Source organism: Streptomyces camponoticapitis, assembly GCF_014646115.1.
Taxonomy (GTDB): Bacteria; Actinomycetota; Actinomycetes; order Streptomycetales; family Streptomycetaceae; genus Streptomyces; species Streptomyces camponoticapitis.
This window is the reverse complement of sequence record NZ_BMMV01000011.1, coordinates 114,633-171,986: the sequence shown is the minus strand read 5'-3', so window position 1 is coordinate 171,986 and position 57,354 is coordinate 114,633. Positions and strand designations below refer to the sequence as shown.

The window sequence follows — 57,354 nt, the reverse complement described above, 5'->3', positions numbered from 1 at the left end:
GGGTGGTGTCGGGCTCGACGGCGGAGCGGCTCGGCCGCTCGGCTTGACGTCGGGGAGTACAGCAAACCCCCGACCGCCCGGCAAGCGATTTACCGGGTGTGTCGGGGGTCTCGGCCGCTGGGGCCGGGGGTCTCGGGCGCCTGCCCGGGTTCCGCTGGTCTACGAGGCGGTCGCGGGCTCCGCGCGGCCGTCCACCCGGCGCGGCAGCCCCGCCGGGTTGTCGTCGCGCAGCTCCCGCGGGAGCAGCGCGGCGGGCGTGGACTGGTAGGTGACGGGCCGCAGCCAGCGCTCGATCGCCGTGGCGCCGACGGAGGTCGACGTGGAGGTGGACGCCGGGTAGGGACCGCCGTGCTGCTGCGCGGGGGCGACGGCGACGCCGGTGGGCCAGCCGTTGACGAGGACGCGCCCGGCGAGCGGCGTCAGGTCGGCGAGCAGCCGCGCGGCGCCGGAGTCCGCGTCCTCGGCCTCGCCGTCGGCGAGGTGCAGCGTGGCGGTGAGGTTGCCGGGGAGGCGGCCGAGGACGGCACCGATCTCGGCGTCGGAGCCGTAGCGGGCGACGACCGTCACCGGGCCGAAGCACTCCTCCAGGAGCAGATCGTGCGGCCCGTCGGCGGCCAGGCGCCGCGCCGGTACGGTCAGATAGCCCGCGCTGACGGTGTGGTCGCCGCCGGCGCCGGGGGTGATCGGGGATGCCACGTCGGGCAGTTCGGCCCGCTCGCGTACGCCCGCGACGAACGCGTCCCGCATCCGGTGGTCGAGCATCACGCCGGGCTCGGTCTCGCTGACTGCCGTCGTGAGCGACTTGAGCAGACTGTCGCCCGCGTCGCCCTCCGGGACCAGCACGAAGCCGGGCTTGGTGCAGAACTGGCCCTCGCCGAGCGTCATCGACCCGGCCAGTCCGGCGCCGAGCTGCTCGGGGCGCTCGGCCGCCGCCGCCTCGGTGATCACGACGGGGTTGAGCGAGCCGAGTTCGCCGTGGAAGGGGATCGGGGTGGGCCGGGCCGCCGCCGCGTCGAAGAGGGCCCGTCCGCCGCGTACCGAACCGGTGAAGCCGGCCCCGGCGACCAGCGGGTGCTTCACCAGCTCCACACCGGCCTCGAAGCCGTGGACCAGGACCACCACGTCCTCGGGCAGGCCGACCTGCGCCGCCGCCCTGCGCAGGGTGGCGGCGCAGATCTCGGAGGTGGCGGGGTGGTCGGGGTGCGCCTTGACGACCACCGGGCAGCCTGCCGCGAGCGCGCTCGCGGTGTCGCCGCCGGGGACGGAGAAGGCGAACGGGAAGTTGCTGGCCGAGTAGACGGCGACGACGCCGAGCGGCACCTTCCAGCGCCGCAGGTCGGGCCAGGGCGGCGTACGGTCGCCGTCGGCGTGGTCGATCCGTATGTCGAGGAACGCGCCCTCGTCGACGACATCCGCGAAGGCCCTCAACTGGGCGGTCGTACGCGCGAGTTCACCGGTGAGCCGGACCGGTCCCAGCGCGGTCTCGGCGTCCGCCGCCTCGATGGCGTACGCCCCCGACTCGTCGAGGAGATCCGCCGCCGTACGCAGAAGCGCCGCACGCGCGGTACGGTCGGCGAGCGCGGGCCGGGCGGCGTGCGCGCGGCCCACAGCGCGGTCGACCTCCTCGGCCGTGGCCTCGACCGCGACCTGCTCACGCGGCTTCCCGGTTCGGGGGTCGACACTCCAGACTGGTACTGCTGCCACCGCGGCTTCCTTCCAATTCCTGTGTCGTCCACTGTCATCACCGAGGCGCTGTTCGGTATTCTGAACAAAGTTCCTGATGATGAATCCAAGGGGACTCTATTTCTGTGCGTTCTGTGTGGTCAAGAGTGGTCAAGATAGGGGCGAGGGACAATGTCGGCTGCGGAAACGGGTGGAGCACAAGTCAAGTCCGCTGTACGGACGGTGGAATTGCTGGAGTACTTCGCCGGCCGCCCCGGGATGCACTCCCTCGCTTCGGTGCAGGAAGCGGTCGGCTACCCGAAGTCCAGTCTCTACATGCTGCTGCGGACCCTGGTGGAGCTGGGCTGGGTGGAGACCGACGCGACGGGCACGCGGTACGGCATCGGCGTCCGGGCCCTGCTCGTCGGCACGTCGTACATCGACGGTGACGAGGTGGTGGCCGCCGCCCGCCCCACCCTGGACCGGCTCTCCGACGACACGACGGAGACGATCCACCTGGCGCGGCTCGACGGCACGAGCGTCGTCTATCTCGCCACCCGCCAGTCGCAGCACTATCTGCGGCCCTTCACCCGCGTCGGCCGCCGGCTGCCCGCGCACTCCACCTCGCTCGGCAAGGCGCTGCTCGCGACACACAGCGACGAGCAGGTCCGAAAGATGCTGCCGGAGACGATGTCGGCACTGACCGAGCACACGATCACCGACCGCGAGAAGCTCATCGAGGAGCTGAACACGATCCGCGAGCAGGGGTACGCCGTGGACCGTGAGGAGAACACCCTCGGGCTGCGCTGCTTCGGCATCGCGATCCCGTACCGGACCCCCGCGCGGGACGCGATCAGCTGCTCGGTGCCGGTGGCGCGGCTCACGCCCGCGCACGAGCAGATGATCAAGGACGCGCTGTTCGACGCGCGCGACCGGCTGACGCTGGCCACCCGCAGGCTCTGACCGCGCACTTCGGTACGGCCGGTCTCCCCCGTGCGGCGGAGGGGGATCGTCGCCGAGCGGGAGGTGCTTCGGACCGGGGGCCGGAAGCGTGGGGGGCATGAAGGCCCGACTCCCCACGGATCCCGGCCGGCGGGCCGCCGGGCCGGCGGTGCTGACCTACGCTGTGCCGATGGTCGCCGGGTTCCCGCCGCTCAGCGGTTTCGTGTCCGTCCCGCGGCGCCGCGCGGCATGAAGGCGCTGATCCGGCGGTCGGCCGCGGCACTCCTGCGCCCCCTCGTCGGCGGACGGGCGCGGCTGCGCTGGACGCATCTGATCCTCGGCGGCGCGCTGCTGATGCCGTATTGGCTGCTCGGCACCGTGATCGTCGGCCCGCTCCTCGACGCCGACGCGATGTTCTCCAACTCCCTCGGGCTCCAGTTCGGCGCGTACGCGGCCGCTCTGCCGCTCGCCGCGGCGAGCGCGCTGTTCCCTGTCGTACGGCCGCTGTCGGTGGCGGCGGCGCGGGCGCTGTGCGGGATCGCGGAGGGCTCGCTGGCCGATGGACCCGCCCGCTCGCGCGCGGCCAGGGCGCGTACGGCCGGCTGGTTCACCCTGCATGTCGGGCTCGGCGGGATCATCAGCGGTATGTCGCTGGCGCTGCCGCCGTTCGCGGTGGCACTGATGGTGCTGCCGCTGTCGTCGGAGCTGCGGGAGTCCCGGCTGGGGATGCCCCGTGTCTTCGGCCACGGCTGGGTCGTCCCTCTCGCGCCGCTCGCCGGGATTCTGTCGCTCGTCGCGCTGGCCGCGTGCGCGGCGGCCTCGGCCGCGCTGCTGGCCCGCCTGGCGCCCGTGCTGCTCGGGCCCACGCCGTCCGACCGGCTGGCCGCCGCGGAACGCCGCGCGGCGGATCTCGCCGTACGCAACAGGCTCGCCCGCGAGTTGCACGACTCGGTCGGCCACGCGCTGAGCGCGGTGACCCTCCAGGCGGGCGCGGCGCGCCGGATCCTGGACAGCGACGCGCCGAAGGACATGGAGTTCGTACGGGAGGCGCTGACCGCGATCGAGGAGACCACCCGGCGCACGGTGGGTGAACTGGACTCCGTGCTGGGCCTGTTGCGCCAGGACGACGATCCGGACGCGGACGGGGGCGCCGCGTCGGGGCCGACGCTCGACGCGCTGGAGGGACTGCTGGCCCGCTGCGGCGTGCCCGTCACCCTGACCGTCGCGGGCGACCGCGGCACGGCGGCGGTGCCCGAGCCGGTGTCGCGCGAGGCGTACCGCATCGTCCAGGAAGGGCTGAGCAACGCCCTGCGGCACGGCGGGGCCGCGCCCGTCACGCTCCATGTCGCCCTGAGCACCGAGAAGTTGGAGATATCGATGGAGAATCCGCTGCCGGGCGCCGCACCGGCGCCGGTCGGACAGGCCGCCCCGGAGCCCGTCGTACAGCCCGTCGTACAGCCGGTCGTCGTACGGCCCGGGGGCGGGCGCGGACTGCGCGGCGTCGCCGAGCGCGCCACACTGCTCGGCGGGCACGCGGAGGCAGGGCCGGACGGCCCGCTGTGGCGGCTGGCCGTCACCCTCCCACTGCCCGCCGACGGCGGCTCCCTGAGGACCCGCCGGTGAACGGGATCCGGGTGGTGCTCGCCGACGACGAGCGGATGGTCCGTACGGCGCTGCGCGTCATCCTGGAGGCCGAGCCGGACATGTCGGTCGTCGGCGAGGCGGCGACCGGCACGGAGGCGGTCTCCGTCGTGCGCGCGGTCCGCCCGGACGTCGTGCTGATGGACGTCCGGATGCCGGAGATCGACGGCATCCGCGCGACCGAGCGGATCCTGGGCGACGGCGGACCGGGGCCGCGCGTGGTGGTGGTGACGACCTTCGAGAACGACAGCTACGTGTACGACGCGCTGCGCGTCGGCGCCTCCGGATTCCTGCTGAAGCGGGCGGCGGCCGAGGACCTCGTCCAGGCGGTCCGGCTGGTGGCGCGGAGCGATTCGCTGCTCTTCCCGGCCGCGGTGCGGGGGCTGGCGGCGCGGTACGCCCGCGGACAGCCCGCGGCGCCGCCCTGGGCGCGCCGGCTGACGGAGCGCGAGGCGGACGTGCTGCGGCTGATGGCGACGGGGCTGACGAACGCGGAGATCGCCGGACGGCTCGGCGTCGGTCCGGCGACGGTGAAGTCCCATGTGGCGGGGGTGCTCGCGAAGACGGGTGTCAGGGACCGTACGCAGGCGGTGATCGCGGCGTACGAGTCGGGGTTCATCAGCCCTCGGTGACGCCCCCGCCTCCGGTCGCCCCGCCCGGTATGAAGAGTTTCTGAGAAGAGGAGCGGGGCGGAACGCACCGTACGGTCCCGTTCGTCCTCCGTGTGGGATGAACAAGACAATCAGGCGCACCGCGGTCGTCTGTCTGCTCATGGTCCTCGCCCTGCTGGTGCGGGCGACCTGGGTGCAGGCGTACCAGGGCAAGGCCCTCGCGGACAACGAACGCAACCGACGCACGCTCATCGACCAGTACGCCCGGCCGCTGGGCGACATCGTCGTGGCCGGTTCCGCCGTCACGGGCTCCGCCAGGACGTCGGGCAGCGACAACCTGAAGTACAAGCGGACGTACACGGACGGCGAGCTGTACGCGGCGGTCACCGGCTACAGCTCGCAGGCCTACCGCTCCACGCAGCTCGAAGGCATCTACTCGCACGTCCTGGACGGCACGGACCCCCGGCTGAAGAATCCGCTGGACGCGCTCACCGGCAAGCAGACCGCGCCGGGCAGTGTCGTGACGACGATCGACCCGGAGGTCCAGAAGGCCGGTTTCGACGCGCTGGGCGACAAGAAGGGCGCGGCCGTCGCGATCGACCCGGCGACCGGCAAGATCCTCGGGATGGTCAGCACCCCGTCGTACGACCCGTCGACGATCAGCGGCACGACCGACGGCGACGCGTGGAGCCGGCTGAACGCCGACGCTGACAAGCCGATGGTGAACCGAGCGCTGCGGCAGCCGCTGCCGCCCGGTTCGACCTTCAAGCTGGTGGTGGCCGCGGCGGCGCTGGAGGACGGTCTCTACGGATCGGTGGACACCCGGACCCAGAGCCCGGACCCGTTCACCCTGCCCGGCACGAGCACGGTCCTGCGGAACGAGAACACCTCGGCGCCCTGCGAGGACGCGACGATCCGCACGGCGCTCCAGTACTCGTGCAACAACGTCTTCGCGAAGATGGCCGCCGACCTCGGCGAGGACAAGGTGCGCGCGACGGCGTCGAAGCTGGGCTTCGGCGATCCCGAGCAGGACGTGCCGGTGCGGGCCGCCGAGAGCGTCTATCCGTCCGGCATGGACGACGCGCAGACGGCGCTGACGGGCATCGGCCAGTTCGAGGTCACCGCCACGCCGCTCCAGATGGCGATGGTCTCGTCCGCGCTGGCCAACGACGGGATCCTCGAATCGCCGCACATGGTGTCGAAGGTCGTGGACGCGGGCGGCGACACACTCACCTCTTACGAGGACGAGTCGTCGCGCCGGATCGTCTCGTCCTCGACGGCCGAGCAGCTGCGCAGCGCGATGGTGACGGTGGTCGACAGGGGCACCGGCACCAATGCCCGTATCGACGGCGTCGAGGTGGGTGGCAAGACGGGCACGGCCCAGCACGGCGTGGACAACAGCCAGACGCCTTACGCCTGGTTCACCTCGTACGCGAAGGACGCGTCGACGGGCGAGGAGGTGGCGGTGGCCGTCCTGGTCGAGGACTCGGGCGCGGCGCGCTCGGAGGTCAGCGGCAACGGTCTGGCGGCCCCGATCGCCAAGAAGATGATGGAGGCGGCGCTGCGCTGACCCGGTGGCCCCGCCACCGTCCGGGACCCGTGCCAGGATGTGCCGATGGGGTGGGAGAAGAACTGGGCCGTGGGCACCGTCCTTCGGGACCGCAACGCCGGGCTGTATCTGACCGGTGTGGTGGTGTCCGGCTTCGGTACGTCGGCGATGTGGCTGGTCGGCGGGATCTGGGTGAAGTCCCTCACCGGGTCGGACAGTCTGGCGGCCCTGACCGTCTTCGCGATGTGGGCGCCGACGCTGGTGGGGCCCCTGCTGGGAGCCGTCGCCGACCGGTGGCGGCGCCGACCGCTGCTGGTGTTCTGCAACCTGGCCATGGCCGCGCTGCTGCCCCTGCTCCTCGTGGTCGACTCGGCCGGCCGGATCTGGATCCTGTTCGCGGTACTGCTGGTGTACGGCGTCAGCGGTGTGGTGCAGGACGCGGCCGAGGCCGCCCTGGTGGCGACGGCGTTGGACAAGCGGCTGCTCGGTGACTTCAACGGGCTGCGGATGACGGCGAACGAGGGCATGAAGCTCCTCGCGCCGCTCGCGGGCGCCGGGCTGTTCGCGGCGTACGGCGGCGGGAAGGTCGCCCTGCTCGACGCCGCGACGTTCGCCCTGGCCGCGGGGCTCTTCGCGCTGATGCGGGTCCGGGAGGAGAAGCCGGTGCCCCGGCGCACCGGGAGCCGGCTGTCCCGTACGGCGGAGGGCGCCCGGGTGCTTTGGAACTCACCGGTCCTGCGCCCCCTCGTCCTGGCGGGATCGGTGACGATGCTGCTCGCCGGGCTCAACGGCGCCGCGATCTACGCGGTGGTCGACAAGGGCCTCGGACACGCGCCTACGTACGTAGGTCTGCTCTACGCGCTCCAGGGCGTCGGCTCGGTCGCCGTCGGGCTGGTGGCCGGTCCGCTGATGCGCGCGATGCCGGAGCGGCTGTTCGCCGCCGGTGGCATCGCGCTCTTCGCCGTCGCGGTGGGGCTGCGGGCCCTGCCGTACGACGCCGTGGTGCTGGCGAGCGCGGTGGCGGTGGGGATCGGGCTGCCGTGCGTGCTGATCGTCGCGCTGACGGCGGTGCAGCGCGAGACTCCGGAGGCCGTGCTCGGGCGGACGGCCGCCACCGCCAACACCCTGATCTACGTGCCGAACGCGGTGTCCCTCGCGCTCGGCGCGGGACTGATCGCTTTCGTCGACATCACGGTGCTGCTGCCGGTCACCGGGGTGATCGGGCTGCTGGCGGCGGTCGGCCTCGCCTTCTACGGAGGGCTGCCCCGGGGTGGTTCAGCCGAGACGTGAGAGCCCGGCGGTGACGGCGGCGAGATCCGCGTCCGACGCCAGGCCCGCGTGGTAGAGCCGCAGTTCGGTCGCGCCGAGCGCGCGCGCCCGCGCCGCGTCGTCGGCGAGGGTGCCGGGGGACCCGCCCATGCCCGTGACAACGGTGAAGTTGGCGGCCAGCACGGTGGATTCGCGGCGGTGGGCCGCGAACGGTGTCAGCATCGCCTCCGCCGCACCGCCGGTGCACGGCAGGACGACCCCGTCGGCGGCGTCCAGGATGTGAGCCGGGTCGACACCCGCGTTTGCCCCGGTGCGGTGGCTGTGGGGGTCCGCGTGGAGCAGCACCTGGAAGCCGGGGCCGCCGCGCGCTCGTACGGCGGCGACGGTGGTCTCCTGGAGCGTACGGGCCGCGTTGACCCGCCAGTCGAGGGTGGCGGCGGTGAGCTCGGCCCCGAGGAGCTTCTCGATTCCGGGCGGACCCGGCGGGCCGCCGGGCGCCTGTGCCCCGTTCCAGACGGGCTCCAGGGCACGCCTGACGGCGGCGTTCAGCTCGTCGGGGTCCAGGCCCAGGGAGAGATACCCGGCGCGGCAGACCGTACAGAAGCAGAGCGACATCAGATACTGCGCCGCCTCGCCGAGCGGGACGCCGCCGATCTTGTCGTGGGCGTGCAGGTGCGCCAGCCCGTACCAGCCGAGGGATTCCAGTTCGGTGCCTGCCGCGCCGGGCCGTACGGCGGCTTCCGCGGCGAGCGAGAGCACATACGTACGGACGGCGGGTCGCGCGATGCACGGGGCCCAGGGGTAGCGGTCGCCGTAGACGTTGACGACGGAGGTGTCGGGATGCTCGGCGCCGAGGCGGGAGTTGTGCGCGAGGACGACCCAGGTGTGCACGTCGAGTCCGGCGCCGGCGAGCGCCGCCGCGGCCTCGCCGAAGGCGTCGCCGGGGGCCCACTCACCGGCGGCGTACGGGCGCAGCTCGGCGTCCGCCCAGCGGTCCTCGTCGATCGGGTACAGCACGGCGGAGTGCTCGGCGGTGACGACGCGGTGCCGCGGGTGACGCGGTGTCAGGGCGCGCGTGGAGTGGTAGGCGGAGGCGAGCGTGACCTGCCGGACGCCGAGGTCCATGACGCGGGCGGGCGCGTCCGGGTCGCCCAGGACGTCCCAGGGGTAGAGGAAGGCCGAGGTCTTCACGCGCCCTCCCCCGGCTCCTCGTCACGGAGCAGCCCGTAGCCGCGTTCGATGATCTCGGTGAGTTCCTTGATGTGCGCGGGCTGCGGCTCGCTCAGCGGGGTGCGTACCTCACCGACGTCGTAACCGCGCAGTCTGACGCCCGCCTTGACGAGTGAGACGGCGTATCCGCGTCCTTTGGAGCGCAGTTCGACCAGCGGCCGGTAGAAGCCGTCGATGAGGCTGTTCACGGTTGTGTCGTCGGCGGACGTGAGGGCGCGGTGGAACGCGAGGGCGATCTCGGGCGCGAAGGCGAAGACGGCGGAGGAGTAGAGGGTGATGCCGATGCCGCGGTAGGCGAGCCCGGTGAGTTCGGCGGTGGGCAGCCCGTTGAAGTAGAGGAAGTCACGGTCGGGCTCGGCGGTGCGTACGGCGCTGAGGATGCGCTGCATCAGGTCGAGGTCGCCGTGGCCGTCCTTGAGGCCGATGATGCCGTCGACCCTGGCGAGTTCGACGACGGTCTCGGGAGTGAAGACGGCGTTGTCGCGCTGGTAGACGATGATCTCCAGCCCGGTGCCGGCGGCCAGCGCCGAGTAGTGGCGCAGCAGGCCCTCCTGGTCGGCGACGACCAGGTAGGGCGGCATGGCGAGCAGTCCGTCGGCGCCGGCCGCCTCGGCGATCTCGGCGTATCTGACGGCGATCGCCGTACCGTAACCAGCTGCCGCCACGACGGGGACCGCTCCCGCGGTCTCCTCCACGGCCGCCCGCACGCACTCCCCGAACTCCTCGGGGGTGAGCGCGTGGAACTCGCCCGTGCCGCAGCAGGCGAAGACCGCGGCGGCTCCCGCGTCGACGCCGCTTCTGATGTGCGCGCGGAACGCGTCGAGGTCGAGGGCGCCGTCCGGACCGTACGCGGTGACGGGGAAGAACAGCGGCCCGGCGACTCTGTTGAGGCGGGCGGCGAGCGGGGCTGAGGTCACTGGCGCTCCCTGGGCCGTGCGGCGAGCACTCACGCTCGTGCACAATTCTGATCGGCGTCCATATTTCTGAACAGCGCCACGCTAGGGCAGCCGCGTGGCGCCGGTCAAGACGGAAAACCGCAACTCACGAGCGGATCGACCGCCTCCGCGCGACACTTGACGGTGGCTTCGAACGCTCCTTAGCTTGTCCACGCATATGAATCACATCCATGGATCTGACCGATTCTGATCGTTTCACGTCCACCCCCCGTACGTCCGAGGAGATTCACGCCCATGCCTCAACCGCGAACCGTCCTGCTCACCGGCGCCGCGGGCGGCCTCGGCACCCTGATGCGCGGCCTGCTGCCCGCCTACGGTTACGAGCTCCGGCTCTTCGACGCCACTCCCATAGAAGGCGAGCCGGACGCGATCACGGCGGACCTCGGCGACAGGCACGCGCTCCGCGAGGCCGTCCGGGGCGTCGACGCGATCATCCACCTCGCCGGGATCTCGCTGGAGGCGTCGTTCGACAAGATCCTGCGGGCCAACATCGAGGGGACGTACAACCTCTACGAGGCGGCGCGCGAGGAGGGCATCGCACGGGTGGTCTTCGCCTCCAGCAACCACGCCGTCGGGTTCACGCCACGGCCGCAGGGCTCCTACCCGCTCGACTCGGACGCGCTGATCCCGATCGGGACCCCGCGCCGCCCGGACACGTTCTACGGCGTGTCCAAGTGCTTCGGCGAGGATCTGGCGCAGTTCTACTGGGACAAGCACGGGCTGGAGAGCGTCTCCGTACGGATCGGGTCCTGCTTCATGGAGCCGACCTCCGTACGGATGCTGTCGGTCTGGATGAGCCCCGGCGACGGCGCGCGGCTCTTCCACGCCGCGCTCACGGCCGAGGACGTCCAGCACAGCGTCGTCTACGGCTCTTCCGCCAACACACGCCTGTGGTGGGACCTTTCAACCGCGCGGGCGCTGGGGTACGAGCCTCAGGACGACTCCGAGCAGTACGCGGACAAGCTCGTCGCCGAACAGGGTGAGCTGGACCCGGAGAACCCCGACCACGCCCATCTGGGCGGCCACTTCTGCACGCACCCGCCCCAGTGGCCGTACTGACCCGTACGGGTCAGGGGCGCGAGGGTAAGGGAACGGCAAAGAGGAGTCGTTCGTTACGTCTGGCATGACAGCTATGACCCCCGGCTCGAACATCCCCCTCTCCGCCGCCCGCGTGGCGGTGGACGTCGCCGCACCGGTGCGGCTCGACGTATCGGGCCTGCTGCTCACCGCCGACGGCAAGGTGCGCTCCGACGACGACTTCATCTTCTACAACCAGCCGACGGGCCCGGGTGTGACCTACCGGTCCGGCGGCGGTTCGGCTCCGGACGCGATCGTGGTGGACACCTCCGCCGTCCCCGCCGGAATCGAGAAGATCGTCGTCACGGCCAGCCCGGACGCGGCGGGACAGAGCTTCCAGGGCATCGAGCCCACAGCGACCATCCGCAACGCCGACGACGGCAGCGCGCTCGCCACCTTCACCCCGCCGAACCTGGGTTCGGAGACCGCCCTCGTGGTCGTGGAGGTCTACTTGCGCAACGGCGCCTGGAAGGTCCGCGCGGTCGGCCAGGGGTACGCGAACGGGCTGTCGGGCATCGCCACCGACTTCGGCGTCTCGGTGGAGGAGCCCACGGCGCCCGCCGCGGCCGCCCCGCAGGCCCCGCAGGCGCCGGTGACCCCCATGGCCCCGGTGCCGCCCTCCGCGCCCGTACCGCCCCCGGCTCCGTCCCCCACGGCGGCCGACCCCCGGATCGCGGCCCCCGTCGCCCCCTCGGCCCCCGTCCCGCCGTCGGCTCCCCCGGGTCCCGCGCAGGGCACCGGGAAGATCAACCTGGACAAGGGCCGCGTCAGCCTCCAGAAGAACCAGACGGTGTCGCTCGTCAAGGGCGGTGCGCCGCTGCTGACCCAGGTCAAGATGGGGCTCGGCTGGGAGCCCGCCTTCCGCGGCAAGGACATCGACCTCGACGCCTCCGTGATCGCCTACGGCCCCAACCGCAACCACCTGGACAGCTGCTACTTCGGCAAGCTGGCCATCCTGGGCGGCTCGATCAAGCACTCCGGCGACAACCTCACCGGTGAGGGCGCCGGGGACGACGAGACGATCGTGGTCGACCTCGGCCGGCTGCCGGCCGAGGCCACGGGCCTGGTCTTCACGGTCAACTCGTTCACCGGCCAGAAGTTCAACGAGGTCGCGAAGGCCTACTGCCGGCTGCTCGACGCGGCGACCGGCGAGGAGCTCGTCCGCTTCGACCTGACGGGCGCCGAGCCGCAGACCGGGGTGATCATGGCCAAGCTGATCAAGCAGTACTCCGGTGAGTGGGAGATGACAGCCGTCGGCGAGTTCGTGAAGTCCCGTACGGTCCGCGGCATGGTCAAGCCCGCCGCCAGGTCTCTCTGACCACCGCTTGGGACATGCCTGTCCGGGCCGCCGCGGTCACGGGGATCGCGGCGGCCCGGGGGCCTGGGTCTTCAGAGCTTGGTCAGTTTGGAGAAGGGGCTCAGGATTCGACCCTGGCGGCCCGAGAAGTCGATGAGCACGGCGTTCTCACCCTCGACTCCGATGACTCTGCCCAACCCGAACTGGTCGTGGGAGACCCGGTCTCCCACATCGAAATGCTCGGGCGGAGGTGAGGCCGGGCCTTGGCGGTTGAAGGGACTGGACGGCAGGTGGCGCCGGGAACCGGCTGACTTTGTCATTAGTTGGAGTATGCGCCCAACGGCACCCGCCGCGCCATGCCCGACAACCGACGGGCCGCTGGATCACTCGTTCCCCAGTGACCCCACGGCCCTCCCCGGTCCCCCGTTCCCGCACTCAGTCGGCCCACGGCCAGTCGGCGTCCCGGCCCGCCTCCAGCAGCGGAACCATACGGAACGCGGCGTCGGAGAGACCGCCGAACGTGTGCCGGTTCCGCGTACCCGAGGGACCGTGTCCGGCCCGGTGTCCCGCCAGATTCCAGGTGTAGACGGGAACGCGCTCCGGGACCTGCCCGGCCGGGTCGCCGTAGTGGCTGTACGCCGCCTGCTCGTCCGTGACGATCAGCACCCGGTCATGGCCCCGGTAGTGCGACCGGACCGCCTGGGAGGTGTCCGTACCACCCAGGCTGCCGAAGCGCCCGAGGACCTTCAGCACGGACTCGCCGTCGCGGTACCTCACCTTGCCGCTGGTCGAACCGAACTCGACCAGATCGGCGCCGGCCGCTCGCATCGCCACCGCCGTACCGAAGATCGCCGCGGCGTCCGCCCGGTTGAGCTGCGAGCGGTCCGACATCGGCGACCACATCGAGCCGGAGCGGTCGACCAGGATGAGCGTCCGCCCCGGCAGCGCGGGCACATTGGCCAGCGAGTGGCCGAGCGCCCGCTCCAGCGGGTAGGACCAGCGCAGCGACGGCGCGTGCTGGTACGCGGCGAGATAGCGGAACGGGAACTGCCGCGAACGGGCGACCACCGCCGGGTCCGACAGCTCGGCGGCGACCTTCGCCGCGACCTCGTCGCCCACCCCGGCCTCGTCGAAGTTCCGCAGGTTGCGCAGCAGCGCCATCGGTCCCATCGACGGGATGACGGCCTCCCACGCCGCCGCGTCCATCGGACCCTGGAGCCAGCCCGCCAGCATCTCCCAGGTCATGCCCGCCCCGGCCAGCCGCTCGGCGGCGCCGGGAGACGTGATCACCGTGCGCCGCTCGGCGACGGGCAGCGCCATCAGCTCCCGGTGCGCGGTGAGGGTGCGGTTCGACGCGGGCGGAACGGCGGTGTCGGGGTGATGCCGGCGGTCCAGGGCGTAACGGAACAACTCGCCCTGCCATGCCTTCGCCGGGTCGGGAGAGGCGTGCACGAGATTGAGGATGTCCCCGAACCGATAACCCCTGGACGCGGTGTCGTACTTCAACAGCGACTTTCCGCTGTAGAGCCGCCGCACCGCGTCGGCCGTTCCACGCTTGACGGGCTTGGGAATCCGGCGGCCGTAACGGGACGTCCAGTAACCGAGCATTTCACCGGGCTCATCGGCGCGCAGCAGTACGGAATCGATGACCTGACGATTCGACGGGCCGGTGGTGACGTCCAGTTCGAGGCGTGCCCTGACGTATTCGGCGGCGCCGACAATGGCGGCCGTCCGCATGTTGGCGTCACGGCGCAGCCAGCCCAGCAGACCGGCCGTCCACCGCGGGTCGTCGACGGCGAGCTCACGTACGAGGGCCGCGAAGCGGTTGTCACGGTCGTCCCCGGACTCGTAGAACGTCCGCTGGGAGACGAAGTTGGCGACGGCCAGCAGGAACAGCTCGGACCTGGCGTCGCGCGAATGTCCGGTGCCGCCCTGGTGGGTACGGGTGTCAGGGCCGGTCGAACGCACGGGCGACTTGCCGCGGAGCACGGAAAGACGGGTGTTGAAACGTGCCATGGGAATTCCCCCGAATTCGATGAAAGTCCAGAGATCAAGGCCGGCGGAACCGACAAGGTGCTCTGCCGACTGAGCTACACCGGCTCGTGAGCCGATGGCAGGACTCGAACCCGCGACCGCCCCATTAACAGTGGAAGTAGGTCCCGCCTTCGCACCTGGACAGATATGACTTTAGGAGAGCACCCGGTGAGCGGCCACGGGTTTTAGCGCGGCGGCGGGGCCCGGTCCTGGCGCGTGGCGAGGCCGTTCCCGGACAGGAAAAGGGCCCGTACCGCGGGGGATGCCGCAACCTTGGGACGCTCGTCGCGCGTCGCACTGATCGGTCCCGTACGCGGTGGCGGGTCCGGAGGGGGAGCCACAGTGGAAGAACTCGGGGGGTACCGGCTGGTCGCCCTGCTCGGCGAGGGCGGCATGGGCCGGGTCCATCTCGGCAGGGCCCCGTCCGGGCGGCTGGTGGCCGTCAAGACGGTGCACGAACACCTGGCGGCGGACCCGCGGTTCCGGGAACGGTTCCGGCGGGAGGCGGCTGCCGCGCGCTCGGTGGCGGGGCCGTTCACGGCCGCCGTGCTCGCCGCCGATCCGGAGGCCGTACGCCCTTGGCTGGCCACCGAGTTCTGCACGGGTCCCACCCTCACCGGGGCGGTCTCGGCCCTCGGGCCGCCGGCATCCGGCGAACTCGCCGCGCTCGGGGCCGCGCTGGCCGAGGCGATCGCCGCCGTGCACGCTGCGGGCCTCGTCCACCGCGATCTCAAACCGTCGAACATCGTCGTCACGCGCGACGGCCCGATGGTCATCGACTTCGGGATCGCCCGGACCGCCGCGGACGAGAGCCTGACCGGCAGTGGAGAGGTGGTCGGCTCACCCGGCTTCATCGCGCCCGAACTGCTCACGGGGACGGGTGAACCCGGCCCGGCCGTCGACGTGTTCGCGCTCGGGGCACTCCTCGCCTACGCGGCGACCGGTCGTCCGCCGTTCGGCACCGGCCCGGTGCACCAGGTGCTGTACCGGACGATGCACGGCTCCGCGGATCTCGACGGGACGCCGGACAGGACGGGCGGGGGCGGCGCGGCGGGGTGGCGGGAACTGCTCGGGCGCTGTCTGAGCCAGGAGCCCGGCGACCGGCCCACCGTGGCCGAGCTGCTGAGCGTGTGCGCGGCGTGGACCGAGGGCGATCCGTGGTGGGAGCGGGAGGCGGTGTCCGGGCTGATCCGGCGCCGCGAGGAGGAAGTGGCCGCGCTGATCGCGAAGGCGCCGGAGGCGGAAGCGGAGGCCGAAGCCGTAGCGGACCCGGAAGAGTCGCGGGACGAACCGGCGGACGAGCCCGGTGACGGTCCGGCCGACGAACCGCGAGCACCGGCCGCGACCGTCCGGGGCCCGGCTCCCGGGACGACGCTCGCGCCCCGCGCGGGCGCCGACGCGGTCCCGAGCGGGGGCCGGGGCGCGTCACGAAGGCGGTTCCTGCGCTGGGGCGGCGCGGCCCTCGCGGGCGGCTCGGCGATCGGCGCGGTCGCCTGGCTCACCGAACTCACCGGCGACGGCGGCGACAAGGAGGAGGCGGAGTCCGGCCCGTCCGGCTCACCGGGCCCGTACACGCTCGGCCGCGCCCTGTGGACCCGCGACATCGGCGAGGCCACCCCGATGCGGCACGGCGATGCCCTCTACCTGATGTCCAAGGACGCGCTGACCCGCGTCGACCCGCGAACCGGGGCCGTCGCCTGGAGCTACTCGGCCGAGGGCATCTCCCGGGTCGTGCCCGGTGACGAAGTCGTCCATGTGGCGCGCTCCCTCGGCATCCTCATGATCGACATCGCCGCCCTGGACGCGGCGACCGGCGCCGAGAAGTGGTCCGCCACTCCCATGGTGCGCAACCCTCACCGCCCTCCGGAAACGGGTGATTCGGCCACGTCCGACCCGGTCCTCTCGGTCGCCGGCGAACACTGCGCGCTCTCGCTCACCCCGGACGTCCTCTGTGTCGTCACCTACAGCTCGTACGCGACGCTGTGGGCCCGGCGCGTCGCGCGCAAGCGCCCCTGGCGCGCCTACGGTTACGACCCGCTCTCCGGAGCCCCGCTCTGGTTCCACGAGGGCGCGCCGGCGGAGGTGGCGGGACTCTACGAGAAGGACGGCCGGATCGGTGTGGCGGCCGCGAACCCCTTCTCCGCCGAGGTGAGGGAGACGGACGAACCGCTGACCGTGCTGCGCGCCTCCGACGGCACGGTCGACCGCGAGATACCGGGCGGCGCGCGCTATCCGGAGTCACACCTCGGCGCGCGCGGCACCCGCTACTACGCGCGGGCCGGACGGCTGAAGGCCGTCGACCTGGCGACCCGGCGCACCGACTGGTCCCTCGCCCTGGAGGAGGACACCGACGCCACCATCACCCCCACGGCCACCGACGGGCTCGTACACACCGCGGATCACCGCACCTTGAAGGCACTCGACGCGGACACCGGCCGCACCCGCTGGAGCCTCACGGACGTCGGCCGGCTGAAGGGCGGTTCGCCGGCGGTGGCCGACGGGCTGGTCTACGGAATGGGCACGGCGCCGGAAAGCGACGAGGAGATCGGCGACAGCCCGGGGTGGGGGGTGCACGCACGGAACGCGGCGACCGGCGCGCTCGTGTGGGCGGCCGAGACGGGCGAGACGCACACCGTGATCGTCCGGCCGGGCGCCGGGAGCGCCGACGGCGCGGACAGTGAGGGCGCGACCGGCGCCGAGGCCGGGCTCGTGCATGTCGTGTCGGACTCGGGCACCCTGTCCACCTTCGCCGCACCGGAGCCGACATGACCGATCCCCTGCTGCCCGGCGACCCCACCACGCTCGGCTCCGTACGGCTGCTCGGCCGGCTCGGCGCCGGTGGCATGGGCCGGGTCTATCTGGGCCGTACGACCGGAGGCCGGCTGGTCGCGGTCAAGACCGTCCACGCGCACCTCGCGGCCGAGCCGCACTTCCGCGAGCGGTTCCGGCGCGAGGCCGCCGCCGCCCGCGCCGTGACGGGTGCGCACACGGCGGCGGTGCTCGACGCCGATCCCGCGTCCGAAGTGCCGTGGCTGGCCACCGCCTACCTGCCGGGCGTCACACTGCGCCGTGCGGTCGCCGCGGCCGGGCCGCTGGGCGTGACGGTCGTACGGTCGCTGGGCGCGGCGCTCGCCGAGGCGCTGACGAGCATCCACGGCGCGGGACTTGTCCACCGTGATCTGAAGCCGTCCAACGTCCTGGTCACGGCCGAGGGGCCGCGCGTCATCGACTTCGGGATCGCGCGTGCGCTCGGGGACCACGGGATGACGGAGGCCGGGGACATCATCGGGACGCCCGGGTTCATCGCCCCGGAGCAGATCACGGGCAGCTCGCCGGTGACCGTGGCGGCCGACGTCTTCGCGCTGGGCGCGGTCCTCGCCTTCGCCGCCACCGGCCGTAATCCCTTCGGGGACGGAACGGTGGCGATCCTGCTCTACCGGGCCGTGCACGAGGAGCCCGACCTCGACAACGTGCCTCCGGAGCTGCGCGGGCTGGTCGCCGGCTGTCTGGACAAGGAGCCGGGGCAACGGCCCTCGGTCGGCGAGGTGCTGGAGCGGACAGCCGACCCGGAGGCGCCGCTGTGGTGGCGGGAGGAGCCGCTGCGGAGCCTGGTCCGGGGTGAAGACCGCGCCGGCGGCGATCACGGCGACGGCGAGGACCCGCCGCCTGAGGACACAGCCGTGGTTCCCACGAAGCGGGTGACGGCCGCGACGGCCACCCGTCCCGCGGCGCCCCGCCCCGAACGCGCCCCCGGCTCCGGTCCCGGTCCGGACCCCGGTCCCGGTCCGGACCCCGGTCCCGGTCCGGACCCCGACCTCGCCTTCGAGCGGGCGAAGCGCATGCGGCGGCGCGGTCAACTGGCGCGCCGGGGAGTGCTGGTGGCCGGGGCCACCACCCTGACGGGGCTGCTGGGCGTCGCCGTCGTACGCGGCTGGGGAAAGCCCACCTCCGGCAGTCCCACCACCGGCCACGGGGCACAACTCACCCTCAAGAAGGGCTCGGCGACGCCGGGTGCGCTCCGCTGGAGCCTCACCGCCGATCCGGACGGCATCGACGCCCTGCTGCTCTCCGGCAACACCCTGCTGCTGCAAGGGCGCCTCACCGTCACCACGGGTTACGTCCGCGCCTGCGCGGTCTCCGACGGTGCCGGCCGCTGGGAGCTGGAGTCCACGGAGGGCACGCCGACCGCGTGGGGCGTGGCGGACGGGACTCTGGTGGCGCCCGACGTCGGGCTGCCCGTCGTCGCCGTCGGCTCCGGGAGGAAACGCGCCGAGGCCGACCCGATTCGGAGTTCCCGACCGGTCTGGGTCACCGTCGCCGACGGCGCGTCGATCTCGGCGTACGAGGAAGAGACGGACGCCAAGGAGCTGATGGCCGTCGATCTGGCCACCGGCGCGAAACGTTGGGAGCGGGAACTCGGCGGCACGCAGCCACCGGCGGTACTGGGCCGCACGATGCTGCTGGCCGCCACCCTGGGATGGCGGATGGAGGGTGTCGACGCCGCGTCGGGCAGGACGATCTGGACGTACGAGGGGTTGAAGGACGGGAGCGGCCAGACGCTCGCCGCCACCGCGCTGCCCGACGCGGGGAACTTCGCCGTGCTCACCACCGAGGGCAAGCTGCACGTCATCCGCGCGCGCGGCGGAGAACACGTCGCCGTCGCGGCCGGCGCCTACGCCGTGACCGCGGGCGCCACGGCCATCGGCGCGGCGGGCGGCACCGGTCTGCTGGCCACGGCGGGCGAGCTGCACGGCTTCGACCCGGTCAGCGCGAAACGGCGCTGGTCGCGGTCGCGCCCCACGCTCGGCGTCGAGACGAGCTGGCCGCGGCGGACGGGCGGACTGCGCGGCCCGGTCTCGGCGGGCGGTGTGGTGCTGCACTGGTCGAAGGCGGACACCCTTGAGGCCGTCGATCTCGCGTCCGGCGAGGCCCGTTGGACGCGGCGGCTGACGGGGATCGCGAAGGTACCACCGGTCGTCGCGGGCGACACGGTCTACGCGGCGTCGGGCGACACCTGCACCGCGCTGCGCCTCGCCGACGGCGCGCCACGGCGCGCGTGGTCGCTGCCTGACATCATCGACGGGCTCGCGGCCGACGCGTCGGGCTGGTACGGCCGGATCGGCACGTCGGAGGTACGGGCGTACAACGGCGTCACCGACTGACGCCGGGCCACCCCATCCGCCTTCCCGGTCCGCGTCCGTCTCCCAGTCCGTCTCCCCCTCCGAAGGGCCGCTTCATGAACTTCCCCCAGACCGGCCGCCGGGTCCTGGTCACCGGTGCCTCACGAGGGCTCGGCCGCGCCGTCTCCCGCGCCTTCGCCGCCAACGGCGACCGTGTCGCCGTCCACTACGGCACCCGTGAGGACGACGCGCGCCGCACCCTCGACTCCCTCGACGGCACGGGTCACACGCTGCTGGGCGGCGACCTGTCGGACCCCGGGGGCGCCGCGCGGATCGCCGACGCGGCGCACGAGGCGCTGGGCGGCATCGACGTGCTCGTGAACAACGCGGCGGTGAACGAGCGTCATCCGCTCCCCACGACCTCGTACGAGGACTGGGCGGCGAGTTGGCAGCGCCATCTGTCGGTGAACCTGCTCGGTACGGCGCTGCTCAGCCATCGCGCGGCACGGTCCATGATCGACCGGGGCACGGGCGGCCGGATCGTCAACATCGGTTCCCGCGGTGCCTTCCGGGGTGAGCCGGACCATCCCGCCTACGGCGCCACGAAGGCGGGGGTGCACGCGCTGGGCCAGTCACTCGCGGTGTCGCTCGCGCCGTACGGCATCGGCGTCGCCTCCGTCGCACCGGGCTTCTTCGAAACGGAACGGGTCGCCGACCGGCTGACGGGGGCGGAGGGCGAGGCGATCCGGGCACAGAGCCCGTTCGGCCGGGTGGCGAGCCCGGAGGAGATCGCCGCGGCCGTCCTGTGGCTGGCCTCGCCCGAGGCGGAATGGTCGTCGGGAACCGTACTGGACCTCAACGGCGCGTCGTATCTGCGGACTTGAGGAGGTGGTTACGGCTCCGGCGGGCGCGGCGAAGGTGGTCCCGGCACGGCAGCCGGGTCTGGGGACGAGCGTCGCCGCACAAGGTGGCGCGGGCGGTGGCGAGCGACTCGGCGACCTGCCGGACCCCCCGGCGGGGTCCCGGTGACTCCGATGGGCGGTACCCCGCGCGCACCCGGCACCCCGCCCGCCGTCAGCCCCCGCTGCGCGACCGTGCCTTGAACGCCGCCTTGCGGGCGTCCTTCGCCGCCTTGCGGTCCTGGTGCAGTCGGCCCATCGCCTCCAGCACGTCCGCCGTCGCCGGGTGGTCCACCCGCCACGCCGCGTCGAAGAAGCCGCTGTGCTGGCCGACCAGGCCCTCCACCAGCTCCTGGAGCTCCACCGGCTCGCCCTCCGCGTCGAGTTGGGCGGCGATCGTGTCGATCGCCAGCCAGAAGATCATCGACTCGGGCGGCGGCGGCACGTCGGCGGCCCCCAGTTCGGCGAGCCAGACGCGCGCGAGCCCGCCCAGCTCCCTGTCGTCCAGGACCTCGCGCACCGCGGGCTCCGCCTCGGCGCCCACGAGCGCGAGCGCCTGCTGGCAGTGCAGCCGGCGCAGCGGGGCGCCGGGGTCGGTTCCCTTGGCGGCGAGGAGGAGTTCGCGCGCCGCCCCGGCGGGTTCGCGGCGGGCCAGCCACTGTTCGGTCTCGGCTCGGGCCGCCGGTTCGGGGAAGTGCGCGACGCCGTCGAGCAGCGCGTCGGCGCCCTTCTCGGCCAGGTCGCCGACGGCGGGCGCGTCGACGCCCGCGTCCCGCATCCGGGACCTGATGCCGTGCAGCCCGAGCGGGGTCAGCGTGACCACGCCGTACCGGGACACGTCCTCGTCGTCGCCCGACGGCACGGCGTCGGAGCCGCCTTCGGCGTCCTCGACCATCAGGGCCTCGTCCACCGGTACGTAGGTGACGAGCCCGATCGGCTCCAGCAGCGCGAACTGGTCGTCCAGCCGCATCATCGCCTCCGACACCTGCTCAAGGACGTCGTCGGTGGGCTCGCCCATGTCGTCGGGCACGATCATCGACGCGGCGAGAACCGGCAGCGGTACGGGGACGGGATCGGTCCCGCCCTCGCCGACGGTGAGCAGATAGAGGTTGCCGAGCACGCCCTCCAGGAACTCGGCCTCCACCTCCGGGTCCCAGTCCAGCGCGTCGAGGTCGATCTCGCCGTCATCGCCGATGGCGCCCGCCAGATCCTCCAGGACGGGCGCCGTCGCGTCGGCGAAGACGACGTCCAGGGCGTCCAGCCAGAGCGAGAGGATGTCCTGCGGGCCGCCGGACGCGATCAGTTCGAGCGCGGCCCCGGCGCTCACGGTCCCGCCGGCCCCGGAGTCCCCGCCCCCGCCGCCGTCCGTCTCCTCGTCCTGGCCGGGGTCCTCGACCTCGACCAGCCCGGTGTCGACGGCCACCCGCCACGCCTCGCTCGCGTCGGCCTCCGCCTCCGCGCGGGCCTGCGCCGCCAGTGCCTCGTCGCTCTCCGTCGGTTCGGGGCTCTGGGTCCCGACGAGCCCCAGCACCTCGGCCGCCGCGGGCAGTTGCTCCTCGACGAGCTCACCGCCCGCCCCGACGCGCGTCTCCGGCCCGGCCCAGCGGGCGAGGCGGACCGCCCTGGTGAGCAGCGGTACGGCGAGCGCGTCCCGCGCCAGCTCCGCGTCCGAGGGCAGCCGCACCGGCGGCAGGGTGGGGCGGTCTCCGGACATCTGGTGATTCTCCTTGCGCCTTACGGGGTCCAGGGCGCCCAAGCGTAGACGTATTTCACCCCATCCCACCCGGTTCACTTGGCCGACAACGCGTGTACACCCGCGCACCCTTGACAACATATGGGCCCACACAAGAGTGTGACGCGCGTAGAACCACGTCTCCAACTCCGCCTCCCACACTCCTCCTTCCTCACTTCCGGAGTCCCGCAATGCCTTCCTCCGTACCGAGAACCGCCGCCGTTTCGGCCCTTGTCGCCGCCGCACTGGCCGCCGGTCTGCTCGCCGGATCCTCCTCGGCGTCGGCCGCCGACATCAGGATCCACGGCATCCAGGGCCCTGGCCGGATATCGCCGCTCGTGGGTACCCCGGTGGCGGACGTCCCCGGCATCGTCACCGGCGTACGGACCTACGGCTCCCGGGGCTTCTGGTTCCAGGACCCGTACCCCGACAAGGACCGCGCGACCAGTGAGGGCATCTTCGTCTTCACCAACGCGGTCCCGACGGTCGCCGTGGGCGACTCGGTCAAGGTGTCCGGCACGGTCACCGAGTACATCCCCGGGGGCGCCGCCTCCGGGAACCAGTCCCTCACCCAGATCTCGTCGCCGAAGATCACGGCCGTCTCCTCCGGCAACAAGGTGCCCGCGCCGGAGACCATTTCGGCCAAGACCGTCCCCGCCGCGTACACGCCGAAGGGCACCGCGGCGACGGGCAACAGCATCAACGGCCTTGAGCTCAAGCCCCGCAGCTACGCGCTGGACTACTACGAGTCGCTGGAGGGCATGAACGTCCGCGTCGGCACCTCGCGCGTGGTCGGCGCCACCGACCCGTACTCGGAGCTGTGGGTTACGGTCAAGCCGAGCGAGAACGAGACCCGCCGCGGCGGCACGCTCTACAGCTCGTACGAGGACCAGAACACCGGCCGTCTCCAGATCCAGCAGCTGGCCCCGATCGCCGAGCAGCCCTTCCCGAAGGCCGATGTCGGCGACGTGCTGGCGGGCGACACCGAAGGCCCCCTGGACTTCAACCAGTTCGGCGGCTACACGCTGACCGCCCGCACACTCGGCAAGGTGACCGGCAACGGTGCGAAAGCCGAGACGACGCGTGCGCAGCGCCGCGACGAGCTGGCGGTGGCGACGTACAACGTCGAGAACCTCGACCCGTCCGACCCTCAGGAGAAGTTCGACGCGCTGGCCGCCGCCGTCGTCGGCAACCTCTCGTCGCCGGACATCCTGGCGCTGGAGGAGATCCAGGACGACAACGGCGCCACGGACGACGGCACCGTCTCCGCGGACCGGACGATCGCCAAGTTCACGGCGGCGATCGTGGCGGCCGGCGGCCCCGCGTACGAGGCGCGGACCGTCGACCCCGAGGACAAGACCGACGGCGGCGAGCCCGGCGGCAACATCCGCCAGGTCTTCCTCTTCAACCCCGAGCGGGTCTCCTTCACCGACCGCGCGGGCGGCGACGCGACGACGGCGACCGAGGCCGTACGCAAGGGTGGCAAGGCCGCCCTGAGCCTCTCCCCCGGCCGGATCGACCCGGCCGACGCGGCCTGGGAGAACAGCCGCAAGCCGCTGGCCGGTGAGTTCACCTTCCGCGGCAAGCCCGTCATCGTGATCGCCAACCACTTCGGCTCCAAGGGCGGCGACGAGAGCCTGGTCTCGCACCACCAGCCGCCGAACCGGATCTCCGAGCCGCAGCGGCACCTCCAGGCGAAGTCCGTCAACGCGTTCGTGAAGGACCTCCAGAAGATCCAGCGTGGCGTCGACGTGCTGGTGGTCGGCGACATCAACGACTTCGAGTTCTCCGCCACGACGAAGGCGCTCGCCGCCGGCGGCGCGCTGTACCCGGCGGTCAAGTCCCTGCCGGCGCCGGAGCGTTACTCGTACGTCTACCAGGGCAACAGCCAGGTTCTCGACCAGATCCTGACGAGCCCGTCGATCGACGACTTCGACTACGACAGCGTCCACATCAACGCCGAGTTCGCCGACCAGAACAGCGACCACGACCCGCAGGTGCTGCGCTTCCGCCCCTGACCGGCCCGTCGCTCCCTGAACGGCGGTGGTCCGGCCGTACCCCACATACGGCCGGACCACCGCTTCCCCGGCCCGCGCCGGACGGCCGGTGCGGGAGCCCGGGTCCGATCCGGACGACGGGAGCCGGCCTCAGAGCCGGTCGACCGGGCCGGGGCTGAGGCTGATCGCGGGTGTGTACCTGTTGACCGTGCTGCTCACGCGGCCCGGGAAGTTCCGCACCCTCTCCCACAGCTCAGTGCTCGAACCGATGCCCTCGCCGGGCGAGTTGAGCGCGGCGATATGGCCCTCCGCGTTCTCCCACTCGGCGTAGTTGAGCACCCGCGTGCCGTCCGTGCTCACATGGAAGTGGGCGGCGATCGCGGCCGGCCCCATGTGCACGTCGTTGGCGAGGGCCGCGACGACGGTGTCCGTCCACTCCCGCTGGCGCCCGCGGTCGGGTCCCTCGAACTCGATGTCCACGATCACCACGCAGCCGGGCTCGCGCGTGTCGCCCTCGGCCGCCGTCTCGCTCCGGTACAGCTCGTACGAACCGGGCCCGGCCCTCTCGATCTCCGGCACGGCCGCGTCGATCTCCGCCTCGTAGGCGTCCCGCCCGGTACGGAAGAAGTCCTGATACCCCGCCTCGTCGCGCCACTGCGAGTAGTGCAGCAGGCTCCGGCCGTCCTCGCCGACCATGAGGCTCCACGACAGAAGACGGGGGTCGGGCCACTCCTGGCTCGGCCCCACCTCGCTGATCGCACTCACCGTCGCCCGCTGCCGTTCGGGCTTGTCCACCAGCCAGGTACCGACCTTGACCACCCCCACACCGGGGCGGGTGATCTCGGGAAGAGTGGTGATCCGCACGGACATGATGCTCCTTGTTCGTCGCCGCATGCCCGTGGTGCGGCGACGGTCATGCTGCTCACCTGTGAAACGGTCTTGGGGTCAGAAGGACTCCGCCCAGTGCGCCACCCACTCGGCGAAGCCGGGCTCCTTACCGAAAGGCGCGGCGCCCACGTCGCTGACGGCCCATATTCGGCCGCGCTGCGCGCCGGTGACGACGAGGTGCCAGTACAGGCCGCAGCCGTCCGTGCCCAGCACGATGCTGCCGTCGTTGCTGACTTCGTCGATCAGCGGCTCTATCTCCTCGTACGGCCGGGGGTCGTCCTCCCACACCCATGCCTCGGTGAGGGGGAAAGCCTTGGCGGGCGCGCGCTGCGCGCCGCCCGAACCCCAGTCCGCGGGGAGGCACTTCAGCGGTATCAGCCCGTCGACATCGGCGGGACCCTCACCGCTGCCGTCGCATATCTCGGCGACGAGCGTGCGGTACGGCTCCGGGAGCACGATGCCCTGCTCCCGCTCGAAGGCGTGGACGGCGTCCCAGCCCAGCGGGGGTCTGCGGAGCTCGGGCGGGAAGGCGGCGCGCAGGGCGTCGAGGTCGGAGGGATCGGCACGTTCGGTGTCCATACGTCCCATTGGATCACCGACCACTGACAGGATCGACCGCCGCCCACGAGGTCACGTCCAGGGTGCCGTCCGTGCCGAGATCGATGGAGAGCGGCAGGGAGACGGGCTCCTCGCCGGGGGCGGGCGTGACGAGGATGTGGGCGCCGGGGGTGGGGGCGCCGTCCAGAGAGGTGACGCGGTTGTTCCAGTGCAGCACCGCGCTCGCGAGGCCGCCCGGCGCCAGGGTCAGCTGCCGGGGGCGGTCGTCACGTCTGCCGGTGTAGGTGTAATCACTCTCATGAGTGACCTTGACCTCGACCGGCTCGCGGGACTCGTCGAGGAGTTCGATACCCGGGTGGCCCTTGACGCGGTAGGGCTCGTCGCCGCAGTTCCAGAGCTGGACGGTGACCACGCGATGGCCCATCGCGGCGTCCTCGCCACCGATCACGACGTCGAGGCCCGACGGCGGGCATCCGGGCGCGTTCACTTTCGCGGACGGGGACGCCGGCGCGGGCTCGGCCAGTGACGGGAAGGGCTCGACGGAGGGTGGTGGGGCGACGGACGGCGGCGGGGGCCCGCTCGGTGCGGAGGGGGCGGGGCCACCGCCCTTCTCCGCCTCGATCTCGCTCATCACGTCCGAACAGCCCGCCGTCAGCAGCAGGACGAACGCCCCGGCCAGCAGCGCGGCCGGGCGGTGTCGCCTCGTCATCGGTTCCCCGTCCCCCGTGGTGTGCGCACCCGGGCGCGTACGCGACTGTCGCACGCGCCCGGGCGCTCCGTCAGTTGTGGCTGTGCAGAACGTCGTTCAGGCCGCCCCAGACCGCGTTGTTCGGGCGGGCCTCGACCTTGCCGGTGACCGAGTTGCGACGGAAGAGGATGTTGGAGGCGCCGGACAGCGCACGCGCCTTGACGATCTCTCCGTCCGGCAGCGTCACACGCGTACCTGCCGTGAGGTAGAGGCCCGCCTCGACGACGCACTCGTCGCCGAGCGGGATACCGACGCCCGCCTCGGCGCCGATCAGGCAGCGCTCGCCGATCACGATGCGCTCCGTGCCACCGCCGGAGAGGGTGCCCATGGTGGAGGCCCCGCCGCCGATGTCCGAGCCGTCGCCGACGACGACGCCGGCGGAGATCCGGCCCTCGACCATGGAGACGCCGAGGGTGCCCGCGTTGAAGTTGACGAAGCCCTCGTGCATCACGGTGGTGCCCTCGGCGAGGTGCGCGCCGAGACGGACGCGGTCGGCGTCGCCGATGCGCACGCCCTTGGGGGCGACGTAGTCCGTCATACGAGGGAACTTGTCGACCGAGCCGACCTGGAGGTGCAGGCCCTCCGCGCGGGCGTTCAGACGCACCGTCTCCAGCGCGTCGACGGCCACCGGACCGAGCGAGGTCCAGGCGACGTTGGCGAGCAGACCGAAGATGCCGTCGAGGCTCTGGCCGTGCGGCTTGACCAGGCGGTGGCTGAGCAGGTGCAGACGCAGATAGACGTCGTGCGCGTCCAGGGGCTTGTCGTCGACCGAGGCGATGACCGTACGGACGGCGACGACCTCGACCCCGCGGCGCGCGTCGGGCCCGACGGCCTTGCGGGCGGCGTCGCCGAGCAGTTCGGCCGCGACGTCGGCGGTCAGCCGCTCGGTCCCGGCGGGGCCCGGCTCGTCGCTGAGCACGGGTGCGGGGTACCAGGTGTCGAGAACGGTCCCGTCCTCGGTAAGAGTGGCGAGCCCGGCGGCGACGGCGCCGGTGGTGCGAGTAGCAGTCGTGTCGGTCATGAGCGAAACCTAACGGGCGCCCGTACGCGGAGGCCAACCGGTCTCGGCGTACGGGCGCCGGGGCCCGTCCGGAGGAAGCTCGGACGAGGGCCGGGCTGGTGGGCCCGCCCGGCGCCCGAGCGGGGACCTGGCGGACGGAGTGGTCATCCGGTCCAATCCACCGGGAGCGCGCCGTGCTCGGGCGCGGCTCTGCCACCGGCCGCCGACGCCCCGGCGAGGATCCGGCCGAGCATCTCGCGCGTGTATCCGGCGTCGTACCGCCGTCCGGTGAGCAGTACTTGCAGGCAGATGCCGTCGAGGAGCGCGACCAGCGCGCGGGCGGTGACGGGGTCGACCCGGTCGGCCAGGATCTCCGTGATGCCGTCGCACCACTCGGCGGCCACCGGCCGCAGCGCCGGGCGGCGCAGGGCGGCGAGGTACAGCTCGTACTCCAGCTCCACTCCGGCGGGGTCCGCCGCCAGCCACCGCCCGGTGATCCGGGCCAGCTCGTCCGCGATGTCGCACTCCGGGTCGGCGAGGGCGCCGCTCTCCCTGACGACGGCGGCGAAGCCCTCGTTGGCCTGTCGCAGCGCGGCGACCAACAGCTCGTCCAGGGAGGCGAAGTGGTACGTCGTGGAGCCGAGCGGCACATCGGCCTCGGCGGCGACGGTGCGGTGGCTCAGCCCGGCGATCCCGGTGCGCCCGGCCACCCGGATCGCGGCGTCGATGATGCGCTGGCGCCGCTCGGGGTCGTAACGCCGGGCCATCAGTGGGCTCCGCCCACGTTGAGGAGGACGACACCGGCGATGACGAGCACGATGCCGGCGAGCTTGGCCGGGGTGGCCGCCTCGCTCAGGAAGACCATGCCGATGGCGGCGACGGCGGCGGTCCCCACACCGGCCCAGATCGCGTACGCGGTGCCGATGGAGAGGGTCTTCAGCGTCTGCGCGAGCAGGGCGAACGCCAGCACGTAACCGACCACGGCCCCCAGCGAGGGCCAGAGCCGGGTGAAGCCGTCGCTGTACTTCATCGCCGTGGTGCCGGCCACCTCCGCCACGATCGCGACGGCGAGCAATCCGTATCCCAATCCCATGTGTACGAGTGTACGCATGGGATGCGTACCCCCGTACACAAGACGGACGGATCCCCGGCCGCGCCGCCGACACCGCCCGGCGCCCCTTGACCCCACACGGCCGAGCGGGCCCCACGGTCACTGAGACCGCGGAGCCCGCTCACCCGGGCCCGTGCCCGAGTCGTACCCGTCCTGGTGATGTCAGACGTTGAAGCCCAGCGCGCGCAGCTGCTCGCGCCCGTCGTCCGTGATCTTGTCGGGACCCCACGGCGGCATCCAGACCCAGTTGATCTTCAGCTCGCTGACGATGCCCTCGGTCGCCGACTTCGCCTGGTCCTCGATCACGTCCGTCAGCGGACAGGCCGCCGACGTCAGCGTCATGTCGAGGGTGGCGACATTCGACTCGTCGATGTGGACGCCGTAGATGAGGCCCAGATTGACGACGTCGATCCCCAGCTCGGGGTCGACGACGTCGTAGAGCGCCTCGCGGACCTCCTCCTCGGAGGCCGGCTTCATCATCACGGTCTCGTTCTCGCTCATGCCGTCTCCTTATGCGCGGGGTCACCCAGTGCCTGGGCCGTCGCGTCCTTCCACGCCATCCAGCTCAACAGCGCGCACTTCACACGGGCGGGGTACTTGGAGACACCGGCGAACGCCACGGCGTCCTCCAGCACCTCCTCCATGGCGTCGTCGGGTTCGAGCTGACCCTTGGACTGCATCAGCTCCAGGAACGCGCTCTGGATCTTCCGCGCGTCGTCCAGTTCCCTGCCGACCAGCAGCTCGTTCAGGACGGACGCGCTGGCCTGGCTGATGGAGCAGCCCTGGCCCTCGTACGACACGTCCTCGATGCGCGAGCCGTCGTACTTCACGCGGAGCGTGATCTCGTCACCGCACGTCGGATTGACGTGGTGCACCTCCGCGTCGCCGTCCCGAAGACCGCGCCCGTGGGGGTGCTTGTAGTGGTCCAGGATGACTTCCTGGTACATGGAATCCAGCTTCACCGGTCAATCCCTCATCCGAAGAAATTACGGACGTGCTCCAGTCCGTCGACCAGGACATCGACCTCGGACTGCGTGGAGTACAGATAGAAAGACGCCCGTGTGGTCGCCGGAATTCCGTACCGCAGACAGACCGGCCGTGCGCAGTGGTGACCGACCCGGACCGCGATTCCCTGCTCGTCGAGCACCTGGCCCACGTCGTGGGGGTGGATGTCTCCGAGTGTGAAGGAGATCGTGGCGCCGCGCTCCTCGGCCGTGGACGGGCCGATGATCCGCAAGGAGGGGACTTCGAGCAGCCGCTTCACCGCGTACTCGGTGATGGCGTGCTCGTGGGCGGCGATCTTGTCCATGCCGATCGCGCTCAGATAGTCCACGGCCGCGCCGAGGCCGACGGCCTGGGCGATCGGGGGCGTGCCCGCCTCGAACTTGTGCGGGGCCGGGGCGTACGTCGACGAGTGCATCGACACGGTCTCGATCATCTCGCCGCCGCCGAGGAACGGCGGAAGGTCCTCCAGCAGCTCCTGGCGGCCCCACAGCACACCGATGCCGGTCGGGCCGCACATCTTGTGGCCGGTGAATGCCACGAAGTCGGCCTGCAGCGCCTGCACGTCGACCGCGACGTGCGGGGCCGCCTGCGAGGCGTCGATCAGCACCAGCGCGCCGACCTCCTGGGCGCGGCGGACGATCGCCTCGACGGGGTTCACCGTGCCCAGGATGTTCGAGATCAGCACGAAGGAGACGATCTTCGTCTTCTCGGTGATGATCTCGTTGATGTTCGACAGGTCGAGCCGGCCGTCGTCGGTGAGACCGAACCACTTCAGCTTCGCTCCGGTGCGCTGCGAGAGCAGCTGCCACGGCACGATGTTGGAGTGGTGCTCCATCTCCGTGATGACGATCTCGGTCTCGTGGTCCACGCGGTAGGGCTCGTCGGCCCAGCCCAGCATGTTCGCCACGAGGTTGAGCGACTCGGAGGCGTTCTTGGTGAAGATCACCTCGTCGCGGCTCGGCGCGTTGATGAAGGCGGCGACCTTGTCGCGGGCGCCCTCGTACAGGGCCGTGGCCTCCTCGGCGAGCACATGGACGCCGCGGTGCACGTTGGCGTTGTGCCGCTCGTAGTACTCGTTGAGGGCATCGAGCACCTGGCGCGGTTTCTGGGACGTCGCCGCGTTGTCCAGATACACGATCTTCTTCCCGTCGTGGACCAGCCGGTCCAGCAGGGGGAAGTCCTTACGGACCGCTTCGTCGAGCAGTCGGTCCGACCCGGTGAGGAGGCCTGACGGCTGTGTCACGCGGATACGCCACCCTTCACGTACGCCTCATAGCCCTCGTTCTCCAGCTTGTCGGCCAGTTCCGCGCCGCCGGACTCGGCGATACGGCCCTGTGCGAAGACATGCACGAAGTCGGGCTTGATGTAGCGGAGGATCCGCGTGTAGTGCGTGATCAGCAGCGTGCCGACCTCTCCGCTCTCCCGGACGCGGTTGACGCCCTCGGAGACCACCCGCAGCGCGTCGACGTCCAGACCGGAGTCCGTCTCGTCGAGGATCGCGACCTTGGGCTTGAGCAGTTCGAGCTGAAGGATCTCGTGGCGCTTCTTCTCACCGCCGGAGAAGCCTTCGTTGACGTTGCGCTCGGCGAACGCCGGGTCCATCTGGAGCTGTTCCATCGCGGTCTTGACCTCCTTCACCCAGGTACGCAGCTTGGGTGCCTCACCGCGCATGGCGGTGGCGGAGGTGCGCAGGAAGTTGGAGACGGAGACGCCGGGGACCTCGACCGGGTACTGCATCGCGAGGAAGAGCCCGGCGCGGGCGCGCTCGTCGACCGTCATCTCCAGGACGTCCTCGCCGTCCAGCGTCACGGTGCCACCGGTGATCGTGTACTTGGGGTGGCCGGCGATGGAGTACGCGAGGGTCGACTTGCCCGAGCCGTTGGGGCCCATGATGGCGTGCGTCTCGCCCTGCTTGACGGTCAGGTCGACGCCCTTGAGGATCTCGCGGGCACCGCCCTCCGCGTCGACAGTGACGTGCAGGTCGTTGATTTCAAGGGTTGCCATGGGTGACTCAGGACTCCTGGGTGACGGAGACGAGCACATCGTCCCCTTGGATCTGTACGGGGTATACGGGAACGGGGCGCGTCGCGGGAAGGCCGTTCGGCTTGCCCGTACGCAGGTCGAAGCTGGAGCCGTGCAGCCAGCACTCGATCGAGCAGTCCTCGACCTCGCCCTCCGAGAGGGAGACGTTCGCGTGCGAGCAGATGTCGTTGATCGCGAACACCTCGCCCTCGGTACGGACGACGGAGACCGGTATGCCGTCGAGTTCGACCCGCTTGGGGGTGCCGTCCTCCAGCTCGGTCAGTCCACAGACACGGACGAAGGCCATCAGATCGATGCCTCCAGCTCCGCCTCGATCTTGGTGAGCAGGCGCTCTTCGACGTCCGGCAGTTCGATCTGCTGGACCAGCTCGGCGAAGAAACCGCGGATGACGAGGCGGCGGGCGTCGACCTGCGGGATGCCGCGCGACATCAGGTAGAAGAGCTGCTCGTCGTCGAACCGTCCGGTGGCCGAGGCGTGACCGGCGCCGGCGATCTCGCCGGTCTCGATCTCCAGGTTCGGAACGGAGTCGACCCGGGCGCCGTCCGTGAGGACCAGGTTCCGGTTCATCTCGTAGGTGTCCGTACCCTCGGCGACCGCGCGGATGAGCACGTCGCCGATCCAGACGGCGTGCGCGTCGTCGCCCTGGAGCGCGCCCTTGTAGACGGCGTTGGACTTGCAGTGCGGGGCGTTGTGGTCGACCAGGAGCCGGTGCTCCTGATGCTGGCCCTTGTCGGTGAAGTAGAGACCGAAGAGCTCGGCCTCGCCGCCGGGGCCCGCGTACTGCACACGCGGGTGGAGCCGTACGACGTCGCCGCCGAAGGTCACCACGATCGACTTGAACGAGGCGTCCCTGCCCACCAGCGCGTTGTGCTGGGCGACATGGACGGCCTTGGCGTCCCAGTCCTGCACGGACACGACGGTCAGCTTGGCTCCGTCGCCGACGAGGAAGTCGACGTTGGCGGCGACCACCGCGTCGCCGGTGTGGTCGATGACCACGACCGCCTCGGCGAAGGCGCCCAGCTCGATCACCTGGTGCACGAAGGCGGTGCCGCCCTGGCCGTGCAGGTTGATCCGGATCGGCTCGGTGAGCACGGTCTCCTTGGGAACGGAGACGACCGACGCCTTCTCGAACGCGCTGTACGCCTGGGCGGCCACGCGGTCGGCCGGGACGCCGGCCCTGCCCACGCGCGGGTCGTCGCGGCCGACGGTCTCCTGGGTGACACCCGCGGGGGTGTACACCTCCGTACGGATGAGGCCGTCGGCGACGGCCGTACCATCGTGGAGACCGCGCAGCCGCTCCAGCGGGGTGAACCGCCACTCCTCCTCGCGGCCGTGCGGAACTGCGAAGTCCGCGACGTCGTAGGACGGCGGCGCGCTCATGCGCGTGGCGACGGTCGACTCGGCGGCCACCGCGATCGAACCGGCGGTGGTCGAACCCACCGGAATGTTCAAAGCCTCAGCCATGGCTGTCGTCGTGCTCTCTCTCTGCCTCTTGGGGAATCGGTCGCTGCTGCTGGCTTCCGCGCGGCGGCGTCAGCCGACGGAGCCTTCCATCTGGAGCTCGATCAGCCGGTTGAGCTCCAGCGCGTACTCCATGGGCAGTTCCTTGGCGATCGGCTCCACGAAGCCGCGCACGATCATCGCCATGGCCTCGAACTCGGTCATACCGCGGCTCATCAGATAGAAGAGCTGGTCCTCGGAGACCTTGGAGACGGTCGCCTCGTGGCCCATCGACACGTCGTCCTCGCGGACGTCCACGTACGGATAGGTGTCGGACCGCGAGATGGTGTCGACCAGCAGCGCGTCACAGAGCACGTTGGACTTCGAACCGGGGGCACCCTCACCGATCTCGATGAGACCTCGGTAGGAGGTACGGCCGCCGCCTCGCGCCACCGACTTGGAGACGATGTTCGACGAGGTGTTCGGTGCCATGTGGACCATCTTGGCGCCGGCGTCCTGGTGCTGGCCCTCGCCCGCGAAGGCGATGGACAGGGTCTCGCCCTTGGCGTGCTCGCCCATCAGGTAGACGGCCGGGTACTTCATGGTGACCTTGGAGCCGATGTTGCCGTCGACCCATTCCATGGTCGCGCCCTCGTAGGCCACGGCACGCTTGGTGACGAGGTTGTAGACGTTGTTCGACCAGTTCTGGATGGTCGTGTAACGGCAGCGGCCACCCTTCTTGACGATGATCTCGACCACGGCGCTGTGCAGCGAGTCCGAGGAGTAGATCGGCGCGGTGCAGCCCTCGACGTAGTGGACGTAGGCGTCCTCGTCGACGATGATCAGCGTCCGCTCGAACTGGCCCATGTTCTCCGTGTTGATACGGAAGTAGGCCTGGAGCGGGATCTCGACGTGCACACCCTTCGGCACGTAGATGAACGAGCCGCCGGACCACACGGCCGAGTTCAGCGAGGCGAACTTGTTGTCGCCGACCGGGATCACCGTGCCGAAGTACTCCTGGAAGAGCTCCGGGTTCTCCCTGAGGGCGGTGTCGGTGTCCTTGAAGATGACGCCCTGCTCCTCCAGGTCCTCACGGATCTGGTGGTAGACGACCTCGGACTCGTACTGGGCCGCGACACCGGCGACGAGGCGCTGCTTCTCCGCCTCGGGGATGCCGAGCTTGTCGTACGTGTTCTTGATGTCCTCGGGCAGGTCCTCCCAGGACTCCGCCTGCTTCTCCGTCGACCGGACGAAGTACTTGATGTTGTCGAAGTCGATGCCCGACAGGTCGGAGCCCCAACTCGGCATGGGCTTCTTGCCGAACAGCTTCAGTCCCTTGAGACGGAGCTTCAGCATCCACTCCGGCTCGTTCTTCTTCGAGGAGATGTCGCGGACGACATCTTCGGAGAGACCGCGCTTGGCGGCGGCACCGGCCTTGTCGGAGTCGGCCCAGCCGTATTCGTACTTGCCCAGTCCTTCGAGCTCAGGATGGGCGGTCTCCGTGGGGAGCGTCATGCGGGGTTCCTCCCGGCCGTGCTTTCGGATGCGTGGTGATCGGTCTGCTGGCTGATCTTCGGTGGATCGGTCTGTGGGGTGCCGCCGGTCCCGGGGGGACCGGGTGGCGCGCCGTGCCCGGCGGCGTGGGGGATGAACGTCGTGCACACCCCGTCGCCGTGGGCGATGGTCGCCAGCCGCTGCACATGGGTCCCGAGCAGTTCGGAGAAGAATTCCGTCTCCGCCTCGCACAACTGTGGATACTTCTCGGCCACGTGGGCCACCGGGCAGTGGTGCTGGCAGAGCTGCTCGCCCTGCTGGTTCGGTGCGCTACGAGCCGTAGCAGCGTACCCGTCGGTGCTCAGCGCCTTGGCGAGCGCCTCGGTCCGCTTCTCTGGCGGAGCCGCCTCGACGGCTTCCCGGTAGCTCCCAGCCTGGGTGGCGATCCGGTCGCGCGCGAACGCGGCGACGGCCGCGTCACCCTTGGCGCCGCCGCCCGCGCCACGGGCGATCCACTCGATGGCGTCGGCGGCGAGCTTGTCGTACGACTGGTCGAAGGCGTCCCTGCCGCAGTCGGTGAGGGCGAACACCTTGGCGGGCCTGCCACGCCCGCGTGAGCCGTAGACCCGCTGGTCGCGCGGCTCCACGACGTCGTCGGCGACGAGCGCGTCGAGATGGCGGCGGACGGCGGCCTGGGTGAGCTTCAGGCGCCCCGCGAGGTCGGAGACGGTGGAGGGGCCGTGGTCCAGGATGGAGCGCGCGACCCGGTTGCGTGTGGAACGCTCACCGGTCGCGAGTTCCTCCTGAGGAGCCTCGCCAACGTATTTCACAACGCCATTGTTGCGTAATTCCCTCGACAGTGACAACAGCCGCCCGGTACGACGAGTGGTGCCCTGCGTCACTTAGGGTCACCTAATAATTCCGGGGCCGATGCGCCGGTCGGAGTTCGCCCGCCCCCGGACCCGGGGCCCGGCGGGCCGCTGCCTAGACTCACGGCATGCGCAGCGTCGTCGGAGAGCCGGTGGTCCAGGTCCGGGGCCTGGTCAAGCGGTACGGGGCCAGAACCGCGGTGAACGGCCTGGATCTGACGGTCCGGGCGGGCACGGTGTCGGCGGTCCTCGGGCCCAACGGAGCCGGCAAGACCACCACGATCGAGACCTGCGAGGGCTATCGCCGGCCGGACGCGGGAACCGTACGTGTCCTCGGCCTCGATCCGGTGAAGGACGCGGCGCGGCTGCGCCCCCGTACAGGCGTGATGCTCCAGTCCGGCGGCGTGTACTCCGGCGCCCGCGCGGAGGAGATGCTGCGCCACATGGCCGCACTGCACGCGAACCCGCTGGACGTCACTGAGCTGATCGAGCGTCTCGGGCTCGGCGGCTGCGGCCGTACGGCCTACCGGCGGCTCTCCGGAGGCCAGCAGCAGCGGCTCTCGCTCGCCATGGCGGTCGTCGGCCGGCCCGAGCTGGTGTTCCTGGACGAGCCGACCGCGGGGCTCGACCCGCAGGCCCGGCGCTCCACCTGGGACCTGGTGCGCGAGCTGCGCGCCGACGGTGTGACGACGGTGCTGACCACGCACTTCATGGACGAGGCCGAGGAGCTGGCCGACGACGTCGCCATCGTCGACGCCGGGCAGGTCGTGGCGCACGGCACCGTCGAGGAACTGTGCCGGGGCGGCGCCGAGAACACGCTTCGCTTCACCGGCCGCCCCGGGCTCGACCTCGGCTCGCTGCTCAAGGCGCTGCCCGACGGCTCGGTCGCGGCCGAGCTGGTGCCGGGCGCCTACCGGATCGGCGGCACGATCGATCCGCAGCTGCTCGCGACGGTGACGACCTGGTGCGCGCAGCACGGCGTGATGCCGGAGAGGATCTCCGTCGAGCGGCACACGCTGGAGGACGTCTTCCTCGAACTGACCGGCAAGGAGCTGCGTCCATGACCACGGGTACGGACACGGGCGCCGGCCGGTACTCCCCCGCGCCGGGCGCGGCGCCGCTGCCGCGGATGATCGCCGCGCAGACGGCCTTCGAGACGCGGATGCTGCTGCGCAACGGCGAGCAGCTGCTGCTGACCGTGATCATCCCGAGTCTGCTGCTGGTGCTGTTCTCGACGGTCGACATCATCGACACGGGCTCGGGCGCGTCGGTCGACTTCCTGGCACCCGGTGTCCTCGCGCTGGCGGTGATGTCGACGGCCTTCACCGGACAGGCCATCGCGACGGGCTTCGAACGGCGTTACGGGGTACTGAAGCGGCTCGGCGCCTCGCCCCTGCCGCGCTGGGCCCTGATGACCGCCAAGACGCTCTCCGTCCTGGTCACCGAAGCGCTCCAGATCGTGCTGCTGACCGTCATCGCCCTCGCGCTCGGCTGGTCGCCGGAGGGCAACCCCCTCGCCGTGCTGCTGCTGCTCGTCCTCGGGACGGCCGCCTTCTCCGGGCTCGGGCTGCTGATGGCGGGCACGCTCAAGGCCGAGGCGACGCTGGCCGCGGCGAATCTGGTGTTCGTACTGCTGCTGGTGGGCGGCGGCGTGATCGTTCCGCTGGAGAAATTCCCGGACGTGGCACAGACGCTGCTCGGTCTGCTGCCGATCTCGGCCCTCTCCGAGGGGCTGCGTGAGGTGCTCCGGCACGGTGCGGGGATGCCCTGGGACGACCTCGGGGTACTGGCCGTCTGGGCGGTGCTCGGGCTCGGCGCCGCGGCCCGTCTCTTCCGCTGGGAGTAGCCGCCCGGGGCCCGCGCCGACGCGCGGGGACCCCTCGTGACTGCGTTCACAAGGGCCCGCCTACGATGGTTGCCGTGTGGAATCCCCTCGACTACATCGCCCAGCGCTGGACGCCGTCCCCCCGTACGCTGCGGCGTGCCGCCCTCTCCGCCGTCGTGATGACCGTCGTCATCATCGTCACCGGCGGCGCCGTGCGGCTCACGGGCTCCGGGCTCGGCTGCGACACCTGGCCGAAGTGCACGGACGACAGCCTGTTCGCGACGTCCGAGCAGGGTCTGCACGGTGCGATCGAGTTCGGCAACCGCATGCTGACGTACGTCCTGTCGGCGGCCGTCGGCTGGGCGATCGTCGCGGCCCGGTCGGTCAAGCCCCGGCGGCGCGGCCTCTCCCGGCTCGCCTGGAGCATGTTCTGGGTCGTGGTGCTGAACGCCGTGATGGGCGGCATCACGGTCCACATGGAGCTCAACCCCTGGACCGTGGCGGTGCACTTCCTGCTCGCCAACGCCCTGCTCACCGTCACCGTGATCGTCTGGCAGCGCACCCGCGAGGGCGACGCGACGTCCCGGCCGCGGGTCCCGCGTCCCGTACGGAAGCTGGGCTGGGCACTGGTCGTCGCGACGGGCCTGCTGATCGCCGCGGGGACAACGGTGACCGGCTCCGGCATGCACGCGGGCGACAGCAGCGAGGTGCCCCGGATGCCGTTCGACTGGGTCGACGCGGCGCATGTGCACGCGGCGACGGCCTGGGTGGTCTGCGCGCTGGCGATCGCGATGTGGCTGGTGCTGCGTGTCGTGGACGCCCCGGCCGACACCCGCGCGCGGGCGCGTGACCTGCTGATCGTGCTGCTCGCGCAGGGCGGTGTGGGTTACGTCCAGTACTTCACCGATGTGCCCGAGATCCTGGTCGGCATCCATATGCTCGGCTCCGCGCTGACCTGGATCGCGGTCCTGCGGCTCGCGTTGAGCCTGCGTGAGCGGCCCGTGACGGACCCGGAGATCCCGGCGCGGACGGATCCGGCCGACCCGGCGCTGAGCAGGGCCTGAACGGGCGGAACCTCCCGGGAGCCCCGGGCGGTCAGGTCTCGTCGAGACCGTAGATCCGGCGGGCGTTGCCCGAGGCGATCATCTCCGCGACGCGCTGCGCGTCGGCGAGCGCCCATGAACCGTCCGCAGCCCAGCCCCCGAGCACCCGCGCCACCGCCTGCCGGAACACCCTCGCGCCCACCACGTGCAGTTCGGGGAGTCCGCGCGCGCCGCTGGAGTAGAGCAGCTTCCCGAAGGGCGCCAGCTCCAGCACCTCCGCCAGTACGTCCGCCGCGCGGGCCCCGGTGCGCGCGAGGGCCGGGCCGAGATCCACGTACACATGCGGGAAGGCGGCGGCCAGCCGGGCGGCCTGCCGGTGGTACGGCAGGCCGTGCAGCAGCACCAGGTCGGTGCCGAGCCCGGCCGTGGCCGCCGCGAACCCCGCGATCCGCGCCGGACCGCCGTCCGGGCAGTTCGCCCGGCACCCCTCGCCGCCGCCCGCGTGCAGTTGGAGCGGCAGCCCGGTGGCGACGGCGGTCCACAGCAGATGCCGCAGCAGTAGGGGGTCGGTGAGCCGGCCGCCGACCCGCCGCCCGGCCAGCCAGCGCCCGGCCGCCGCGCGTACCTCTCCCGGGTCGGGCGGCTCGGCCGCCGGGGCGGGGCCGTGGCGCAGGGCGGCCACGGACACGAAGGCGACGGCCGTGCCGGCCGCGGTGTGCACGGCGTGGGCGAGGTTGGCGAGCAGCGAGTCGACGGTGCCCGAGGTGTCGGCGATCTGCTGGGCGAGCAGTTCGAGCCGGACGATCTCGCGGGCCTCGGCGGCGCCGGCCGCCGCGATCTCCTCGGGGGCGGTCAGATCGCCGGGCAGCCCGGTGTCGACCAGATAGGTGGTGACACCGGTACCCCGCAGCAGCCGCCGCCCGGCCTCCAGCACGCCGAGCTCCCGGCGCCGGGCCAGATAGCCGGCGGGCGAGGTGTGCGGCTCCAGCCCGAGGAGCGGCGGACACCAGCGCCGTACGGCGAAACCGGTCTGGGTGTCGAAGAAGGTGGTACCCGCGGCGGGCGGTCCCGCGGTCCTGCCGAGCTGAGCCTCGAAGGTGCCGAGGCCCAGCTCCGTACGGAGCACGCCATGGCAGTTCTGGTCCACCAGAGTCGTTGTCTCGATCATGGCGCTTCCCGTCGTGGACCGAATCCCTACAGTCCTAACGGGCCAGGCGCGCTCGGGTGTTGGCCACCGCGGCGATCGGGACCGAACGCGCCCTAGGGATTGGCGGGGCCGCCGACCTGGATGCCGGCCATGCGGGTCCACTCGTACGGGCCGGTGCGGACCTTCGCTGCGAACTCGCCGTCGAAGGACTCGTGCACCGTGATCCCCGATTTCTCGACGGCCTTCAGCGCCACGTGGTGCGAAGGGGCAAGGAGATCGCCCCAGTCGCCGTCCCGCCCAACGAGCACGATGCGGGTGCCCGCCCGGCCCAGATACGCGAGCTGCCCCTCGGCGGCGCCGCCGTGCCGTCGCGCGAACGCGCCGATCCGCTTGGCCAGTCGGGCCGCGCGCCGCTCGTTCCGCGCCTCCTGCCGGCTCGCACGCGCCGCCCCGTCGCCGGTCCGCTCGTCAACCTCGGTGTCTGCCATGGACAACATGCTACCGACGAGTAGCCGTACTAGCGCAGGAAGGGGTCGACCGCGACGGCCACGAAGAGCAGCGACACGTAGGTGATGGACCAGTGGAACAGCCGCATCTCCTTCAGCTTGGCGCCCGTCGCACCGGACTTGGCGCGTGACTGGAGCCCGTGCGCCTCCCAGAGCCACCAGCCGCCGGCCACCAGGGCCACCGACGTGTAGAACCAGCCGGTGTAGCCCAGCGGCGTCAGCAGCAGCGACACCGCCACCATCACCCAGCTGTAGAGCACGATCTGGCGGGCGACCACACGGTTCGACGCGACGACGGGGAGCATGGGCACGCCCACCCGCGCGTAGTCCTCGCGCACCTTCATCGACAGCGGCCAGTAGTGCGGCGGCGTCCAGAAGAACATGACGAGGAAGAGGATGACGGCGGCCCAGGACAGCGAGTTGGTGACGGCCGACCAGCCGATGAAGACCGGCATACAGCCGGCGATGCCGCCCCAGACGATGTTCTGCGACGTCCGCCGCTTGAGGATCATCGTGTAGACGACGACGTAGAAGAGGAGCGCACCGAGCGCCAGCGCCGCCGACAGCCAGTTGACGAGCAGACCGAACCAGAGCGTCGAGATCACTGCCAGGGCGAGCCCGAAGACCAGGCCCTCGCGGGGGGACACCATGCCGGTCACCAGCGGACGCTGCGACGTGCGGTCCATCATCGCGTCGATGTCGCGGTCGATGTACATGTTCAGCGCGTTGGCGCCGCCGGCGGAGAGATAGCCGCCGACGCAGGTGACGAACACCAGCCACATGTCCGGCACGCTCTGCGCGGCCAGGAACATCACCGGCACCGTGGTGATCAGCAGCAGCTCGATGATCCGTGGTTTGGTCAGCGCCACGAACGCTTTGACGCGGGCCCCGAACGGCCGATGGCCCCCCGGGCTCGGAGTCAGGACGACCCCTGCGGGTCGGGACTCGACGGCCGTCACGCACACCCCAGACAGAGAAATCCCAGCAAGCTTCGGGCGTGAAGGCCCGGTAAAGACTTGCGCGTACCACGCCACTCTAGACGTTGCCCAGATGCCGTTCTTATCGGGGGTGGGCTCGTGTTGACGCCTGGTCGGAGCGTCGCGCGCGAGGTCGGACTCCGCCCCGCCGTCGCCCCGGGGAGGCGCGCCCGACACCCTCCCGGCACCCCGGCGATGTCTCCTCTTAACGGAAGCGGACGGGCACGGTCGCGAGGCGCCACAAGGGTAGGCTCGGCAACGAACCGGTGCGCCCTCAGACACCGGGATTCGACATGTGGAGAGGAGCCCTGACTCAGGGTGAGCACCAAGCCGACCACCACAGACCTCGAAGAGTGGACCGACCTGGACCGCAAGGCGGTCGATACCGTCCGTGTCCTGGCCATGGATGCCGTACAGAAGGTCGGCAACGGCCATCCCGGTACGGCGATGAGCCTGGCCCCCGCCGCCTACGTGCTCTTCCAGAAGCTGATGCGGCACGACCCGGCCGACGCGCAGTGGACCGGACGCGACCGGTTCGTACTCTCCGCGGGCCACTCGTCGCTGACTCTCTACATCCAGCTGTATCTCGCGGGCTACGGCCTGGAGCTGGACGACCTGAAGGCGTTCCGCACCTGGGGGTCGAAGACCCCGGGGCACCCGGAGCGCGGCCACACGGTCGGCGTCGAGACCACGACCGGTCCGCTCGGCCAGGGTGTCGCCAACGGCGTGGGCATGGCCATGGCCGCCCGCTACGAGCGCGGCCTCTACGACCCGGACGCGGCCCCGGGCGCCTCTCCCTTCGACCACACCATCTGGGTGATCGCGGGTGACGGCTGCCTCCAGGAGGGTGTCTCCGGCGAGGCGTCGTCGCTGGCCGGCCACCAGAAGCTCGGCAACCTCGTCCTGCTCTGGGACGACAACCACATCTCCATCGAGGGTGACACCGGGACGGCCGTCTCCGAGGACACCCTGAAGCGGTACGAGGCGTACGGCTGGCACGTCCAGCGCGTCGAGCAGCTGCCGAGCGGTGACCTGGACCCGGCGGGTCTGGCGCGCGCTCTGAAGGCGGCGCAGGCCGAGACCGAACGCCCCTCGTTCATCGCCGCGCGCTCGATCATCGCCTGGCCCGCCCCGAACGCGCAGAACACCGAGGCCGCGCACGGCTCGGCGCTGGGCGACGACGAGGTGGCCGCCACCAAGCGGGTGCTCGGCTTCGACCCCGAGCAGACCTTCGAGGTCGCCGACGAGGTCCTGGCGCACACGCGCCAGGCGCTCGACCGGGGCCGCGAGACGCGCGCCGAGTGGGAGAAGACGTTCGCCGCGTGGCGTACGGCCAACCCGGAGCGCGCCGCCACCTTCGACCGGATCCGCGCGGGCGAGCTGCCCGACGGCTGGGAGAAGAAGCTGCCGGTCTTCGAGACCGGCAAGGGCGTCGCCACCCGCGCCGCGTCCGGCAAGGTGCTCCAGGCGCTCGGCGCCGTCATCCCCGAGCTGTGGGGCGGCTCGGCCGACCTCGCGGGCTCCAACAACACCACGATCGACAAGACGTCGTCGTTCCTCCCGGCGGACAACCCGCTGCCGGAGGCCGACCCGTACGGCCGCACGGTGCACTACGGCATCCGTGAGCACGCCATGGGTTCGACGATGAACGGCATCGCGCTGCACGGCAACACCCGTATCTACGGCGGCACTTTCCTGGTGTTCTCCGACTACATGCGCCCGGCCGTCCGGCTCGCGGCGCTGATGCAGGTGCCCGTCACGTACGTCTGGACGCACGACTCGATCGGTCTCGGCGAGGACGGCCCGACACACCAGCCGGTCGAGCACCTCTCGGTCCTGCGTGCCATTCCCGGTCTCAACATCGTGCGTCCCGCGGACGCCAACGAGACGGCGATCGCCTGGCGCGAGATCCTCAAGCGGCACGCCAAGGGCGCTCCGCACGGGCTGGCGCTGACGCGTCAGGGCGTGCCGACGTACGAGGCCAACGAGGGCGCGGCCAAGGGTGGTTACGTGCTGTTCGAGGCCGAGGGCGGCGAGCCCCGGGTCGTACTCATCGGTACCGGCTCCGAGGTCCAGCTCGCCGTCGAGGCGCGCGAGCGGCTGCAGGCCGAGGGCATCGCGACCCGCGTGGTGTCGATGCCGTCGGTCGAGTGGTTCGAGGAGCAGGATCAGGCGTACCGGGACAGTGTCCTGCCGCCGTCCGTGAAGGCGCGGGTGGCGGTCGAGGCCGGAATCGGGCTCACCTGGCACCGTTTCGTGGGCGACGCCGGCCGCATCGTCTCGCTGGAGCACTTCGGTGCCTCGGCGGACGGCAAGGTCCTCTTCCGGGAGTTCGGATTCACCGCGGACGCGGTCGCGTCCGCCGCCCGGGAATCTCTGGCAGCCGTGACGCGCTGACGTTGGTATACGACAAGTAGGAGATGCAACTCTCATGACAGACGCACTCAAGCGCCTCTCCGACGAAGGCGTCGCGATCTGGCTCGACGACCTGTCGCGCAAGCGCATCACATCAGGCAATCTCGCCGAACTGATGGACCAGCAGCATGTCGTGGGCGTCACGACCAACCCCTCGATCTTCCAGAAGGCGATCTCGGCGGGTGACGGTTACGAGACCCAGCTCACGGATCTCGCGACCCGCCGGGTGAGCGTCGAGGAAGCGGTCCGCATGATCACGACGGCGGACGTCCGTGACGCCGCCGACGTGCTGCGTCCGGTCTTCGACGAGACACAGGGCCAGGACGGCCGCGTCTCCATCGAGGTGGACCCCCGACTGGCGCACAACACGCGGGCGACCGTCGCCGAGGCCAAGCAGCTGGCCTGGCTGGTGGACCGCCCGAACACCTTCATCAAGATCCCGGCCACGGAGGCGGGGCTCCCGGCGATCACCGAGACGATCGCCCGGGGCATCAGTGTCAACGTGACGCTGATCTTCTCGCTGGAGCGGTACCGCAAGGTGATGGACGCGTACCTGTCAGGTCTGGAGAAGGCGAAGGACGCGGGCCTCGACCTCTCGAAGATCTACTCGGTGGCGTCCTTCTTCGTCTCCCGCGTGGACACCGAGATCGACAAGCGGCTCGACGCGCTGGGCACGGACGAGGCGAAGGCAGCGCGCGGCAAGTCCGCCGTCGCCAACGCCCGGCTGGCCTACAAGGCGTACGAAGACGTCTTCGGCGGCGACCGCTGGGCGGCCCTGGACCGTGTCCAGGCCAACAAGCAGCGCCCGCTGTGGGCCTCGACGGGCGTCAAGGACCCCGCGTACCGGGACACGATGTACGTCGACGACCTGGTCGCCCCGCACACGGTGAACACCATGCCGGAGGCCACGCTGGACGCGGTCGCCGAGCACGGAGCGGTCACCGGTGACACCGTGAGGGGTACGTACGACCAGGCGCGCGCCGATCTCGAAGCCATCGAGAAGCTGGGCATCTCCTACGACGACGTCGTCCAGGTGCTGGAGGACGAGGGCGTCGAGAAGTTCAAGACGGCCTGGACCGACCTGCTCAAGTCGACCGAGGCGGAACTCAAGCGCCTCGCCCCTTCGGAGGACTGAACCCTTGACCGCAACCCACGGAGCGAATCCGCTTCGTGACGCCGCGGACCGACGGCTCCCGCGTATCGCGGGGCCGTCGGGCCTGGTCATCTTTGGCGTCACGGGCGATTTGTCCCGTAAAAAGTTGATGCCAGCCGTCTATGACCTTGCCAACCGGGGCCTTCTGCCACCGGGCTTCTCGCTGGTCGGGTACGCCCGCCGCGAGTGGCAGGACGAGGATTTCGCGCAGGAGGTCCACGACGCCGTCAAGGCGCACGCCCGCACACCCTTCCGTGAGGAGGTCTGGCAGCAGCTCATCCAGGGGATGCGCTTCGTCCCCGGCGACTTCGACGACGACCAGGCCTTCGAGAACCTGAAGTCCACCATCGAGGACCTGGACAAGGTGCAGGGCACGGGCGGCAACTTCGCCTTCTACCTCTCCGTGCCGCCGAAGTTCTTCCCCAAGGTCGTCAAGCAGCTCAAGAAGCACGGGCTGGCCGACCAGAAGCAGGGCTCCTGGCGGCGCGCGGTCATCGAGAAGCCGTTCGGCCACGACCTGACCTCCGCCCAGGAGCTCAACAAGGTCGTGCACGAGGTCTTCCCGTCCAACGAGGTCTTCCGGATCGACCACTACCTGGGCAAGGAGACCGTTCAGAACATCCTGGCGCTGCGCTTCGCGAACACCCTCTTCGAGCCGGTCTGGAACCGGTCGTACGTCGACCATGTCCAGATCACCATGGCCGAGGACATCGGCATCGGCGGCCGGGCCGGCTACTACGACGGCATCGGCGCCGCGCGCGACGTCATCCAGAACCACCTCCTGCAGCTCCTCGCGCTCACCGCGATGGAGGAGCCCGCCTCCTTCGACGCGGACGCGCTGGCCGCCGAGAAGACCAAGGTGCTCGGCGCCGTACGGCTGCCGCACGACCTCGGCAAGGACACGGTGTTCGGGCAGTACGCCGCGGGCTGGCAGGGCGGCGAGAAGGCCGTCGGCTACATCCAGGAAGACGGCATCGACCCGAAGTCGACCACCGACACCTACGCCGCGGTGAAGGTGGAGATCGACAACCGCCGCTGGGCGGGCGTCCCGTTCTACCTCCGTACGGGCAAGCGCCTCGGCCGCCGCGTCACCGAGATCGCGGTCGTCTTCCAGCGCGCCCCGCACTCCCCCTTCGACCACACGGCGACCGAGGAGCTGGGGCACAACGCCCTGGTCATCCGGGTTCAGCCGGACGAGGGCGTGACCATGCGGTTCGGTTCGAAGGTGCCGGGCACGGCGATGGAGGTGCGGGACGTCTCGATGGACTTCGCCTACGGCGAGTCCTTCACGGAGTCCAGCCCCGAGGCGTACGAGCGGCTGCTGCTCGACGTCCTGCTCGGCGACTCCAACCTCTTCCCCCGTACGGAGGAGGTCGAGCTGTCCTGGAAGATCCTCGACCCGATCGAGCGGCACTGGGACAAGCACGGCAAGCCCGCGCAGTACGAGTCCGGGACCTGGGGTCCGGTCGAGGCGGACGAAATGCTCGCACGACACGGACGGAGCTGGCGTCGGCCATGAAGATCGACCTTACGGACACCACGTCCAGCAAGATCAACAAAGCGCTGGTCGAGGGACGCCGGGCGATCGGCACCCCGGCCGTCGGCATGGTCCTCACCCTGGTCCTCGTCACCGACGAGGAGAACGCCTACGACGCGCTCAAGGCCGCGAACGACGCGTCCCGCGAGCACCCGTCGCGCAAGCTGGTCGTCGTCAAGCGGGTCTCCCGCTCGGCGCGCGACCGCTCCAAGGCGCGCCTCGACGCGGAGGTGCGGGTGGGTGTGGAGGCCGGTACCGGCGAGACGGTCGTACTGAGGCTGTACGGCGAGATCATCGACCACGCCCAGTCGGTCGTGCTGCCGCTGCTCCTGCCCGACGCGCCGGTCGTGGTCTGGTGGGCGGCGAACGCGCCCGAGAACCCAAGCAAGGACCCGCTGGGCACACTCGCCCAGCGGCGGGTGACGGACACGTACACGGCCGAGAACCCGATCGAGGAGCTCAAGGCCCGCGCCGCCGTCTACACACCGGGCGACACGGATCTGGCGTGGAGCCGGATCACCCCGTGGCGCTCGATGCTGGCCGCCGCGCTGGACCAGGTCGACTGCAAGGTCACCGCGGTCAGTGTGGAGGGCGAGGAGCTGAACGCGAGCTGCGAGCTGCTCGGCATGTGGCTCGCCGACCGGCTGCACGTCCCGGTCACCCGCGCGGTCTCGGCCGGCCCCGGTCTCACGGCCGTCCGGATGGAGACCGACTGCGGGCCGATCGAGCTGCGCCGGACGGACGGCTCGCTGGCGACGCTGGCCATCGAGGGCCAGCCCGACCGGGCGGTGGCGCTCAACCGGCGGGAGACCTCGGAGCTGATCGCCGAGGAGCTGCGCAGGCTGGACCCGGACGACACGTACGCGGCGACGCTGCGGTTCGGGGTGGAGCGGGTGGAGGCGGCCAAGAACGGGGCGCACGGCTCGGGTACGGGCTCGGGCTCCGGTCCGGCGGCGAAGAAGGCGCCGGCCGCCAAGAAGGCGACGTCCAAGTGAGCGTTCCGCAACTCGTCGTCCACCGCGACAAGCAGCTGATGGCGTGTGCCGCGGCGGCCCGGCTGATCACGAAGATCGTGGACGCCCAGTCCTCGCGGGGTTCCGCGTCGATCGTCCTGACCGGCGGGCGCAACGGCAACGGCCTGCTGGCCGCACTGTCCGAGGCGCCCGCCCGGGACGCGGTCGACTGGACCCGGCTCGACCTCTGGTGGGGCGACGAACGCTTCCTCCCGGAGGGCGACCCGGAACGCAACATCACCCAGGCGCGGGCGGCGCTGCTGGACTCGGTACCGCTGGACCCCTCGCGAGTCCACGCGATGCCGGCGTCCGACGGCCCGTACGGCTCCGACATCGAGGCGGCGGCAGCCGCGTACGAGACGGAGCTGGCCGCCGCCGCGCGGCCGGAGGACCACGCCCGGGTCCCGTCCTTCGACGTGCTGATGCTCGGCGTGGGCCCGGACACCCATGTGGCCTCGCTCTTCCCGGAGCTGCCCGGCGTCCGGGAGACCGAACGCACGGTGGTCGCGGTACACGGCGCCCCGAAGCCACCGCCGCTGCGCATCTCGCTGACCCTGCCCGCGATCCGGGCGGCGCACGAGGTGTGGCTGCTGGCGGCGGGCGAGGACAAGGCGCGGGCGGCGGAGATCGCCCTCTCCGGGGCGGGCGAGATCCAGGCCCCCGCGGCGGGGGCGTACGGCCGCGCGCGGACGCTGTGGCTTCTGGACGAGCCGGCGGCGTCGAAGCTGCCGCAGGCGCTGTATCCGGCGGCGTCCGCCTGATCCGCCGCGAGTGCGCCTGATTCCGCGGGCGTTCGCCTGACGGAACACCACCTCGCCGGCCCGACGGCCCGGTCCGCCTCCCCGGCGGCCCGGGCCGTCGCTGTCAGTGGGTCCCGATAGCGTTCCAGCGCCCGAACTCCAGCCCGCCCGGTCGTTCAAGACCACAGCCGCAGACCGTCCCGCGTCCGGGGCTGAGGCCCGACAAATAGCCCGCCCGGCGTTTGAGGGCACGGCCGAAGGCCGTACGGGTCAGGCGCGGAGCCCCCGCAATCAGCCCGCCCGGCGTTTGAGGGCACGGCCGAAGGCCGTACGGGGTCCGGGGCGGAGCCCCGGTTGTGGGAAGGGGCGGGTAGGGGAACAGGCCCGCCGCAGGCGCCCCGCCCCGCCCCACCACCCCCCGCTACTCCTCCAGGAACGGCTCCAACAACCCCGGCACCGCCTCCGCCGCGAACGCCACGCCCTCCCCCGCCCCCACGTCGTAGACGTGATACCCGCCCTCCCCCGCGGCCGTCGTCGCCGTCAGCGTCACCAACCCGGCCCGCCGCTGAAAGTACGACTGCTTCACCGTCCACCCGACAACCCCACCGCGCTGCAGCACGACCGTCGACCGCCGCACCGTCCCCGACCGCGCCACCAAGTACCCCCCGCTGAGCCCATGCCCCAGATTGCGGTACGCGTCCAGTGCCAGCGCCACCGCGATGGGGACCAGCACCACCGCGCACCCGGCCGCGATCGGCAGCAGCACATCGGTCACGAGCAGACCGAGTACCACCAGCACCAGCACCGGCACCAGCGCGGACCCCACCGCCCACCGCAGCCGCCGCCCACGCGCGGCGAGCGGGTGCGGTGTCAGCCGGGCCGTGCTCGTCGGGGAGGTCGTCTCGCGCAGGACCCGCGCGGCCACCTCGTCGGCGAGCGCCCTCGGCGCGGCCGGCAGCAGCGTCTTGAGGTCGGTGTGCTTGTCGTCGTCGTCCTGGGCGATCCCCGTCGCGACGGCGTCGACGCGCGCGGCGCCGACGAGCCGCACACCGAGCGGTTCGACCAGCTCCACGCCCCGCAGCCTGCGTTCCTCTATCGAGACGGACCGGGAGGTGAAGAGACCTCGCCGCACGCGCAGCGTGCCACCGGGCTCCCGCTCCAGCCGGTAGTTCCACCACATCTCGACCCAGAGGCCGAGCGAGCCGACCACGCCGGCCAGGAGCGCGGCGGCCAGGAGCACGACGATCATGACAACGATCGAGGTGCCCCGGAACCGGTCACCGATCCAGACGAGCACCTCGTGCTGGACCCCGAACCACTCGCCGACCTGCATCACGCCACCCGCCGCCGCGCCGCCCAGCAGGGGCGCGACGAAGGAGAGAGGGGCGTACCGGATCCAGCGGGGGTCCAGAGAAGCCAGCATGCCGTCCCGGTGCGCTCCGTCGGCGGCATCGGAAGGGGTGCGGTCCAGCAGTTCCGTACGGAGGCGCTCACCCTCCGCGCGGGTGACCGGGTCGAGTTCGAGGGTGGATTCGCCGCCGGTCTGCTCCCCCGTACCGATGCGGACCTTCACCAGGCCGAGGATCCGCAGCAGAAGGTTGGCCGTGAGGTCGACGGTCCTGATCCGTTCGCGTCCCAGTGACCGGCGTTTGACCAGGAACAGCCCTGTGTGGAGCTCGGCCCGGTCGGGACCTGTTCGGTAGCGGGTGCGGCGCCATCGGATGTAGTCGGCACCGGTTCCACCGGCGATCAGCAGCAGGGCCGGGGGCAGGACCCAGGCGAGCGCGCGCCCCAGCCCCATACCGCCTGCGAGCCCGATGACGGTCGGTACTCCGGCTCCGCAGGCGACGCCGGACATGACGGCTGCGGTGACCAGCAGGGTGCGCTTGTCGAGCTTGCGCCATCCCTCCCCGGGCGCGGGCACCGCGACCGTGCTCACGTCGCGTCCCCGGGCGTCGCCTGGGTTATGTGCGTCAGCCGCTCGGCCAGTTCCGCCGCGAGTTCATGGCCGAGCCCCTCGATCCGTACCGCTCCTTTGGAGGACGCGGTGGTGACGATGACGGTGGAGAGCTTGAACAGCTGCTCCAGCGGGCCCCGTACGGTGTCCACGGTCTGGATCCGGGACATCGGCGCGATCCGCCACTCCTGCCAGAAGTAGCCGGTACGGACGTAGACCGCCTCGTCCGTCACCTCCCAGCGGTGCACCCGGAACCACCACATCGGCATGAACACCGTGCAGGCCAGACCCAGCACCGCGAGGACGGCGGCTGGCACCAGCAGCCAGGTGCGGGCCGGGGCTATGAGCGCGCCCAGCACGGCGAGGACGGCCACCGGCGCCAGGGTGAGCAGCAGCCACTGCGCACGCCACCAGGCGACCGCCCTCTCGTTCAGCGTGTTGTTCGGCGGCCTGAGCCGCCGCTCCTCCCCCTGGCTCATCGGCTCAACGCCCCCGCAGTGCCCGGTACTTCTTGACCAGTTCGGCCGTCGAGGCGTCCAGCGGCTTGTCCTCGGAGCTCTCGCGCCCGCCGTCGATCTGGGCGAGGACCGGCTCGATCTCCTTGGCGAGGACCTTGCCGAGTTCGACGCCCCACTGGTCGAACGAGTCGATGTTCCACACCGCGCCCTGGACGAAGACCTTGTGCTCGTACAGCGCGATGAGCTGGCCGAGCACGGAGGGGGTCAGGGTCTCGGCGAGGATCGTGGTGGTGGGGTGATTGCCCCGGAAGGTCTTGTGCGGCACGAGTTCGGCGGGGACGCCCTCGGCCCGGACCTCGTCGGGTGTCTTGCCGAAGGCCAGCGCCTGGGTCTGGGCGAAGAAGTTGGCCATCAGCAGGTCGTGCTGGGCGATCAGCTGGTGCGGCAGGTCGTCCACAGGCTGGGCGAAGCCGATGAAGTCGGCGGGGATGATCTTCGTACCCTGGTGGATCAACTGGTAGTACGCGTGCTGTCCGTTGGTCCCGGGGGTGCCCCAGACGACGGGTCCCGTCTGCCACTCCACCGGCTCGCCGTCGCGGTCCACGGACTTGCCGTTGGACTCCATGTCCAGCTGCTGGAGATACGCGGTGAAGCGCGACAGGTAGTGGCTGTACGGCAGGACGGCATGCGACTGGGCGTCGAAGAACTCGCCGTACCAGACCCCCAACAGGCCGAGCAGCAGCGGCGCGTTGGACTCGGCGGGCGCGGTGCGGAAGTGCTCGTCGACGAGGTGGAAGCCGTCGAGCATCTCGCGGAAGCGGTCGGGGCCGATCGCGATCATCAGGGCGAGACCGATGGCGGAGTCGTACGAGTACCGCCCGCCGACCCAGTCCCAGAACTCGAACATGTTCGTCGTGTCGATGCCGAACTCGGCGACCTTCTCGCCGTTGGTGGACAGCGCCACGAAGTGCTTGGCCACGGCCTCCTGGCCGGCCTGGAGCTCGGTCAGGAGCCAGTTGCGGGCCGAGGTGGCGTTGGTGATGGTCTCGATGGTGGTGAAAGTCTTGGAGGCGATGACGAACAGCGTCTCGGCGGCGTCCAGATCACGTACGGCCTCGTGCAGGTCGGCCCCGTCGACGTTCGACACGAAACGGACCGTCAGATCGCGGTGGGTGAAGGACCTCAGGGCCTCGTAGGCCATCGCGGGGCCGAGGTCGGAACCGCCGATGCCGATGTTGACGATGTTGCGGATGGGCCGGCCGGTGTAGCCGAGCCATTCGCCCGCCCTGACCTTCTCGGAGAAGGCGGCCATCTTGTCGAGGACCGCGTGCACGCCCGGCACCACGTTCTCGCCGTCGACCTCGATCACCGCGTCGCGCGGGGCGCGCAGCGCGGTGTGCAGCACCGCCCGGTCCTCGGTGGTGTTGATCTTCTCGCCGCGGAACATCGCGTCCCGCAGCTCGGCGACGCCGGTGGCCGCCGCCAGGTCGTGCAGCAGCGTGAGCGTCTCGTCCGTCACCAGATGCTTCGAGTAGTCCAGGTAGAGGTCACCGACCTGGAGGGTGTAGTGGGTGCCACGCGCCGGGTTCTTGGCGAACAGCTCCCGCAGATGAGTCTCACCCAGCTGCTCGCGATGCTTGCCCAGCGCGCTCCACTGGGGCATCCGGTTGAGCTTTGCGCGGCCTTCTGCCTTGTTCTCGGACATCTTGCTTCAGCCCACTTCTTCTCGTACGTGACTGCCTGCGTGAGTGCGGTGCCCAGCTGCCCTCCCAACCTAATTGATCAGAGCGCCGAGCGATGCGACAGCGAGCGTGAACGCACCGGCCGCCAGCAGCGCGGGCGTGTTGAGCCCCCAGGCGGCCGCGGCCAGGCCGCCGAGCAGCGCGCCGAGCGGGGCGCCGCCGATGGCAAGTGTGCGGAAGGCGGAGCTGATCCGGCCGAGCATCTCGGCGGGGCTCCGCTCCTGTATCAGCGTCGCCTGGTTCACGTTCCACACCATGCCCATCACCGCGAACACGGCCATGGCCGCGACGGCCACCCACAGGTCGCGCACCGTCCCCAGGACGACCAGCGCGCAGGTCTGGACGATCCCGGCGACCAGGATGCTCCGGGTCCGCCCGATCCGGAGGGCGAGCCGCGGTGCGACGAGCCCGCCGACGACACTGGCGACGCCGTAGGCGGTGATGACCGCCGCGTATCCGCTGTTGCCCGCGGACAGCCAGCCGGTGATGTGCAGGACGAGGGTGGCGATCAGGGCGCCCATGCCGATGTTCGACAGGGCGGTCGCCACGGACAGACCCCGCAGTGCGCTGTCCCGCCACAGCGCGCGTGTCCCGTCCGCCATCTCCGCGCGCAGGGTGCTGCCCGCCGCCCTCGGGGCCTTCGCCGGGGCGTCGGTCCGCAGGGAGGCGATGAGCAGCGCGCCGACGACATAGGTGGCCGCGTTGGCCGCGAAGGGGGCGGACGCGCCGATGACCAGGAGCGCGGGGACCAGCGGCGCCGCCAGGAAGCCGCTCGCGACCTGCTGGCCGGTCATGAGGCGGGCGTTGGCGCCGGCCAGCGTCTCGCGGGGAACCACGGCGGGCAGCAGGGCCGTGGCGGCGTTGTCGAAGAGGGTCTGGAGGGTGGTCAGCAAGAAGGCGAGGGCGAGCAGCAGCGCGATCGTGCCGTGGCCCTGTGCGACCGCGAGCGCGAACCCCGCCATCAGCACGCCACGCGCGAGATCCACGGCCCACATCGCCCGCCGCTGGTCCACCCGGTCGGCGACCGCGCCGCCCAGCAGTCCGAACAGCAGCCAGGGCACATAGCCGCAGGCGGTCACCGAGGCGATGAGGAGGGGGTCGTCGGTCAACGAGGCGGCGAGCAGCGGCAGTGCGGCCGTACGCAGCGAGTCCCCGAACCGGGAGATCACGGCGGCGCTCCAGAGCCTGCCGAATCCCCCACGCCACGCGGGCACTCGCGCCGGGGCCGGCTTCTCCTCGGCCGCCGGGGCGTCGACCGGTGCGTCCACCGGCGCATCGGGTGTCGCCCCGGCCTCCGTCCCGGCCGTCGACTCGTCCGTCGTCACAACTCTCCCTTTCGGTCTTCCTCTTCGGACCGTAAGGGATGCCACTGACAATCGGCCGTCCGCGAAAACGGCACCGGCCGGGCACCTTTGGGTGTCCGGCCGGATGAATGCTTAGATCTCGCCACGCAGTTTGGCGAGGGCTTCAGCGAGAATCGCCTCGCCGTCCGCGTCGCTGCGCCGCTCGCGTACATAGGCGAGGTGTGTCTTGTACGGCTCGGTACGCGGTGGGTCCGGGGGGTTGTCCCGGTCCTGGCCGGCCGGGAATCCGCACCGTGGGCAGTCCCACGTGTCCGGAACCTGTGCGTCACTGGCGAAGCTCGGCTGCGTCTCGTGCTCGTTGGAGCACCAGAAGGAGATGCGCAGGCGTGGCGCGGACTCGCCACGCTCGGCCTCACCCATCGGCCCCGCTCCGACCCGGCTTCCCCGGATCGCGTTGCCACTTGCCACGGTCGTAACTCCCTGCGTGAATGGTGCCGCAAGCATCAAGCGTCGAGAGGCATCCCCGCTGTCGAGCGCCCCAGTCTACGTATGGCCCAACGCGCGTCCAGTGCGTGGAGTTACACCCCCCACCGCCGGGACGCAGGGCCTCATGATAGGCCGCGCCCCCGGCGACGTACTGTACGACCGGTCAGCTGTCCAGCTTCATCAGCAGACCAAGCACGACAATGCAGGCGAACCATCCCATACCGACCACGATGGTAATGCGGTCGAGGTTACGCTCGGCGACCGAGGAACCACCGACGGACGACTGCATGCCGCCACCGAACATGTCGGAGAGACCGCCGCCCTTCCCCTTGTGCATCAGCACCAGCAGCATCAGCAGCAGGCTGAAGACGATCAGGGCGATCGAGAACCCCATAATCACGGCTGGACCCTACTTTCCGGAATTCTCTCGAATTGAATCGGGATTGGACGGAACTTTCGTGGACAACGGGGGCCGGCGGCACATATGAGATGCCGGTCGGCCCCCGTCAGGGTACGACGGATCCGCGCCCTCGCATACTTACTGGTCGCGGAACCTGACGATCTTGACGAACTCCTCGGCGTCCAGCGCCGCACCGCCGACAAGGGCGCCGTCCACATCCGGCTGCGCCATGATCGCGGCGACATTCCCGGCCTTCACCGAGCCGCCGTACTGAATACGGACCTGGTCGGCCAGCTCCTGCGAGTACAGCTCCGCGAGCCGCCCGCGGATCGCTCCGCAGACCTCCTGAGCGTCCTCGGGGGTGGCCACCTCGCCGGTGCCGATGGCCCACACCGGCTCGTACGCGATCACGACGGTCCCGGCCTGGTCGGCCGGGACGTCCTTGAGGCCGCCGTCGAGCTGCGCCAGCGTGTACGGGACCTGCTCGCCGGCCTTGCGGACGTCCAGCCCCTCGCCGACGCAGAGGATCGGGGTCAGCCCGTGCTTGAAGGCGGCCCGCACCTTCGCGTTGCAGATCTCGTCGGTCTCGGCGTGGTACTGACGGCGCTCGCTGTGGCCGACGGCCACGTACGTGCACTTCAGCTTGGCCAGCATCGGCCCGGAGACCTCGCCGGTGTACGCGCCGGAGTCGTGGGACGAGATGTCCTGGGCGCCGTACTTGATCTTGAGCTTGTCGCCGTCGACCAGCGTCTGCACGGACCGCAGGTCCGTGAACGGCACCAGGACGGCCGTCTCGACCGCGTCGTGGTCCTTGTCGGTCAGGGCGAAGGCGAGCTTCTGGACGTGCGCGATGGCCTCGAGGTGGTTGAGGTTCATCTTCCAGTTGCCCGCCATCAGCGGGGTACGGGCGGTCTTCTCGGTCGGGGTTTCAGCTGCCATCAGTAGGTCAGTCCTCCAGTGCGGCGAGGCCGGGAAGCGTCTTGCCCTCGAGGTATTCGAGGCTGGCGCCGCCACCGGTCGAAATGTGGCCGAATGCGTTTTCGTCGAATCCGAGGATCCGGACGGCGGCGGCGGAGTCGCCACCACCGACGACCGTGAAGGCGTCGGAGTCGATCAGGGCCTGGGCGACGGCCCGGGTGCCCTCGGCGTAGTCGGGGTGCTCGAAGACCCCCATGGGACCGTTCCAGAAGACGGTGGCCGCGTCGGCGAGCTTCGACGAGTACAGCCGGTTGGTCTCCGGACCGCTGTCCAGCCCCATCCCGTCCGAGGGGATGGCGTCGACTGCGACGGTCGTCGGGTTGGCCGGTGCCTTGGTCTTCAGGTCGGGGAAGGCCGGTGCGACCAGGACGTCGACCGGCAGGACGAACTCCACGCCCCGCTCGTCGGCGCGCTTCAGATACTCCTGGACGGCCGGGATCTGGTCCTCCTGGAGCAGCGAGGCGCCGACCTCGTGGCCCTGGGCCTTGAGGAAGGTGTACGCCATGCCGCCGCCGATCAGGATGCGGTCGGCCTTCTCCAGCAGATGGTCGATGACGCCGAGCTTGTCGGAGACCTTGGCGCCGCCGAGGACGACCGCGTACGGCCGCTCGACGTCCTCGGTGAGCTTCTTGAGCACACCGACCTCGGTGGCGATCAGACCGCCCGCCGCGTGCGACAGCCGGGCCGGCAGGTCGTAGACCGAGGCGTGCTTGCGGTGTACGGCGCCGAAGCCGTCGCCCACGTAGAGGTCGGCCAGCTCGGCGAGCCGGTCGGCGAAGGCCCCGCGCTCGGCGTCGTCCTTCGAGGTCTCACCGGCGTTGAAGCGGAGGTTCTCCAGGACGGCGACCTGTCCGTCCTTCAGGGCACCGACGACCGCCTTCGCCGAGTCTCCGACGGTGTCGGTCGCGAACGCGACGTCGGCGCCGAGGAGTTCACCGAGCCGCGCGGCGGCGGGGGCCAGCGAGAAGGCGGGGTCCGGCGCGCCCTTCGGGCGGCCCAGGTGCGAGGCCACGATCACCCGGGCGCCGGCCTCGGCGAGCCTGGAGACGGTCGGCCGCACGGCGCGAATCCGGCCGTCGTCCGTGATGGTGGTGCCGTCGAGCGGCACATTGAGGTCGGCCCGGACGAAGACGCGCTTGCCGGCGACCCCTTCGTCGAGAAGTTCGTCGATCGTCTTCATGTATCAGTGACTCCTTGAGAGCGGCTCCACGTCCCGCGACGTCGCGAGCACACAGAAGAGCGAGCACAGACAGCACACAGACGACAGGGCCCGGTCAGCGCCACGTCGCGCCGCACGAGCCCTGTCGTTCACATCGGGAGTTGCCTACCGGACCGCTGTCAGAGCTGACCGCCGACGAAGGTGGTCAGGTCGACCAGCCGGTTGGAGTAGCCCCACTCGTTGTCGTACCAGCCGATGACCTTCACGCTCTTGCCCTGGACCATGGTCAGGGAGGAGTCGAAGGTGCAGGAGGCCGGCCAGTTCACGATGTCCGAGGAGACGATCGGGTCCTCGGTGTACTCGAGGAGGCCCTTCAGCTGACCCTCGGCTGCCTTCTGGAACGCGGCGTTGACCTCGTCCTTGGTCACCTCGCGCTCCAGCTCGACGACCAGGTCGGTGACGGAGCCCGTCGGGACCGGGACGCGCATCGCGATGCCGTCGAGCTTGCCCTCCAGCTCCGGGATGACCAGGGCGGTCGCCTTGGCGGCACCCGTCGTGGTCGGAATGATGTTCTCGGCGGCGGCGCGGGCGCGGCGCAGGTCCTTGTGCGGGAAGTCCAGGATGCGCTGGTCGTTGGTGTACGCGTGGACCGTCGTCATCATGCCCTTGACGATGCCGAAGTTCTCCAGGAGAACCTTGGCCATCGGCGCCACACAGTTGGTGGTGCAGGAGGCGTTGGAGATGACGTGGTGGTTGGCCGCGTCGTACTTGTCCTGGTTGACGCCCATCACGATGGTGATGTCCTCGTCCTTGGCCGGAGCCGAGATGAGGACCTTCTTGGCGCCGCCCGCGATGTGCTTCGCGGCGTCCGCCTTCTTGGTGAAGATGCCGGTCGACTCGATGACGATGTCGACGCCCAGCTCACCCCAGGGGATGTCGGCCGGGTTGCGCTCGGAGAGCACCTTGAACGTCTTGCCGTCGACCGTGATCGTGTCGGCGGTGCTGCTCACCTCGGCCTTGAGGCGGCCCATGATCGTGTCGTACTTCAGCAGATGAGCGGTGGTCGCGGTGTCACCCAGGTCGTTGACAGCCACGATCTCGATGTCCGCACCCTGCTCCAGCAGCGCGCGGAAGTAGCTACGACCGATGCGGCCAAAGCCGTTGATGCCTACGCGGATCGTCACGAACCGATCTCCTCGTTGGTACGCCGGGTTTCGACGCCGGCGAGTGCGTATGGGATGTCCCCGACCAGTTATGACCCTACCTCTCCCCAGACGCCTCGGTGACATCGACCGGGGCTACGGAAGCGGCGGCGTCCCGTACCGCCCGGTAGGGGTACGGG

The 57,354-nt window shown here is 71.0% G+C and carries 51 protein-coding genes; 19 read left to right on the top strand and 32 right to left on the bottom strand.

Annotation, left to right across the window (positions count from 1 at the left end):
• Positions 1-159: 159 nt before the first annotated feature.
• Positions 160-1,704 carry an aldehyde dehydrogenase (NADP(+)) gene (locus IEY79_RS18800; RefSeq protein ID WP_189108674.1) on the bottom strand — a complete coding sequence of 515 codons (1,545 nt, stop codon included), beginning with the start codon at positions 1,702-1,704 and terminating at the stop codon, positions 160-162.
• A gap of 150 nt (positions 1,705-1,854) precedes the next feature.
• Here IEY79_RS18800 and IEY79_RS18795 point away from each other — a divergent pair, with 150 nt between their 5' ends.
• The 5 genes from IEY79_RS18795 (at position 1,855) to IEY79_RS18775 (ending at position 7,695) form a co-directional block, all read left to right on the top strand.
• The gene (locus IEY79_RS18795; protein WP_189108673.1) at positions 1,855-2,625 is read left to right on the top strand and encodes an IclR family transcriptional regulator; all 771 of its coding nucleotides are present in this window, start codon (positions 1,855-1,857) and stop codon (positions 2,623-2,625) included.
• A 228-nt stretch (positions 2,626-2,853) separates the two neighbouring features.
• Positions 2,854-4,227 carry a sensor histidine kinase gene (locus IEY79_RS18790; protein ID WP_189108672.1) on the top strand — a complete coding sequence of 458 codons (1,374 nt, stop codon included), beginning with the start codon at positions 2,854-2,856 and terminating at the stop codon, positions 4,225-4,227.
• A gap of 35 nt (positions 4,228-4,262) precedes the next feature.
• Positions 4,263-4,877, top strand: a complete 615-nt coding sequence (locus IEY79_RS18785; RefSeq protein ID WP_229700962.1) for a response regulator — start codon at positions 4,263-4,265, stop codon at positions 4,875-4,877.
• 97 nt (positions 4,878-4,974) lie between these two features.
• Positions 4,975-6,426: a peptidoglycan D,D-transpeptidase FtsI family protein gene (locus tag IEY79_RS18780; protein WP_189108671.1), complete on the top strand. Its 1,452-nt coding sequence runs from the start codon at positions 4,975-4,977 to the stop codon at positions 6,424-6,426.
• 45 nt (positions 6,427-6,471) lie between these two features.
• Complete coding sequence (locus tag IEY79_RS18775; protein ID WP_189108670.1) at positions 6,472-7,695, top strand: MFS transporter; 1,224 nt, start codon at positions 6,472-6,474, stop codon at positions 7,693-7,695.
• Here IEY79_RS18775 and IEY79_RS18770 read toward each other — a convergent pair.
• Both IEY79_RS18770 and IEY79_RS18765 read right to left on the bottom strand, forming a co-directional pair.
• On the bottom strand, positions 7,681-8,865 hold the full coding sequence (locus IEY79_RS18770; protein WP_189108669.1) for a hypothetical protein: 1,185 nt from the start codon (positions 8,863-8,865) through the stop codon (positions 7,681-7,683). The genes IEY79_RS18775 and IEY79_RS18770 overlap by 15 nt on opposite strands.
• On the bottom strand, positions 8,862-9,821 hold the full coding sequence (locus IEY79_RS18765) for a 5-dehydro-4-deoxyglucarate dehydratase (RefSeq protein WP_189108668.1): 960 nt from the start codon (positions 9,819-9,821) through the stop codon (positions 8,862-8,864). Before IEY79_RS18765 ends, IEY79_RS18770 begins: the two co-directional genes overlap by 4 nt.
• Before the next feature lie 273 nt (positions 9,822-10,094).
• Here IEY79_RS18765 and IEY79_RS18760 point away from each other — a divergent pair, with 273 nt between their 5' ends.
• Both IEY79_RS18760 and IEY79_RS18755 read left to right on the top strand, forming a co-directional pair.
• The gene (locus IEY79_RS18760) at positions 10,095-10,919 is read left to right on the top strand and encodes an NAD-dependent epimerase/dehydratase family protein (RefSeq protein WP_189108667.1); all 825 of its coding nucleotides are present in this window, start codon (positions 10,095-10,097) and stop codon (positions 10,917-10,919) included.
• 64 nt (positions 10,920-10,983) lie between these two features.
• On the top strand, positions 10,984-12,255 hold the full coding sequence (locus IEY79_RS18755) for a TerD family protein (protein ID WP_189108666.1): 1,272 nt from the start codon (positions 10,984-10,986) through the stop codon (positions 12,253-12,255).
• A gap of 71 nt (positions 12,256-12,326) precedes the next feature.
• Here IEY79_RS18755 and IEY79_RS18750 read toward each other — a convergent pair whose 3' ends face one another.
• Complete coding sequence (locus tag IEY79_RS18750) at positions 12,327-12,554, bottom strand: hypothetical protein (protein WP_037784015.1); 228 nt, start codon at positions 12,552-12,554, stop codon at positions 12,327-12,329.
• A gap of 115 nt (positions 12,555-12,669) precedes the next feature.
• A complete protein-coding gene (locus tag IEY79_RS18745) occupies positions 12,670-14,250 on the bottom strand; it encodes a TROVE domain-containing protein (RefSeq protein WP_189108665.1) in 1,581 nt (526 codons plus the stop codon).
• 360 nt (positions 14,251-14,610) lie between these two features.
• On the opposite strand from IEY79_RS18745, the gene IEY79_RS18740 reads away from it, so the two are divergent.
• The 3 genes from IEY79_RS18740 to IEY79_RS18730 all read left to right on the top strand — a co-directional run bounded on the left by IEY79_RS18740 (position 14,611) and on the right by IEY79_RS18730 (position 20,272).
• Positions 14,611-17,037, top strand: a complete 2,427-nt coding sequence (locus tag IEY79_RS18740; RefSeq protein ID WP_189108664.1) for a serine/threonine-protein kinase — start codon at positions 14,611-14,613, stop codon at positions 17,035-17,037.
• The gene (locus IEY79_RS18735) at positions 17,034-19,430 is read left to right on the top strand and encodes a serine/threonine-protein kinase (RefSeq protein WP_189108663.1); all 2,397 of its coding nucleotides are present in this window, start codon (positions 17,034-17,036) and stop codon (positions 19,428-19,430) included. Before IEY79_RS18740 ends, IEY79_RS18735 begins: the two co-directional genes overlap by 4 nt.
• 74 nt (positions 19,431-19,504) lie before the next feature.
• Entirely contained in the window at positions 19,505-20,272 is a 768-nt protein-coding gene (locus tag IEY79_RS18730) for an SDR family NAD(P)-dependent oxidoreductase (RefSeq protein ID WP_189108662.1), read from the top strand.
• A gap of 190 nt (positions 20,273-20,462) precedes the next feature.
• On the opposite strand, the gene IEY79_RS18725 is transcribed toward IEY79_RS18730, so the two are convergent.
• Entirely contained in the window at positions 20,463-22,001 is a 1,539-nt protein-coding gene (locus IEY79_RS18725) for a hypothetical protein (RefSeq protein WP_189108661.1), read from the bottom strand.
• A gap of 209 nt (positions 22,002-22,210) precedes the next feature.
• Between IEY79_RS18725 and IEY79_RS18720 the strand changes: the two genes are divergently transcribed.
• Positions 22,211-24,037: a DUF8508 domain-containing protein gene (locus tag IEY79_RS18720; RefSeq protein ID WP_189108660.1), complete on the top strand. Its 1,827-nt coding sequence runs from the start codon at positions 22,211-22,213 to the stop codon at positions 24,035-24,037.
• A gap of 129 nt (positions 24,038-24,166) precedes the next feature.
• Here IEY79_RS18720 and IEY79_RS18715 read toward each other — a convergent pair whose 3' ends face one another.
• The 14 genes from IEY79_RS18715 to IEY79_RS18650 all read right to left on the bottom strand — a co-directional run bounded on the left by IEY79_RS18715 (position 24,167) and on the right by IEY79_RS18650 (position 35,133).
• On the bottom strand, positions 24,167-24,886 hold the full coding sequence (locus IEY79_RS18715; protein WP_189108659.1) for an antibiotic biosynthesis monooxygenase: 720 nt from the start codon (positions 24,884-24,886) through the stop codon (positions 24,167-24,169).
• Positions 24,887-24,961: 75 nt separating this feature from the next.
• On the bottom strand, positions 24,962-25,483 hold the full coding sequence (locus IEY79_RS18710; RefSeq protein ID WP_189108658.1) for an SMI1/KNR4 family protein: 522 nt from the start codon (positions 25,481-25,483) through the stop codon (positions 24,962-24,964).
• A 13-nt stretch (positions 25,484-25,496) separates the two neighbouring features.
• A complete protein-coding gene (locus IEY79_RS18705; RefSeq protein ID WP_189108657.1) occupies positions 25,497-26,171 on the bottom strand; it encodes a DUF4232 domain-containing protein in 675 nt (224 codons plus the stop codon).
• A gap of 70 nt (positions 26,172-26,241) precedes the next feature.
• The gene (dapD, locus tag IEY79_RS18700; protein ID WP_189108656.1) at positions 26,242-27,231 is read right to left on the bottom strand and encodes a 2,3,4,5-tetrahydropyridine-2,6-dicarboxylate N-succinyltransferase; all 990 of its coding nucleotides are present in this window, start codon (positions 27,229-27,231) and stop codon (positions 26,242-26,244) included.
• A 143-nt stretch (positions 27,232-27,374) separates the two neighbouring features.
• The gene (locus IEY79_RS18695) at positions 27,375-27,977 is read right to left on the bottom strand and encodes a TetR/AcrR family transcriptional regulator (protein WP_189108655.1); all 603 of its coding nucleotides are present in this window, start codon (positions 27,975-27,977) and stop codon (positions 27,375-27,377) included.
• Positions 27,977-28,303, bottom strand: a complete 327-nt coding sequence (locus IEY79_RS18690) for a DMT family transporter (protein ID WP_308426678.1) — start codon at positions 28,301-28,303, stop codon at positions 27,977-27,979. Before IEY79_RS18690 ends, IEY79_RS18695 begins: the two co-directional genes overlap by 1 nt.
• 180 nt (positions 28,304-28,483) lie before the next feature.
• Complete coding sequence (locus IEY79_RS18685; protein WP_189108654.1) at positions 28,484-28,822, bottom strand: metal-sulfur cluster assembly factor; 339 nt, start codon at positions 28,820-28,822, stop codon at positions 28,484-28,486.
• Positions 28,819-29,283, bottom strand: a complete 465-nt coding sequence (sufU, locus tag IEY79_RS18680) for a Fe-S cluster assembly sulfur transfer protein SufU (RefSeq protein WP_189108653.1) — start codon at positions 29,281-29,283, stop codon at positions 28,819-28,821. Before sufU ends, IEY79_RS18685 begins: the two co-directional genes overlap by 4 nt.
• A gap of 11 nt (positions 29,284-29,294) precedes the next feature.
• The gene (locus tag IEY79_RS18675) at positions 29,295-30,569 is read right to left on the bottom strand and encodes a cysteine desulfurase (RefSeq protein WP_373292575.1); all 1,275 of its coding nucleotides are present in this window, start codon (positions 30,567-30,569) and stop codon (positions 29,295-29,297) included.
• Positions 30,566-31,330: a Fe-S cluster assembly ATPase SufC gene (sufC, locus tag IEY79_RS18670; RefSeq protein ID WP_189108652.1), complete on the bottom strand. Its 765-nt coding sequence runs from the start codon at positions 31,328-31,330 to the stop codon at positions 30,566-30,568. The genes IEY79_RS18675 and sufC overlap by 4 nt, the downstream gene beginning before the upstream one ends.
• Before the next feature lie 7 nt (positions 31,331-31,337).
• Entirely contained in the window at positions 31,338-31,655 is a 318-nt protein-coding gene (locus tag IEY79_RS18665; RefSeq protein WP_023542533.1) for a bifunctional 3-phenylpropionate/cinnamic acid dioxygenase ferredoxin subunit, read from the bottom strand.
• Positions 31,655-32,833 carry a Fe-S cluster assembly protein SufD gene (sufD, locus tag IEY79_RS18660; protein ID WP_189108651.1) on the bottom strand — a complete coding sequence of 393 codons (1,179 nt, stop codon included), beginning with the start codon at positions 32,831-32,833 and terminating at the stop codon, positions 31,655-31,657. Before sufD ends, IEY79_RS18665 begins: the two co-directional genes overlap by 1 nt.
• A 69-nt stretch (positions 32,834-32,902) precedes the next feature.
• On the bottom strand, positions 32,903-34,324 hold the full coding sequence (sufB, locus tag IEY79_RS18655) for a Fe-S cluster assembly protein SufB (protein ID WP_189108650.1): 1,422 nt from the start codon (positions 34,322-34,324) through the stop codon (positions 32,903-32,905).
• The gene (locus IEY79_RS18650) at positions 34,321-35,133 is read right to left on the bottom strand and encodes a helix-turn-helix transcriptional regulator (RefSeq protein ID WP_189108649.1); all 813 of its coding nucleotides are present in this window, start codon (positions 35,131-35,133) and stop codon (positions 34,321-34,323) included. The genes sufB and IEY79_RS18650 overlap by 4 nt, the downstream gene beginning before the upstream one ends.
• Positions 35,134-35,300: 167 nt before the next feature.
• Here IEY79_RS18650 and IEY79_RS18645 point away from each other — a divergent pair, with 167 nt between their 5' ends.
• The 3 genes from IEY79_RS18645 to IEY79_RS18635 all read left to right on the top strand — a co-directional run bounded on the left by IEY79_RS18645 (position 35,301) and on the right by IEY79_RS18635 (position 38,061).
• A complete protein-coding gene (locus IEY79_RS18645) occupies positions 35,301-36,236 on the top strand; it encodes an ABC transporter ATP-binding protein (protein ID WP_189108648.1) in 936 nt (311 codons plus the stop codon).
• Positions 36,233-37,018 (top strand): ABC transporter permease, encoded by a 786-nt coding sequence (locus tag IEY79_RS18640; protein ID WP_189108647.1) that lies wholly within the window; start codon positions 36,233-36,235, stop codon positions 37,016-37,018. The genes IEY79_RS18645 and IEY79_RS18640 overlap by 4 nt, the downstream gene beginning before the upstream one ends.
• 65 nt (positions 37,019-37,083) lie before the next feature.
• Positions 37,084-38,061: a COX15/CtaA family protein gene (locus IEY79_RS18635; protein ID WP_189108646.1), complete on the top strand. Its 978-nt coding sequence runs from the start codon at positions 37,084-37,086 to the stop codon at positions 38,059-38,061.
• Positions 38,062-38,092: 31 nt separating this feature from the next.
• Here IEY79_RS18635 and IEY79_RS18630 read toward each other — a convergent pair whose 3' ends face one another.
• From IEY79_RS18630 to IEY79_RS18620, 3 genes are all read right to left on the bottom strand, one after another.
• Positions 38,093-39,208 (bottom strand): amidohydrolase family protein, encoded by a 1,116-nt coding sequence (locus tag IEY79_RS18630; RefSeq protein WP_189108645.1) that lies wholly within the window; start codon positions 39,206-39,208, stop codon positions 38,093-38,095.
• 92 nt (positions 39,209-39,300) lie between these two features.
• Complete coding sequence (locus IEY79_RS18625; protein WP_189108644.1) at positions 39,301-39,675, bottom strand: hypothetical protein; 375 nt, start codon at positions 39,673-39,675, stop codon at positions 39,301-39,303.
• 29 nt (positions 39,676-39,704) lie between these two features.
• Positions 39,705-40,652 (bottom strand): heme o synthase, encoded by a 948-nt coding sequence (locus tag IEY79_RS18620; RefSeq protein ID WP_189108643.1) that lies wholly within the window; start codon positions 40,650-40,652, stop codon positions 39,705-39,707.
• A 336-nt stretch (positions 40,653-40,988) separates the two neighbouring features.
• Between IEY79_RS18620 and tkt the strand changes: the two genes are divergently transcribed.
• From tkt to pgl, 5 genes are read left to right on the top strand one after another with little or no spacing between them, the layout of a single operon-like run.
• Positions 40,989-43,067, top strand: a complete 2,079-nt coding sequence (gene tkt / locus IEY79_RS18615; RefSeq protein ID WP_189108642.1) for a transketolase — start codon at positions 40,989-40,991, stop codon at positions 43,065-43,067.
• A 34-nt stretch (positions 43,068-43,101) separates the two neighbouring features.
• On the top strand, positions 43,102-44,220 hold the full coding sequence (tal, locus tag IEY79_RS18610) for a transaldolase (protein WP_189108641.1): 1,119 nt from the start codon (positions 43,102-43,104) through the stop codon (positions 44,218-44,220).
• A 4-nt stretch (positions 44,221-44,224) separates the two neighbouring features.
• Positions 44,225-45,757, top strand: coding sequence for a glucose-6-phosphate dehydrogenase (zwf, locus tag IEY79_RS18605; protein WP_189108640.1), 1,533 nt, complete (start codon positions 44,225-44,227; stop codon positions 45,755-45,757).
• On the top strand, positions 45,754-46,770 hold the full coding sequence (opcA, locus tag IEY79_RS18600) for a glucose-6-phosphate dehydrogenase assembly protein OpcA (RefSeq protein ID WP_189108639.1): 1,017 nt from the start codon (positions 45,754-45,756) through the stop codon (positions 46,768-46,770). The genes zwf and opcA overlap by 4 nt, the downstream gene beginning before the upstream one ends.
• Positions 46,767-47,549 carry a 6-phosphogluconolactonase gene (gene pgl, locus IEY79_RS18595; protein ID WP_189108638.1) on the top strand — a complete coding sequence of 261 codons (783 nt, stop codon included), beginning with the start codon at positions 46,767-46,769 and terminating at the stop codon, positions 47,547-47,549. The genes opcA and pgl overlap by 4 nt, the downstream gene beginning before the upstream one ends.
• Before the next feature lie 400 nt (positions 47,550-47,949).
• On the opposite strand, the gene IEY79_RS18590 is transcribed toward pgl, so the two are convergent.
• The 9 genes from IEY79_RS18590 to gap form a co-directional block, all read right to left on the bottom strand.
• Positions 47,950-49,467 (bottom strand): PH domain-containing protein, encoded by a 1,518-nt coding sequence (locus IEY79_RS18590; RefSeq protein WP_189108637.1) that lies wholly within the window; start codon positions 49,465-49,467, stop codon positions 47,950-47,952.
• Entirely contained in the window at positions 49,464-49,964 is a 501-nt protein-coding gene (locus IEY79_RS18585; protein ID WP_189108636.1) for a PH domain-containing protein, read from the bottom strand. The genes IEY79_RS18590 and IEY79_RS18585 overlap by 4 nt, the downstream gene beginning before the upstream one ends.
• Before the next feature lie 4 nt (positions 49,965-49,968).
• Positions 49,969-51,648 (bottom strand): glucose-6-phosphate isomerase, encoded by a 1,680-nt coding sequence (pgi, locus tag IEY79_RS18580; RefSeq protein ID WP_189108635.1) that lies wholly within the window; start codon positions 51,646-51,648, stop codon positions 49,969-49,971.
• A 69-nt stretch (positions 51,649-51,717) separates the two neighbouring features.
• Positions 51,718-52,899, bottom strand: coding sequence for an MFS transporter (locus tag IEY79_RS18575; protein WP_229700961.1), 1,182 nt, complete (start codon positions 52,897-52,899; stop codon positions 51,718-51,720).
• A 222-nt stretch (positions 52,900-53,121) separates the two neighbouring features.
• Entirely contained in the window at positions 53,122-53,457 is a 336-nt protein-coding gene (locus IEY79_RS18570) for an RNA polymerase-binding protein RbpA (protein WP_189108633.1), read from the bottom strand.
• 181 nt (positions 53,458-53,638) lie between these two features.
• Entirely contained in the window at positions 53,639-53,869 is a 231-nt protein-coding gene (secG, locus tag IEY79_RS18565; RefSeq protein ID WP_189108754.1) for a preprotein translocase subunit SecG, read from the bottom strand.
• Between the two features lie 144 nt (positions 53,870-54,013).
• Positions 54,014-54,814 (bottom strand): triose-phosphate isomerase, encoded by an 801-nt coding sequence (gene tpiA, locus IEY79_RS18560; protein WP_189108632.1) that lies wholly within the window; start codon positions 54,812-54,814, stop codon positions 54,014-54,016.
• A gap of 7 nt (positions 54,815-54,821) precedes the next feature.
• Complete coding sequence (locus tag IEY79_RS18555; RefSeq protein ID WP_189108631.1) at positions 54,822-56,033, bottom strand: phosphoglycerate kinase; 1,212 nt, start codon at positions 56,031-56,033, stop codon at positions 54,822-54,824.
• Positions 56,034-56,191: 158 nt separating this feature from the next.
• Positions 56,192-57,196, bottom strand: a complete 1,005-nt coding sequence (gene gap, locus IEY79_RS18550; RefSeq protein ID WP_189108630.1) for a type I glyceraldehyde-3-phosphate dehydrogenase — start codon at positions 57,194-57,196, stop codon at positions 56,192-56,194.
• Between the last annotated feature and the right edge of the window lie 158 nt (positions 57,197-57,354).

Bases quoted from the DNA above. Each gene is read 5' to 3' on its own strand.
- sufB (WP_189108650.1), bottom strand. From the start codon at position 34,324: ATGACGCTCCCCACGGAGACCGCCCATCCTGAGCTCGAAGGACTGGGC.
- IEY79_RS18720 (WP_189108660.1), top strand. From the start codon at position 22,211: ATGCCTTCCTCCGTACCGAGAACCGCCGCCGTTTCGGCCCTTGTCGCC.
- IEY79_RS18760 (WP_189108667.1), top strand. From the start codon at position 10,095: ATGCCTCAACCGCGAACCGTCCTGCTCACCGGCGCCGCGGGCGGCCTC.
- IEY79_RS18790 (WP_189108672.1), top strand. From the start codon at position 2,854: ATGAAGGCGCTGATCCGGCGGTCGGCCGCGGCACTCCTGCGCCCCCTC.
- IEY79_RS18665 (WP_023542533.1), bottom strand. From the start codon at position 31,655: ATGGCCTTCGTCCGTGTCTGTGGACTGACCGAGCTGGAGGACGGCACC.
- IEY79_RS18705 (WP_189108657.1), bottom strand. From the start codon at position 26,171: ATGACGAGGCGACACCGCCCGGCCGCGCTGCTGGCCGGGGCGTTCGTC.
- IEY79_RS18715 (WP_189108659.1), bottom strand. From the start codon at position 24,886: ATGTCCGTGCGGATCACCACTCTTCCCGAGATCACCCGCCCCGGTGTG.
- IEY79_RS18685 (WP_189108654.1), bottom strand. From the start codon at position 28,822: ATGAGCGAGAACGAGACCGTGATGATGAAGCCGGCCTCCGAGGAGGAG.
- IEY79_RS18750 (WP_037784015.1), bottom strand. From the start codon at position 12,554: ATGACAAAGTCAGCCGGTTCCCGGCGCCACCTGCCGTCCAGTCCCTTC.
- pgi (WP_189108635.1), bottom strand. From the start codon at position 51,648: ATGTCCGAGAACAAGGCAGAAGGCCGCGCAAAGCTCAACCGGATGCCC.
- IEY79_RS18745 (WP_189108665.1), bottom strand. From the start codon at position 14,250: ATGGCACGTTTCAACACCCGTCTTTCCGTGCTCCGCGGCAAGTCGCCC.
- IEY79_RS18730 (WP_189108662.1), top strand. From the start codon at position 19,505: ATGAACTTCCCCCAGACCGGCCGCCGGGTCCTGGTCACCGGTGCCTCA.
- IEY79_RS18785 (WP_229700962.1), top strand. From the start codon at position 4,263: ATGGTCCGTACGGCGCTGCGCGTCATCCTGGAGGCCGAGCCGGACATG.
- tal (WP_189108641.1), top strand. From the start codon at position 43,102: ATGACAGACGCACTCAAGCGCCTCTCCGACGAAGGCGTCGCGATCTGG.
- IEY79_RS18755 (WP_189108666.1), top strand. From the start codon at position 10,984: ATGACAGCTATGACCCCCGGCTCGAACATCCCCCTCTCCGCCGCCCGC.
- sufD (WP_189108651.1), bottom strand. From the start codon at position 32,833: ATGGCTGAGGCTTTGAACATTCCGGTGGGTTCGACCACCGCCGGTTCG.
- dapD (WP_189108656.1), bottom strand. From the start codon at position 27,231: ATGACCGACACGACTGCTACTCGCACCACCGGCGCCGTCGCCGCCGGG.
- IEY79_RS18690 (WP_308426678.1), bottom strand. From the start codon at position 28,303: ATGGGATTGGGATACGGATTGCTCGCCGTCGCGATCGTGGCGGAGGTG.
- IEY79_RS18725 (WP_189108661.1), bottom strand. From the start codon at position 22,001: ATGTCCGGAGACCGCCCCACCCTGCCGCCGGTGCGGCTGCCCTCGGAC.
- IEY79_RS18645 (WP_189108648.1), top strand. From the start codon at position 35,301: ATGCGCAGCGTCGTCGGAGAGCCGGTGGTCCAGGTCCGGGGCCTGGTC.
- IEY79_RS18795 (WP_189108673.1), top strand. From the start codon at position 1,855: ATGTCGGCTGCGGAAACGGGTGGAGCACAAGTCAAGTCCGCTGTACGG.
- IEY79_RS18640 (WP_189108647.1), top strand. From the start codon at position 36,233: ATGACCACGGGTACGGACACGGGCGCCGGCCGGTACTCCCCCGCGCCG.
- IEY79_RS18635 (WP_189108646.1), top strand. From the start codon at position 37,084: ATGGTTGCCGTGTGGAATCCCCTCGACTACATCGCCCAGCGCTGGACG.
- IEY79_RS18585 (WP_189108636.1), bottom strand. From the start codon at position 49,964: ATGAGCCAGGGGGAGGAGCGGCGGCTCAGGCCGCCGAACAACACGCTG.
- IEY79_RS18775 (WP_189108670.1), top strand. From the start codon at position 6,472: ATGGGGTGGGAGAAGAACTGGGCCGTGGGCACCGTCCTTCGGGACCGC.
- opcA (WP_189108639.1), top strand. From the start codon at position 45,754: ATGAAGATCGACCTTACGGACACCACGTCCAGCAAGATCAACAAAGCG.
- IEY79_RS18735 (WP_189108663.1), top strand. From the start codon at position 17,034: ATGACCGATCCCCTGCTGCCCGGCGACCCCACCACGCTCGGCTCCGTA.
- IEY79_RS18630 (WP_189108645.1), bottom strand. From the start codon at position 39,208: ATGATCGAGACAACGACTCTGGTGGACCAGAACTGCCATGGCGTGCTC.
- secG (WP_189108754.1), bottom strand. From the start codon at position 53,869: ATGGGGTTCTCGATCGCCCTGATCGTCTTCAGCCTGCTGCTGATGCTG.
- IEY79_RS18625 (WP_189108644.1), bottom strand. From the start codon at position 39,675: ATGGCAGACACCGAGGTTGACGAGCGGACCGGCGACGGGGCGGCGCGT.
- IEY79_RS18695 (WP_189108655.1), bottom strand. From the start codon at position 27,977: ATGGCCCGGCGTTACGACCCCGAGCGGCGCCAGCGCATCATCGACGCC.
- sufC (WP_189108652.1), bottom strand. From the start codon at position 31,330: ATGGCAACCCTTGAAATCAACGACCTGCACGTCACTGTCGACGCGGAG.
- IEY79_RS18710 (WP_189108658.1), bottom strand. From the start codon at position 25,483: ATGGACACCGAACGTGCCGATCCCTCCGACCTCGACGCCCTGCGCGCC.
- IEY79_RS18780 (WP_189108671.1), top strand. From the start codon at position 4,975: ATGAACAAGACAATCAGGCGCACCGCGGTCGTCTGTCTGCTCATGGTC.
- IEY79_RS18555 (WP_189108631.1), bottom strand. From the start codon at position 56,033: ATGAAGACGATCGACGAACTTCTCGACGAAGGGGTCGCCGGCAAGCGC.
- tpiA (WP_189108632.1), bottom strand. From the start codon at position 54,814: ATGGCAGCTGAAACCCCGACCGAGAAGACCGCCCGTACCCCGCTGATG.